The organism is Streptomyces sp. SudanB52_2052 (assembly GCF_964272415.1).
Lineage (GTDB): Bacteria > Actinomycetota > Actinomycetes > Streptomycetales > Streptomycetaceae > Streptomyces > Streptomyces olindensis.
The window spans coordinates 3405275-3460769 of record NZ_OZ186796.1; the positions used below are offsets into that span (position 1 = coordinate 3405275).

At 71.7% G+C, this 55495-nt stretch carries 55 protein-coding genes (2 of these 55 cut by a window edge); 30 read left to right on the plus strand and 25 right to left on the minus strand.

Features of this window, described 5'->3' with window-relative positions; genetic code table 11:
- Together ACSUPV_RS14855 and ACSUPV_RS14860 are read left to right on the plus strand one after the other, a co-directional pair.
- Positions 1–254 carry the 3' portion of a hypothetical protein gene (locus ACSUPV_RS14855; RefSeq protein ID WP_051648270.1) on the plus strand. The gene continues 226 nt to the left of window position 1, outside the view, so only the last 254 of its 480 coding nucleotides appear in the window; its start codon lies beyond the left edge, outside the window; its stop codon occupies positions 252–254.
- The gene (locus tag ACSUPV_RS14860) at positions 251–1162 is read left to right on the plus strand and encodes an NADP-dependent oxidoreductase (RefSeq protein ID WP_037757586.1); all 912 of its coding nucleotides are present in this window, start codon (positions 251–253) and stop codon (positions 1160–1162) included. The genes ACSUPV_RS14855 and ACSUPV_RS14860 overlap by 4 nt, the downstream gene beginning before the upstream one ends.
- A gap of 127 nt (positions 1163–1289) precedes the next feature.
- Here the strand turns inward: ACSUPV_RS14860 and ACSUPV_RS14865 are convergent, their stop codons facing one another.
- The gene (locus ACSUPV_RS14865) at positions 1290–1721 is read right to left on the minus strand and encodes a hypothetical protein (protein WP_436947643.1); all 432 of its coding nucleotides are present in this window, start codon (positions 1719–1721) and stop codon (positions 1290–1292) included.
- A 389-nt stretch (positions 1722–2110) separates the two neighbouring features.
- On the opposite strand from ACSUPV_RS14865, the gene ACSUPV_RS14870 reads away from it, so the two are divergent.
- A complete protein-coding gene (locus tag ACSUPV_RS14870; RefSeq protein ID WP_436947644.1) occupies positions 2111–5314 on the plus strand; it encodes a tetratricopeptide repeat protein in 3204 nt (1067 codons plus the stop codon).
- A 67-nt stretch (positions 5315–5381) separates the two neighbouring features.
- On the opposite strand, the gene ACSUPV_RS14875 is transcribed toward ACSUPV_RS14870, so the two are convergent.
- The gene (locus ACSUPV_RS14875; protein WP_078650598.1) at positions 5382–5684 is read right to left on the minus strand and encodes a hypothetical protein; all 303 of its coding nucleotides are present in this window, start codon (positions 5682–5684) and stop codon (positions 5382–5384) included.
- A complete protein-coding gene (gene mca / locus ACSUPV_RS14880; protein ID WP_031119758.1) occupies positions 5677–6558 on the minus strand; it encodes a mycothiol conjugate amidase Mca in 882 nt (293 codons plus the stop codon). The genes ACSUPV_RS14875 and mca overlap by 8 nt, the downstream gene beginning before the upstream one ends.
- A 147-nt stretch (positions 6559–6705) precedes the next feature.
- Here mca and ACSUPV_RS14885 point away from each other — a divergent pair, with 147 nt between their 5' ends.
- The gene (locus tag ACSUPV_RS14885; protein WP_436947645.1) at positions 6706–7104 is read left to right on the plus strand and encodes a DUF4307 domain-containing protein; all 399 of its coding nucleotides are present in this window, start codon (positions 6706–6708) and stop codon (positions 7102–7104) included.
- A 179-nt stretch (positions 7105–7283) separates the two neighbouring features.
- Positions 7284–7781 (plus strand): transcription elongation factor GreA, encoded by a 498-nt coding sequence (gene greA, locus ACSUPV_RS14890; protein ID WP_031119760.1) that lies wholly within the window; start codon positions 7284–7286, stop codon positions 7779–7781.
- Positions 7782–7872: 91 nt separating this feature from the next.
- Here greA and ACSUPV_RS14895 read toward each other — a convergent pair whose 3' ends face one another.
- The 3 genes from ACSUPV_RS14895 to ilvA form a co-directional block, all read right to left on the minus strand.
- Positions 7873–8673 (minus strand): ABC transporter permease, encoded by an 801-nt coding sequence (locus ACSUPV_RS14895; protein ID WP_031119761.1) that lies wholly within the window; start codon positions 8671–8673, stop codon positions 7873–7875.
- Positions 8670–9647 (minus strand): daunorubicin resistance protein DrrA family ABC transporter ATP-binding protein, encoded by a 978-nt coding sequence (locus ACSUPV_RS14900; protein WP_031119762.1) that lies wholly within the window; start codon positions 9645–9647, stop codon positions 8670–8672. The genes ACSUPV_RS14895 and ACSUPV_RS14900 overlap by 4 nt, the downstream gene beginning before the upstream one ends.
- Positions 9648–9809: 162 nt before the next feature.
- Positions 9810–11039 (minus strand): threonine ammonia-lyase, encoded by a 1230-nt coding sequence (gene ilvA, locus ACSUPV_RS14905; protein ID WP_031119763.1) that lies wholly within the window; start codon positions 11037–11039, stop codon positions 9810–9812.
- A gap of 163 nt (positions 11040–11202) precedes the next feature.
- On the opposite strand from ilvA, the gene ACSUPV_RS14910 reads away from it, so the two are divergent.
- From ACSUPV_RS14910 to ACSUPV_RS14920, 3 genes are all read left to right on the plus strand, one after another.
- A complete protein-coding gene (locus ACSUPV_RS14910; protein ID WP_031119764.1) occupies positions 11203–11709 on the plus strand; it encodes a MarR family winged helix-turn-helix transcriptional regulator in 507 nt (168 codons plus the stop codon).
- 243 nt (positions 11710–11952) lie between these two features.
- A complete protein-coding gene (locus ACSUPV_RS14915; RefSeq protein ID WP_031119765.1) occupies positions 11953–12456 on the plus strand; it encodes a sigma factor-like helix-turn-helix DNA-binding protein in 504 nt (167 codons plus the stop codon).
- A 58-nt stretch (positions 12457–12514) separates the two neighbouring features.
- The gene (locus ACSUPV_RS14920) at positions 12515–12763 is read left to right on the plus strand and encodes a hypothetical protein (protein ID WP_382612811.1); all 249 of its coding nucleotides are present in this window, start codon (positions 12515–12517) and stop codon (positions 12761–12763) included.
- Positions 12764–12779: 16 nt separating this feature from the next.
- On the opposite strand, the gene ACSUPV_RS14925 is transcribed toward ACSUPV_RS14920, so the two are convergent.
- A complete protein-coding gene (locus ACSUPV_RS14925; RefSeq protein WP_037757574.1) occupies positions 12780–13934 on the minus strand; it encodes a cystathionine gamma-synthase in 1155 nt (384 codons plus the stop codon).
- Positions 13935–14097: 163 nt separating this feature from the next.
- Here ACSUPV_RS14925 and ACSUPV_RS14930 point away from each other — a divergent pair, with 163 nt between their 5' ends.
- The 5 genes from ACSUPV_RS14930 (at position 14098) to ACSUPV_RS14950 (ending at position 18982) form a co-directional block, all read left to right on the plus strand.
- Positions 14098–15216, plus strand: coding sequence for a hypothetical protein (locus tag ACSUPV_RS14930; RefSeq protein ID WP_031119767.1), 1119 nt, complete (start codon positions 14098–14100; stop codon positions 15214–15216).
- 112 nt (positions 15217–15328) lie between these two features.
- Positions 15329–15997: a peptide-methionine (S)-S-oxide reductase MsrA gene (msrA, locus tag ACSUPV_RS14935; protein WP_037757572.1), complete on the plus strand. Its 669-nt coding sequence runs from the start codon at positions 15329–15331 to the stop codon at positions 15995–15997.
- 65 nt (positions 15998–16062) lie between these two features.
- Positions 16063–17190, plus strand: a complete 1128-nt coding sequence (locus tag ACSUPV_RS14940) for an AI-2E family transporter (protein ID WP_031119769.1) — start codon at positions 16063–16065, stop codon at positions 17188–17190.
- Positions 17191–17285: 95 nt separating this feature from the next.
- Positions 17286–17975, plus strand: coding sequence for a DUF4389 domain-containing protein (locus ACSUPV_RS14945; protein ID WP_031119770.1), 690 nt, complete (start codon positions 17286–17288; stop codon positions 17973–17975).
- An 83-nt stretch (positions 17976–18058) separates the two neighbouring features.
- Positions 18059–18982, plus strand: a complete 924-nt coding sequence (locus ACSUPV_RS14950) for a DUF5829 family protein (RefSeq protein WP_436949901.1) — start codon at positions 18059–18061, stop codon at positions 18980–18982.
- Positions 18983–19031: 49 nt separating this feature from the next.
- Here the strand turns inward: ACSUPV_RS14950 and ACSUPV_RS14955 are convergent, their stop codons facing one another.
- The 3 genes from ACSUPV_RS14955 to ACSUPV_RS14965 all read right to left on the minus strand — a co-directional run bounded on the left by ACSUPV_RS14955 (position 19032) and on the right by ACSUPV_RS14965 (position 21469).
- Positions 19032–19793, minus strand: coding sequence for an SDR family oxidoreductase (locus ACSUPV_RS14955; RefSeq protein ID WP_436947646.1), 762 nt, complete (start codon positions 19791–19793; stop codon positions 19032–19034).
- A gap of 102 nt (positions 19794–19895) precedes the next feature.
- Positions 19896–20279, minus strand: coding sequence for a VOC family protein (locus ACSUPV_RS14960; protein WP_031119773.1), 384 nt, complete (start codon positions 20277–20279; stop codon positions 19896–19898).
- A gap of 149 nt (positions 20280–20428) precedes the next feature.
- The gene (locus ACSUPV_RS14965) at positions 20429–21469 is read right to left on the minus strand and encodes an NAD(P)-dependent alcohol dehydrogenase (RefSeq protein ID WP_031119774.1); all 1041 of its coding nucleotides are present in this window, start codon (positions 21467–21469) and stop codon (positions 20429–20431) included.
- Positions 21470–21650: 181 nt separating this feature from the next.
- Here ACSUPV_RS14965 and ACSUPV_RS14970 point away from each other — a divergent pair, with 181 nt between their 5' ends.
- Entirely contained in the window at positions 21651–22568 is a 918-nt protein-coding gene (locus ACSUPV_RS14970) for a helix-turn-helix domain-containing protein (RefSeq protein ID WP_037757566.1), read from the plus strand.
- Positions 22569–22619: 51 nt separating this feature from the next.
- Here the strand turns inward: ACSUPV_RS14970 and ACSUPV_RS14975 are convergent, their stop codons facing one another.
- From ACSUPV_RS14975 to ACSUPV_RS14990, 4 genes are all read right to left on the minus strand, one after another.
- Positions 22620–23390 (minus strand): group II truncated hemoglobin, encoded by a 771-nt coding sequence (locus tag ACSUPV_RS14975; RefSeq protein ID WP_436947648.1) that lies wholly within the window; start codon positions 23388–23390, stop codon positions 22620–22622.
- Positions 23391–23462: 72 nt separating this feature from the next.
- Positions 23463–26777 (minus strand): S8 family serine peptidase, encoded by a 3315-nt coding sequence (locus ACSUPV_RS14980; RefSeq protein WP_037757563.1) that lies wholly within the window; start codon positions 26775–26777, stop codon positions 23463–23465.
- A gap of 327 nt (positions 26778–27104) precedes the next feature.
- A complete protein-coding gene (locus tag ACSUPV_RS14985; RefSeq protein ID WP_031119779.1) occupies positions 27105–28355 on the minus strand; it encodes a L,D-transpeptidase in 1251 nt (416 codons plus the stop codon).
- 268 nt (positions 28356–28623) lie between these two features.
- The gene (locus ACSUPV_RS14990) at positions 28624–28962 is read right to left on the minus strand and encodes a hypothetical protein (protein WP_051648264.1); all 339 of its coding nucleotides are present in this window, start codon (positions 28960–28962) and stop codon (positions 28624–28626) included.
- A gap of 130 nt (positions 28963–29092) precedes the next feature.
- On the opposite strand from ACSUPV_RS14990, the gene ACSUPV_RS14995 reads away from it, so the two are divergent.
- Positions 29093–29386 (plus strand): hypothetical protein, encoded by a 294-nt coding sequence (locus tag ACSUPV_RS14995; RefSeq protein ID WP_031119781.1) that lies wholly within the window; start codon positions 29093–29095, stop codon positions 29384–29386.
- A 91-nt stretch (positions 29387–29477) separates the two neighbouring features.
- Here the strand turns inward: ACSUPV_RS14995 and hutH are convergent, their stop codons facing one another.
- The 3 genes from hutH to ACSUPV_RS15010 form a co-directional block, all read right to left on the minus strand.
- On the minus strand, positions 29478–31016 hold the full coding sequence (gene hutH, locus ACSUPV_RS15000) for a histidine ammonia-lyase (RefSeq protein WP_031119782.1): 1539 nt from the start codon (positions 31014–31016) through the stop codon (positions 29478–29480).
- Positions 31017–31110: 94 nt separating this feature from the next.
- A complete protein-coding gene (locus ACSUPV_RS15005) occupies positions 31111–32259 on the minus strand; it encodes a GGDEF domain-containing protein (RefSeq protein ID WP_382612831.1) in 1149 nt (382 codons plus the stop codon).
- Positions 32260–32357: 98 nt separating this feature from the next.
- Entirely contained in the window at positions 32358–33158 is an 801-nt protein-coding gene (locus ACSUPV_RS15010) for an enoyl-CoA hydratase/isomerase family protein (protein ID WP_031119784.1), read from the minus strand.
- Positions 33159–33374: 216 nt separating this feature from the next.
- On the opposite strand from ACSUPV_RS15010, the gene ACSUPV_RS15015 reads away from it, so the two are divergent.
- Positions 33375–34082 carry a hypothetical protein gene (locus ACSUPV_RS15015; RefSeq protein WP_436947649.1) on the plus strand — a complete coding sequence of 236 codons (708 nt, stop codon included), beginning with the start codon at positions 33375–33377 and terminating at the stop codon, positions 34080–34082.
- Between the two features lie 24 nt (positions 34083–34106).
- Here ACSUPV_RS15015 and ACSUPV_RS15020 read toward each other — a convergent pair whose 3' ends face one another.
- On the minus strand, positions 34107–35213 hold the full coding sequence (locus tag ACSUPV_RS15020) for an adenylate/guanylate cyclase domain-containing protein (RefSeq protein ID WP_359787684.1): 1107 nt from the start codon (positions 35211–35213) through the stop codon (positions 34107–34109).
- A 236-nt stretch (positions 35214–35449) separates the two neighbouring features.
- The gene (locus ACSUPV_RS15025; protein ID WP_037757554.1) at positions 35450–36316 is read right to left on the minus strand and encodes a biotin--[acetyl-CoA-carboxylase] ligase; all 867 of its coding nucleotides are present in this window, start codon (positions 36314–36316) and stop codon (positions 35450–35452) included.
- A gap of 111 nt (positions 36317–36427) precedes the next feature.
- On the opposite strand from ACSUPV_RS15025, the gene ACSUPV_RS15030 reads away from it, so the two are divergent.
- The 4 genes from ACSUPV_RS15030 to ACSUPV_RS15045 all read left to right on the plus strand — a co-directional run bounded on the left by ACSUPV_RS15030 (position 36428) and on the right by ACSUPV_RS15045 (position 39141).
- Complete coding sequence (locus ACSUPV_RS15030; protein ID WP_031119788.1) at positions 36428–38032, plus strand: acyl-CoA carboxylase subunit beta; 1605 nt, start codon at positions 36428–36430, stop codon at positions 38030–38032.
- Positions 38033–38047: 15 nt separating this feature from the next.
- Entirely contained in the window at positions 38048–38257 is a 210-nt protein-coding gene (locus ACSUPV_RS15035) for an acyl-CoA carboxylase epsilon subunit (protein WP_031119789.1), read from the plus strand.
- Between the two features lie 103 nt (positions 38258–38360).
- Entirely contained in the window at positions 38361–38489 is a 129-nt protein-coding gene (gene mmpB / locus ACSUPV_RS15040; protein ID WP_359787688.1) for a morphogenic membrane protein MmpB, read from the plus strand.
- A gap of 31 nt (positions 38490–38520) precedes the next feature.
- A complete protein-coding gene (locus tag ACSUPV_RS15045; RefSeq protein ID WP_031119790.1) occupies positions 38521–39141 on the plus strand; it encodes a Maf family protein in 621 nt (206 codons plus the stop codon).
- Here the strand turns inward: ACSUPV_RS15045 and ACSUPV_RS15050 are convergent.
- The gene (locus tag ACSUPV_RS15050; RefSeq protein WP_037757551.1) at positions 39110–39586 is read right to left on the minus strand and encodes a hypothetical protein; all 477 of its coding nucleotides are present in this window, start codon (positions 39584–39586) and stop codon (positions 39110–39112) included. The two genes, ACSUPV_RS15045 and ACSUPV_RS15050, sit on opposite strands and share 32 nt — an antisense overlap.
- Before the next feature lie 347 nt (positions 39587–39933).
- Between ACSUPV_RS15050 and ACSUPV_RS15055 the strand changes: the two genes are divergently transcribed.
- On the plus strand, positions 39934–41706 hold the full coding sequence (locus ACSUPV_RS15055; RefSeq protein WP_037757548.1) for an acetyl/propionyl/methylcrotonyl-CoA carboxylase subunit alpha: 1773 nt from the start codon (positions 39934–39936) through the stop codon (positions 41704–41706).
- Between the two features lie 180 nt (positions 41707–41886).
- Here ACSUPV_RS15055 and ACSUPV_RS15060 read toward each other — a convergent pair whose 3' ends face one another.
- Both ACSUPV_RS15060 and ACSUPV_RS15065 read right to left on the minus strand, forming a co-directional pair.
- Positions 41887–42864 carry a DeoR/GlpR family DNA-binding transcription regulator gene (locus ACSUPV_RS15060; protein WP_078650597.1) on the minus strand — a complete coding sequence of 326 codons (978 nt, stop codon included), beginning with the start codon at positions 42862–42864 and terminating at the stop codon, positions 41887–41889.
- Between the two features lie 165 nt (positions 42865–43029).
- Positions 43030–44478: an NAD(P)H-quinone dehydrogenase gene (locus ACSUPV_RS15065; protein WP_031119795.1), complete on the minus strand. Its 1449-nt coding sequence runs from the start codon at positions 44476–44478 to the stop codon at positions 43030–43032.
- An 84-nt stretch (positions 44479–44562) separates the two neighbouring features.
- Between ACSUPV_RS15065 and ACSUPV_RS15070 the strand changes: the two genes are divergently transcribed.
- The 3 genes from ACSUPV_RS15070 (at position 44563) to ACSUPV_RS15080 (ending at position 47976) form a co-directional block, all read left to right on the plus strand.
- Positions 44563–45000, plus strand: coding sequence for a gamma-glutamylcyclotransferase (locus tag ACSUPV_RS15070; RefSeq protein ID WP_031119796.1), 438 nt, complete (start codon positions 44563–44565; stop codon positions 44998–45000).
- Positions 45001–45105: 105 nt separating this feature from the next.
- A complete protein-coding gene (locus ACSUPV_RS15075) occupies positions 45106–45930 on the plus strand; it encodes a purine-nucleoside phosphorylase (protein ID WP_031119797.1) in 825 nt (274 codons plus the stop codon).
- Positions 45931–46329: 399 nt separating this feature from the next.
- Positions 46330–47976, plus strand: coding sequence for a phospho-sugar mutase (locus ACSUPV_RS15080; protein ID WP_436947650.1), 1647 nt, complete (start codon positions 46330–46332; stop codon positions 47974–47976).
- 113 nt (positions 47977–48089) lie between these two features.
- Here ACSUPV_RS15080 and ACSUPV_RS15085 read toward each other — a convergent pair whose 3' ends face one another.
- Positions 48090–48806, minus strand: a complete 717-nt coding sequence (locus ACSUPV_RS15085) for a PH domain-containing protein (RefSeq protein WP_436947651.1) — start codon at positions 48804–48806, stop codon at positions 48090–48092.
- A gap of 123 nt (positions 48807–48929) precedes the next feature.
- Between ACSUPV_RS15085 and deoC the strand changes: the two genes are divergently transcribed.
- Genes deoC through ACSUPV_RS15100 form a run of 3 tightly spaced genes read left to right on the plus strand, consistent with a single transcriptional unit; the run spans position 48930 to position 52250 of the window.
- Positions 48930–49892 (plus strand): deoxyribose-phosphate aldolase, encoded by a 963-nt coding sequence (gene deoC, locus ACSUPV_RS15090; RefSeq protein ID WP_436947652.1) that lies wholly within the window; start codon positions 48930–48932, stop codon positions 49890–49892.
- Between the two features lie 5 nt (positions 49893–49897).
- Positions 49898–51334, plus strand: a complete 1437-nt coding sequence (locus ACSUPV_RS15095; protein WP_031119802.1) for an aldehyde dehydrogenase family protein — start codon at positions 49898–49900, stop codon at positions 51332–51334.
- Positions 51327–52250: an aldehyde dehydrogenase family protein gene (locus ACSUPV_RS15100; protein ID WP_436947653.1), complete on the plus strand. Its 924-nt coding sequence runs from the start codon at positions 51327–51329 to the stop codon at positions 52248–52250. Before ACSUPV_RS15095 ends, ACSUPV_RS15100 begins: the two co-directional genes overlap by 8 nt.
- A gap of 77 nt (positions 52251–52327) precedes the next feature.
- Here the strand turns inward: ACSUPV_RS15100 and ACSUPV_RS15105 are convergent, their stop codons facing one another.
- Entirely contained in the window at positions 52328–52732 is a 405-nt protein-coding gene (locus tag ACSUPV_RS15105; RefSeq protein WP_382612856.1) for a hypothetical protein, read from the minus strand.
- A gap of 56 nt (positions 52733–52788) precedes the next feature.
- On the opposite strand from ACSUPV_RS15105, the gene ACSUPV_RS15110 reads away from it, so the two are divergent.
- Positions 52789–53493 (plus strand): uridine kinase family protein, encoded by a 705-nt coding sequence (locus ACSUPV_RS15110; RefSeq protein WP_436947654.1) that lies wholly within the window; start codon positions 52789–52791, stop codon positions 53491–53493.
- A gap of 173 nt (positions 53494–53666) precedes the next feature.
- On the opposite strand, the gene ACSUPV_RS15115 is transcribed toward ACSUPV_RS15110, so the two are convergent.
- Positions 53667–54422: a SigE family RNA polymerase sigma factor gene (locus ACSUPV_RS15115; RefSeq protein WP_031119806.1), complete on the minus strand. Its 756-nt coding sequence runs from the start codon at positions 54420–54422 to the stop codon at positions 53667–53669.
- A gap of 238 nt (positions 54423–54660) precedes the next feature.
- On the opposite strand from ACSUPV_RS15115, the gene afsQ1 reads away from it, so the two are divergent.
- Positions 54661–55338, plus strand: a complete 678-nt coding sequence (gene afsQ1 / locus ACSUPV_RS15120) for a two-component system response regulator AfsQ1 (RefSeq protein WP_010048893.1) — start codon at positions 54661–54663, stop codon at positions 55336–55338.
- On the plus strand, positions 55335–55495 hold the 5' portion of the coding sequence (locus ACSUPV_RS15125) for a sensor histidine kinase (RefSeq protein WP_037757534.1). The gene runs 1444 nt beyond the window's last position; 161 of the gene's 1605 nt are visible here — the first part of the coding sequence; the start codon lies at positions 55335–55337; its stop codon lies beyond the right edge, outside the window. Before afsQ1 ends, ACSUPV_RS15125 begins: the two co-directional genes overlap by 4 nt.

Here is a 55495-nt window from a genome sequence, read left to right on the forward strand (position 1 = left end):
CCCGGGAGATGACGCTGCCGGTGTCGGTGAGCGCCCTCATCTCGGAGGATCCGCCCACCCCCGTCCAGGAGGAGAAGGACGAGTGGGCCGAAGCGCTCTCCGACCGGCAGGTGCGCTCCATCGCCATGCGCGCCGGCCAGCTCACCCCGGCCATGCGCGAGCAACTGCTGTCGATCATGGACGTGCTGGACGACCCGAAGAAGTCCGCGAAGTCCTCCCCTGAGGCGAAGTCCCCTGAGGAGGGAGACGCGTGAAGGCCGTCCGCCTCACCCGGACCGGCGGACCTGAGGTCCTGGAAGTCCAGGAGGTGCCCGACCCGGAGCCCGCGGAAGACCTGGTGATCAGGACGGCCGCCGCGGCCGTCAACCCGGTGGATCTGGCGACCCGTTCGGGCCTGATCCCCACCTCACTGCCCGCCGTGCTCGGCTGGGACCTGGCGGGCACCGTCGCGCACGCCCCGGCGGGCTCCGGCTTCCGCGCCGGTGACCGCGTCCTGGCGATGACCGCGCAACTGGGCACCGGCGTGGGCAGCATGGCCGAGTACGTGTCCTTCGACCCGAAGTATGTGGCGCGGGTGCCGCAGGGCATGGCCCTCACGGACGCCGCCGCACTGCCGCTCACGGGTGTGACCGCGGTGCAGTTGCTGCGCCGGACCCCGGACCGCCGAGGCAAGCGGATCCTGCTGATCGGCGCGCAGGGGGGCGTCGGCGCGCACCTCGCGGCCCGCCTGCTCGACGAGGCGTCGGCCCGCACCGACCTGCTCGTCCGCCCCGCCGACCACTCCGCATGGCAGGAGCGGCGGGCCGGGTGCCCGGCCGACGGCGCGGTGCTCACCGACCCCGCGCAGGTGGAGGCCGGGGCCTACGACATCGTCATCGACGCCGGCGGCGCGCCCGGCCTGTTCGAGGCCGTGCGCCCGCGGGGCGCCTTCCTCACCATCACCCCGTTCAGCGCCCCGGACCCGGCCGTGCGACCCGACGTGGCGTACACCCTCATCGGCGTGGAACTGGACGGGGACGACCTGGCCGACGTGGCCGAGACCGCGGCCCGGGGGGACGGCCCGCGCCAGGAGGCCACCGTGCTTCCCTTCGAGGAGGCGGCCGAGGCCCACCGGCGCCTGGAGCGCGGCGGTTTCCGCGGCAAGCTGGTGTTGGTCCCCTAGACCTCTGGCTCCCTGGACCTCCGGCTCCTCAGGCCTCTGGCTCCCTGGGCCTTCTGGTCCCCAGGGAGCCGCCGCCTTGTCCTACGGCCGGCCGCCCCGGCCGAAGCACCGGGCGGCGGCCCGGAGTTCACGTGAGCCCGTTCTCGAAGACGAGGCTGCCGTAGACGGAGGGCCGCCAGGGCTCGTCGAGCCCGTGGCGCCGCGCCTGCCGCTGCGCCGCCATCGCCTGGTGCATGAGCGTGGACGCGACGATCTCCGCGTCCCTCTCGTCCCGGTCGGAGTAGCAGTTGCGCAACTGCGGCTGCTCGGGCCGCTCCCCCGACAGGTCGTAGGCGACGATGTGCCCGACCTCGTGCAGGATGATGTGCTCCTGATGCGCCTTGGTGGTCTTCGCCTGGTAGACGATGACGTCCTCGTCCTGGCGGGAGAGCAGGACCCCGAAGGGTCCGTCGGCCGGCAGGTCCCACTCCAGCAGTCTGATCGGCGTACCGCGCTGCTCGGCCAGCAACTCGCACAGCTTGGTGACGCCCAGCGGCAGCGGAGGCGCGAGTTCCCGCATCAGCCGGCGGCTGTGCGATCTCAGCTCCGCGTCCCGTCGCCGATCGTCGCCCAGGCCCGGGAACCTTCCCCCACCGCGCCGGAATAATGTGCTGAACACCTGTACCCCTGTGTGTCATGACGTCTACTCACGGACCGCACACGACACACCGTTGAGCCAGAGTCGGCCGACCCCAATCTACCGTGCTCCCCCCGCCACCCGAAGGGTGCGGGCCCGCAGACCGACCCGCCCTCCTCTTCACACAATCGGGCCGGGCACGCCCCCTCGCCCCGGTGCGCCGTCCGCAGCACACTTGACCAGGAACACGACCGAGACAACGAGCGAGGGACGACCGAGGGATCACCGAGGGATCACCGAGGATCGCCGTTGCCGCCGGAGGGGGACGTGACATGCGGGACAGTCATCGGGCGGAGGCCGAGCGGCTGTTGGTGCGGGCCGTGGAGGAGGAGGTGCGTCGCTCGGGCGGGCGCAGCGACGGGAAGGTGCTGCTCGCGCGGGCGCGCGGGGCGCTCGACTCGATGGCGCGGAGCGCGGCGGAGGAGTACGAGGCCTACACGCGCGCCCTGGACGAGGCGGCGGCCGGGCAGCTCACCTTCGGGCAGCGGTACGCCCGGGAGGGCGCCGGGACGCCGCTGCTGGTGGCCGGGGTCGCGGCCGTCGCGGCCGTCGTCGCCGACATGGCCCTCGGCACGGACACCGGCACGGCGCTCGGCGCGGGCGTGACGGTCGGGGTCGTGGGCGCCGCCGCGACGGTCGTGAAGGTGATCGGCTCCCACCTGCCGGCCGCGCACCACCGCGCCGGGGCCGTGAGCCAGCCGGGCGGGCCGGAGCAGCTGCGGCTGCAGTGGCTGACGGCGCTGGAGGTGCGGGGCATCCGCCCGTTCCTGGACCAGCAGCGGGTGCTCGCCGCCTCCACCGGCCCGAAGAAGACGGGACCGCGGCTGCGGGGCGCCGACAAGAGCGCGGCGGCGCGCGGGCGCAACGTGCTGGAGCAGTCCTTCGCGCAGCTGCCGGAACCGGCGAAGCCGTTCGCGGGGCGGCGGCAGGAGCTGGCGCAGATCCGGCAGTGGGTGCAGGCGGCCCGGGCGAGCACGGAGACCCAGCCGACCGTGGTCGTCCTGCACGGCACACCCGGCAGTGGCCGCACGACCCTCGCGGTGCACGCCACGCACGATCTCAGGGACTACTTCCGCGGCGCCTGCGTCGTCGACCTGCGCGCCGAGGGCCCGGCCGGGACCCCGCTGTCCACCCGCGACGCCCTGCTGCACCTGCTCAACCGGCTCGGCGCGCCCCGCGAGCAACTGCTGTTCCGCGAGCGCTCCTCCCCCGACCAGCAGGTCAAACGGCTCGGCGAGCTGTACCACCAGCACCTGACCGGCCTGCCGGTCACGGTCGTCCTCGACGACGCCTCGGACGCCGACCAGATCCGCGCCCTGGTCCCGGAGCGCTCCGACAGCCTGGTGCTGGTGACCGCGCGGGGGCCACTGGAGCTGGGGGACCTGCCCGCGCGGGTGCACCAGATGGCGGTGGAGCCGCTGGACGCGGCCGGTGCGGAGGAGCTGCTGGGCGCGGCGGCGCAGGACCGCTCCGGGCCGTACGACGCCGAGTCCGCCGACCAGGTGCGGGAGCTGTGCGGCGGACTGCCGCTGGCGCTGCGCATCGCCGGTTCCTGCCTCGGCCCGCGCTCCCCGCGCGCCCTGGCCACGGACCTCGGCGCGTACGGCCCGGTCGAGCCGGTGGAGCGCGCCCTGTGGCTGCGCTACACCGACCAGTCGGAGACCGTACGGCGGTTGCTGCGGCGGCTGGCCCTGGCCGGCCGGGCCTCGCTGGGCGTCGCCGCGGCCGCCGCGCTGCTGGCCACCGACGAGGCGGAGGCGGCCCGCCACCTGGAGGCGCTGTCCCGCGCGGGCCTGATCGACCACGTCCGGGGCAACCGCTACCGGCTGCACGACCTGGTCCGCGCCTTCGCCCAGGCCCGCCTCCTCGACGAGGAGGAGCCGGCCGAGCGCACGGCGGCGCAGGAGCGGCTGATCGTGAACTACGCCGAGCTGGCCGACTCGGTGCTGCGCATGGTCGACGGCAACATGTCCACCCGCACCAACCGCTTCAGCCCGTACGGTTTCACCTCCCTCGACGAGGCGCTGCGCTGGCTGGACGACGAGTCGAGCTTCATCACGGCGGCGCTGCGGCACGCCGAGGGCGTGAACCAGGCGGCGGTGCTGAACCTGCTCGGCGCCCTGTGCGACTACTGCCTGCTGCGCGGCGACCTGTACCGCCTGGGCGAGATCAGCGAACTCGCGCAGGCGGTGGACCAGGGGCTGCTGGTCCGCTCGGTGCAGTGGCGCACCGGCATCGCGGCCCGGCAGCTGGGCGAGCTGGACAAGGCCCGTGCGACCCTCGCGTCGGTCGTCGACCTCTACCGGGAGGCGCACCACGACGCCGGTGCCGCCCGCGCCCTGTGCTCCCTCGGCATCACCCTGCACCACCAGGGCAACCTGACGGAGGCGTCGGAGAAGCTCCGCGAGGCCCTGGCGCTGCAGGCCTCACCCGAGCTGGCCACGGACCGCGCCTGGACGATGCACGCCCTGGCGGCCGTCGAGCGGGACCGCGCCCGGGTCGCGGAGGCCCTGGACCTGCTGACCGAGTCCCTGGTCCTGCACCGCCGGGGCGAGTCCGTGCACGGCCAGGCCTGGGCGCACTTCCAGCTCGGCCAGCTCGGCCTGCGCATGGGCGACGTCCCGCGCGCCGAGGCCGAGCTGCGCGCGGCCCTCGACCTGTACGGCCGCACCCGTGACGCCCGGGGCGAGGCGTGGGCCCTGACCCAGCTGGCCCGGGCGCGGCTGGTCGCCGGGGACGCGTCCCCGGCGGTGGAGGAGTTGCGCGGCGCGGCGGCCCGGCACCGCGACAACGAGGACGCGCGCGGCGAGGCCTGGACCCTCTACTACCTGGGCCAGGCCCTGGAGGAGACGGGCAATCTGGACCAGGCGGTCCGCGAGCTGGAACGCTCGCGCACGATGTTCTCGCGCATGCGGGACGTGTACGGCCTGGCCTGCGCCCGCCACCACTCGGCGCGCGTCACCCGCGACCAGCGCGCGGCCCAGACGGGCTCGCTGCGCAACTCCGGCTTCGCCCGCCAGCTCCTGGTCGACGCCCGCGCCGACTTCCAGCGCATCGGCGTCGCCCACGGCGAGGCGTGGACCTGCCTGGAACTGGCGGTCGTGGACGCGGGCAACGCCCGCACCCAGCAGGCCCTGGCCCTGTGCGACGAGGCCGTGGACCTCTTCACGTCCTACGGCGACCGCCGGGGCGAGGACTGGGCCCGCTTCCTGCGCTGCACGCTGCTGCCCTACGCGGCACCGGGCGGCGTGGAGGTCGGCACGGCCGTGGCCCAGGAGGAACTGTCCCAGCTGTCCCGCGCCGGCCACCCCCTGCGCGACGACAAGCTCGACGAGTACGCCGACGCCTGGGCCCTGCTGCTCGAGCGCGGTGTGAGCCTGGAGGCGGGCTGGCAGGCCTGGGGGCTGGGGATGACACCCAGCCGGCATGCGCGGGAGGTGATGGGGGTGGCGGTGGAGCCGAAGGAGCAGCCCTGAAGCATGCGCGGCACCCCGTCGGCGGCGGCCGGGCCACCGACGGGTGTCACACCTGGGGCAGGGGTGGTCAGCCCTGCTTCCTGCCCTGGCCGGAGGTCTCCGCGTCCGCGGGTTCCGCCCCCGCCTGCTCGGCCTTCTCCGTCTGCTCGGCCGTCTCCCCCTGTTCGGCCTTCGGGTCCGGGACCTGGGTGAAGTCGACCCTGCTCATGTGCCGGTTCATCGACTTCATCAGGGCCCACACCGCCAGGGCCATCGCCGCGAAGACGATGAAGCCGAGGACGCCGGGGGTGACCTTGTCCTCGTCCACCTCCTTGGCGAAGGAGACGAGGTGCGTCATTGCCAGGCTTGCGCTTGCGCTCATGTCAGGCATTGTCGCGGACGCCCGCGAAGAGGTCGTCCTCGGGGAGGGAGGTATCGACGAGGGACTTCGCCAGCTCGTACTCCTCCGTCGGCCAGACCTCCTTCTGGATCTCCATCGGCACCGTGAACCAGCCGCCGTCGGGGTCGATCTGCGTGGCGTGCGCGATCAGGGCCTTGTCGCGGATCTCGTAGAAGTCGGCGCACGGGATGTGCGTGGTGAGCGTGCGCTGCTTCATCCCGAACTCCTCCCAGCGCTTGAGCCACTCCCCGTAGGGGGACTCCAGGCCGCGGTCGAGCATCGCCTGGTGCAGGGCCTCGGTGCGCGGGCGGTTGAAGCCCTGGTTGTAGTAGAGCTTCTGCGGCTGGTAGGCGGGGCCGTACTCGGCCTCGGGGTACTTCTCGGTGTCCGCCGCCCCCTCGAACGCCACCATCGAGATCTTGTGGGTCATGATGTGGTCGGGGTGCGGGTAGCCGCCGTTCTCGTCGTAGGTGGTGATCACCTGGGGACGGAAGGAGCGGATCTTGCGGACCAGCTCACCGGCCGCGTGGTCGACGTCCTCCAGGGCGAAGCAGCCCTCCGGCAGCGGCGGCAGCGGGTCGCCCTCGGGCAGGCCCGAGTCGACGAAGCCGAGCCACTCCTGCTTGACCCCGAGGATCTCGCGGGCCTCGTCCATCTCCTTCTTGCGTACCTCGTGGATGTGCTCCTCGATGTACTTGTCGCCCTGCAGCTTCGGGTTGAGGATGGAGCCGCGTTCCCCGCCCGTGCAGGTCACCACCAGCACGTCCACCCCCTCGGACACGTACTTCGCCATGGTCGCCGCGCCCTTGCTCGATTCGTCGTCGGGGTGCGCGTGAACGGCCATCAGTCGCAACTGGTCAGTCAAGACTCAATCCTCAGTAAGTCGGCGCCCTGTGTGCGTCGGCGCAATCAGCGGCTTCTATAGTGACCGAATCGGGGGGCGAATAATTCCGGGACCGGGTCCCGGGGCCCCTTCCGGGACGTCCGTCCCGGCCCTGTCTGGAGGACGATCATGACGACGGTGAGCACGCGACCGCCCGAGGGCCGCTACGGCCGCTCTTCGGACGAGCGCGCCGACCGCAAGCTCAAGGTCGTCGGCGCCGTCCTCGCGGTGGCGCTGCTGGGACTCCTCGGCTGGTTCGGCTACCACTACGTCGCCCAGAACAAGATCAGCGCCGAGGTGATCAGCTTCGAGCCCGGCAAGGAGTCCGTGCAGGTGCACCTGGAGGTCCGCAAGGACTCCGGCACGGACGGCTACTGCACCGTGCGCTCCCAGGCGGAGAACGGCGCCGAGGTGGGCCGGGCCGACTTCCGCTTCGACGGGGACGCCACCCGCATCGACAAGGTCGTCACGCTCCGTACGACCTCCGAGGGGACCACGGCCGAGCTGCTGGGCTGCCACGCCGACTGACGGCAACCGGGTGTCACCTGGAATACGTAGCGCCTGACCTGCGTTGACGTGAATCTGGTGGCTTATGTCCTCCCCCTTGGGCCTCCGAATTGTTAGGCTCGTGGTTTCGCCCATCCGTGAAGGAACATTCTTCTGGGTAGGGCGATGCTTTGTATTCCCAGTACCTACGAGGAGCACCTGTGACCCAGACCAGCGAGAACGTCACCTGGCTGACCCAGGAGGCGTACAACAAGCTCAAGGCTGAGCTTGAGTACCTTACTGGTCCCGCGCGGGCGGAGATCTCCGCGAAGATCGCCGCGGCGCGCGAGGAGGGCGACCTGCGTGAGAACGGCGGGTACCACGCGGCCAAGGAGGAGCAGGGCAAGCAGGAACTGCGTGTGCGCCAGCTCACCCAGCTCCTCGAGAACGCGAAGGTCGGCGAAGCGCCCGCGGCGGACGGTGCGGTGGCGCCGGGCATGGTCGTCACGATCGCGTTCGACGGTGACGAGGACGACACGCTGACGTTCCTGCTCGCCTCCCGCGAGTACGCGAGCGCCGACATCGAGACGTATTCGCCGCAGTCCCCGCTGGGCACCGGCGTGATCGGCCACAAGGTCGGCGAGGACGCGGAGTACGAGCTGCCCAACGGCAAGAAGGCCTCGGTGAAGATCCTGAAGGCCGAGCCGTACGAGGGCTGAGCACCCGACCGAGCCTCGACCTGCCCCCGGCACCCTGCGGCGCCGGGGGCATCGTCATACCGTCGCGGAACACCGCCGCGGAGTACCGCCGTCAGCCGGTCGCCCGGCGGTACTTGCGGACGGCGAGCGTGCGGAACACCAGGATGATCACGACCGACCAGATCAGCGAGGCCCACACGGGGTGCTGCATGGGCCAGGCGTCGGGGGTCTTGAAGCCCGGCGGGAGGTTGCCGAACAGCTCGCGGCACGCCTGCACGACGGCGCTGAAGGGGTTCCACTCCGCGATGTGCCGCAGGAAGGACGGCATCAGGTTCGCGTCCACGAACGCGTTCGAGATGAAGGTCAGCGGGAAGAGCCAGATCAGGCCGCCCGAGGTCGCCGCTTCGGGAGTGCGCACGGACAGGCCGATGAGCGCGCCGATCCACGAGAAGGCGTACCCGAACAGCAGGAGCAGGGCGAATCCGGCGAGGACCTTGCCGAGGTTCTCGTGCGTACGCCAGCCGACGATCACCGCGACGACCGCCAGGACGACGAGGGTGAGCGCCGTCTGCACCAGGTCGGCGATGGTACGGCCGGTCAGCACCGCGCCACGCGCCATCGGCAGGGAGCGGAACCGGTCGATGAGGCCCTTGTGCATGTCGTCGGCGATGCCCGCACCCGCGCCCGCGGTGGCGAACGTGACGGTCTGGGCGAAGATGCCGGCCATCAGGAACTCGCGGTACGCCTGGGTCGAGTTGGACGAGCCGACCTGGATCGAGCCGCCGAACACGTAGGTGAACAGCACCACGAACATGATCGGCTGGATGAGCCCGAAGATGAGCATCTCGGGGATCCGGCCCATGCGGATCAAGTTCCTGCGGGCGATGACCGCGGAATCGGTGATGGCGCTCACTGGACGGCCCCCTTGCCGTTCTCCTCGTCCTTGGCCTCGGCCACGTGTCCCGTCAGGGACAGGAAGACGTCGTCGAGGGTCGGCCGGCGCAGGCCGATGTCGTCGATCTCGATGCCCCGGGTGTCCAGCTCGCGGATGACCTCGGCGAGGAGCTTGGCGCCGCCGGTGACCGGCGTCGTGAGCTTGCGCATGTGCTCCTCGACCGTGGTCTCGCCCTTGCCGAAGCCGGCGAGCACCTCGACGGCGGTCCGGATGTGCTCGCGCTCGTGCACCACGACCTCGACGCGCTCGCCGCCGGTGCGGGCCTTGAGCTGGTCGGAGGTGCCCTGGGCGATGACCTTGCCCTGGTCGACCACCGCGATGTCGTGCGCCAGGTGGTCGGCCTCCTCCAGGTACTGGGTGGTCAGCAGCAGTGTCGTGCCTCCGGAGACCAGCTGCTTGATGACCTCCCACAGCTGCTGGCGGTTGCGCGGGTCGAGGCCGGTCGTCGGCTCGTCCATGAACATCACGGGCGGCGAGACGACGAGGGCCGCCGCGAGGTCGAGGCGGCGGCGCATGCCGCCCGAGTAGGTCTTGGTGGGGCGGTCGGCGGCGTCCGTGAGGTGGAACTGCTCCAGCAGCTCGGCCGCGCGCTCCTTCGCCGCCTTGGCCTTCATCTGGTAGAGCTGGCCGACCATCTGCAGGTTCTCGCGGCCGGTCAGGTACTCGTCGACCGCGGCGAACTGGCCGGACAGGCCGATGGAGCGGCGGACGGCGTCGGGCTGCTTGAGCACGTCGATGCCCGCGACGACCGCCCGGCCGCTGTCGGGCCGCAGCAGGGTGGTCAGACAGCGGACGGTCGTCGTCTTGCCCGCGCCGTTCGGCCCGAGCAGGCCGAGGACCGTGCCCTCGGGCACGTCGAGGTCGACACCGTCCAAGGCCCGTACGTCACCGAAGGTCTTGACCAGACCTTCGGCGTAAATGGCGCCTGGCATAAAAGTCTCCACGTCTTCCGGGATGGCCGGACAGATGTCCGGTGAGCTTTCTCACAGACACACCATATCGCGATGTATCGCGTCTCTCAATGAGTTTCTCCGCGTGCGGTACAGAGGGACGAAGGTGATCTTGGCGGGCTGCCGGGCTGCTCGGGAGCCGGGTCAGCCCATGACCGTGTAACCCGCCTCGCGCAGCGCCTGGCCCACCTCGACGCAGTGCGCCGGGCCCTTCGTCTCCAGGTGCAGCTCGACCTCCGCCTCCGTGAGCCCGAGCCGTGGGTCGGTTCGCACATGGCTCACATCGAGGACGTTAGCGTCGACCACTGACAACACACCCAGAAGTGTGGCGAGAGCACCGGGCCGGTCGGTGAGCCGGAGGCGAACGGCCAGGTAACGGCCCTGGGCGGCCATGCCGTGCCGCAGGACCCGCTGCATCAGCACCGGGTCGACGTTGCCGCCGGACAGCACCGCGACGACCGGGCCCTCGAAGGCGCCGGGCGCGCTCAGCAGCGCCGCGACCGGGCTCGCCCCGGCCGGTTCGACGACCAGTTTGGCCCGCTCCAGACAGAGCAGCAGTGCCGCGGACAGCTCGTCCTCGCTGACCGTGCGCACCTCGTCGACCAGATCGCCGACGATCCCGAAGGGCACGTCACCGGGCCGGCCGACCTTGATGCCGTCGGCCATCGTCGCCGGGTTCTCGACCGTCACCGGCCGCCCCGCCGCCAGCGAGGGCGGATAGGCCGCCGCCCCGGCCGCCTGGACACCGACGATCTTGAGGTCGGGCCGCAGGGCCTTCACCGACACCGCGATCCCGGCGGCCAGTCCGCCGCCGCCGATGCCGACCACGATCGTGCGCGCCTCGGGGCACTGCTCCAGGATCTCCAGGCCCACCGTGCCCTGGCCCGCGATGATGTCGGGGTGGTCGAAGGGGTGGATGAACACCGCACCCGTCTCGGCCGCGTACTCCTGGGCCGCGGCCAGCGTCTCGTCGACGACCTGGCCGTGCAGCCGCACCTCGGCCCCGTAGTCCCGGGTGGCGCTGACCTTCGGCAGCGGGGCGCCCTTCGGCATGAACACCGTGGAGCGCACGCCGAGCAGCGACGACGCCAGGGCGACGCCCTGCGCGTGGTTCCCGGCGCTCGCGGCGACGACCCCGGCGGCGCGCTCCTCCGGCAGCAGACCCGCGATGCGGACGTAGGCGCCGCGCAGCTTGAACGAGCCCGTCCGCTGAAGGTTCTCGCACTTGAGGTGCACCGGGGCGCCGACCAGCTGGGACAGGTGCCTGCTGCTCTCCATCGCGGTCACCCGCGCCACGCCCGAGAGCATCTTCTGGGCGCCGCGCACGTCGTCCAGGGTGACGGGGCGCAAGGAGTCAGCCGTGCTGTAGCTCATGACTCCAGCATCGCAGTTCACGGGTGGGAACGGCCGTTGTGACCAACCTCCGAGACCCGCTTTGCGCAGCGCCGGTACGACCTGCCTTCCGGCCGCGTACCCTGTCCCCCAATCAGCCAGCCCTCCACGAAGTGAGCCCCCGGCCATGCCCACAACACCTGAAATGTCGATGGACATGACGACCGTCGGTGACACCGGTCTCCTCGACACGCTGCAGCACGAGGTGGCGTTGTTCGCCCGCCGTGCCGAACAGACCCGGCTCGGCGGGGTCGGGCAGGTGCGCAACTCCATGGACCGCGCCGCGTACCTGCTGCTCAACCGGCTCGACAAAGAAGGTCCGATGGGCGTCAAGGCGCTCGCCGCGAGCATGGGTATCGACTCGTCGACGGTCACCCGGCAGGTGGCTCCGCTCGTCGACACCGGCCTGGTCAAGCGCACCTCGCACCCCGAGGACGGGCGGGCGGTGGTGCTCCAGCTGTCGCCGCGCGGGCAGGCCCGTCTGGAGGAAGTCCGCTCCTCCCGCCGCCAGTTGATGGCCGAACTGACCCACGACTGGGAGCCGGAGGAGCGCGAGGCGTTCTGCTCGCTCCTGACCCGCTTCAACACCGCGCTGTCCTCCCGGATGGCGGCGCAGGGCGTACCGGGACCGGAGGCCCAGTCGCCGTCCTGACCGCCGTACGGCGACGGGAGTTCCGCCTGTACACCGCGGAGCCCCGAGCGCCCGTACACGCAGACCCACCACGCGCGCGACGCACGCAGGGGCGGACGCCGACACCGCCCGGGCTCCAGGCACGCGTGGTCCGGTCGTGCGCGGCTCTTGACCTCGGGGCCGCCCCTGGCCTGATATGAGACCGGGTCCCGTCGTACGCGGCCGGGCCCGCATCCTCAGGGTCGCCCTCAGGCGGGAGGCGCGGTGCGACAACGGCATGCGTCCCGGGCAACCCGTCGGGCCCGGGAATTCGAGGCGTTCGTCGCGGGCGCGGCCGGGCGGCTGCTGCACGCCGCGACCCTGCTCACCGCGGAGGCCCCCGACGACAACCCCCGCGCGCGGCGGCTGCTGACACGGTCGCTGGCCCACACCTACGCGTCCTGGGACCGGCTGCGCGGCGAGGATCCCTACGACCGCACCCGGCAGCACCTGGCCACCCGCTTCGCGCGCGGCGCGTGGCACCACCACGGCGGTCTCGGCCGCTCCCGCCCCCACCCCGCCGGTCAGCTGGCCCCGCTCACCCCGCAGGAGCGGCTGATCCTGGTGCTCAGGCTCTACGAGGGCGTCGCCGAGGAGCAGACGGCGGCCCTGCTCGGCCTGTCACCGGAGCGCGTCCGGGCGATCTGCCACCGGGCGACGACGACCCTGCTGCACCGGCGGCGGGACCCGGCCCCCGCGGTGACGGCCGCAAAGGCGGTGCCGTCATGAGCCGGTCCGACCGGGGCCGTCCCGGCAACGAGAGCGGTCCCGGCATGGGGAGACGGGCATGAGGGGGAACGACCGCGAGGCGGCCGTGCGGCGGCTGCTGGAGCAGGCGCCGCGGGCCGTGCCGCCCGAGATCCACGTGGAGGCGGTGCGCCGCGGCGGCCGCATGCTGCGCCGCAGGACCCTCGCCCGCCGCGCCCTGTGGCTGCTGCTGTTCGCGGCGACCGTGGCGTTCACCGTGTGGGCGCTGACGGCCCGCCCCTGGGTGGAGCCGCCCTCGCACACGACCCCACCCCTCACCGGCTGGTGACCCGGCCGGGATCGGACTAACCGAGGGCCTGCTGCAGGTCCTCCAGCAGGTCGTCGGCGTTCTCGATGCCGACGGACAGGCGCACCAGGTCGGCGGGGACCTCCAGGGCCGAGCCGGCCGCGGACGCGTGGGTCATCCGGCCCGGGTGCTCGATCAGCGACTCGACACCGCCGAGGGACTCGCCGAGCGTGAAAACCTTGGCCCGGTTGCAGACCTCGACGGCCGCCTCCTCGCCGCCCTTCACGCGGAACGAGATCATGCCGCCGAACGCCTTCATCTGCTTGGCGGCGACCTCGTGGCCGGGGTGCTCGGGCAGGCCCGGGTACAGCACGCTCGTCACGCGCGCGTGCCGGGAGAGCATGTCGGCGACCTTCGTGGCGTTCTCGCTGTGCCGGTCCATGCGCACCGCGAGCGTCTTGGTGCCGCGCAGCACCAGCCAGGAGTCGAAGGGCCCGGCGACCGCGCCCATCGCGTTCTGGTGGAAGGCCAGTTCCTCGCCCAGGTCGGCGTCGTCGGTGACCAGGGCACCGCCGACGACGTCCGAGTGGCCGCCCATGTACTTCGTCAGCGAGTGCACGACGACGTCCGCGCCGAGCGAGAGCGGCTGCTGGAGGTAGGGCGTGGCGAAGGTGTTGTCGACGACGAGGCGGGCGCCCGCGTCCCGGGCGACTTGGGCGACGGCGGCGATGTCGGTGATGCCGAGCAGCGGGTTGGACGGGGTCTCCACCCACACGACCTTGGTCTTCGGGGTGAGGGCGGCCCGTACGGCGGCCGGGTCGCTCGTGTCGGCGACCGACCACTCCACGCCCCAGCGGGCGACGACCTTGGCGAACAGGCGGAACGTGCCGCCGTAGGCGTCGTTGGGGATGACCACGTGGTCGCCGGGGGTGAGCAGCGTGCGCAGCAGGCAGTCCTCGGCCGCCAGTCCGGACGCGAACGCGAGGCCACGGCGGCCGCCCTCCAGGGCGGCGAGGTTCTCCTCCAGCGCGGTCCGCGTCGGATTGGCGCTGCGGCTGTACTCGTAGCCGCCGCGCAGCCCGCCCACGCCGTCCTGCTTGTAGGTCGACACCTGGTAGATGGGCGGGACGACCGCGCCCGTCAGGGGGTCGGCGGTGTTGCCCGCGTGGATCGCGAGCGTCTCGAAGTGCTGACTGATGTGCCTGTCGCTCATGGGCACCGAGGGTAGTGCGCCGACGCTAGGCATGCCGGATTCCGCGGCCGGCCGGGCCCGGACCCGGGTTTTCCCCAGGGTGGCGGGGACCGCGCGGCCAGGTTTTCCACAGGTTCGCGGATCAGGTTGGCCAATTGTCGGCACGGTCTGGTTCGCTTGTTGCATGGAGATTCTCTGGGTCCTGATCGCACTGGTCATGCTGGGCTTCGTGCTGCTCCCCTTCCTGCGGCGCGGGCGCGGTGCGATCGGGCTGGTCTCGCCCGACCACCCGGACGCCGCGGACCCGGCGAACTACGGCTTCGTCCGCGAGGAGGAGCTCGACATCCGCATGCCCGGCCCCGACCAGGACCTGCTGGACGTCCTCGACGTGGTGCAGCGCACGCAGGACTACCGCGCGGCGCAGCAGCTCCTCGCGGGCACGGAGACGGAGGGCGAGCGGCGCTGGCAGCGCGTGCAGGCCTTCGCGGGTGCGGCCTCGCTGGAGCTCGCGCAACGGCCCGGCGGCGTGGGCGAGGCGCCGGGCGGGCAGTGGCTGCGGGTGTGGCGGGCCGAGGCGCCCAAGGACGCGGGCGGCGCGGCGGTGCACGCCGAGTTCCTGGTGCAGCAGGCGTGGCGGACGGCGACGCCCGGGACGGACGAGTTCCGGATCATCATGGAGGAGGCGAAGGCGGCGTGCGGCGAGGCGGCGCTGCTGGCCCCCGGCGATCCGATCCCGTACATCGTGGAGCTGTCGGTGGCCCGCGGGCTGGGCTACTCCCAGAAGGACTTCGAGCAGCTCTGGCTGAAGATCCTGGACCGCGCCCCGAACCACATGGGGGCGCACCTGGCCGCCCTGCACTACTGGTGCGAGAAGTGGCACGGCTCGCGTGAGCTGGCCTACTCGTTCGCGGAGGCCGCGGCGGCCCGGGCCCCGCAGGGCTCCCTGCTGGCGGCGATGCCGCTCTTCGCGGTGTTCGAACACCTCCCCGAGGTGACCCTGGTCAGCAGCTTCTGGCAGACGGAGGTCGTCACGAAGGCGGTCCACGGCGCGTTGCACGCGGTGCACTCGGCCCGCCCCGACGACCCGATGCTGGCGCACGTACGGCACATGCTGGTCTTCTTCCTGGTCCGCGGCGAGCGCTGGGCGGAGGCCATGAACCAGCTGGTGCGCGTCGACGGCCATGTGGGCGCCCTGCCCTGGACCCTGTCCGCCGACCCCGCGGCGGAGTTCGCGGTGTACCGGGCGCTGGCGGTGGCGGGCTACGAGGCGAACGGCGGCAACCCGGCGAGCCTGCCCCACTGAGCACGGCCCGGGTCGGAATTCCCCCCGGTCGCCGCACGTTGTGAGGGGCGTCGCCCCGTGCGGGTGTCACGCCGACGTCGCCCCGTGCGGGTGTCACGCCGATTGGAGACGCATGTTCCTGCACAGCCGTACGCCCCAGCTGCCGACCCCCGAGCAGGCGCTGCCCGGCCGCCCGGAGCCGGCGTTCACGGTCCCCGACCGCCACACCGTCCTCGGCAACCCGCTGCTCGGCCCCTACCCCGAGGGCCTGGAGACCGCCGACTTCGGCCTGGGCTGCTTCTGGGGTGCCGAGCGCAAGTTCTGGCAGCTCCCGGCCGGTGTGTGGACGACCCTGGTCGGCTACCAGGGCGGCCACACGGAGAACCCCACGTACGAGGAGGTCTGCTCGGGCCTGACCGGCCACACGGAGGTCGTGCGGGTGGTGTACGACCCGGCGGTGATCTCGTACGAGCGCCTGCTGAAGACGTTCTGGGAGGCGCACGACCCCACGCAGGGCTTCCGCCAGGGCAACGACGTGGGCACGCAGTACCGCTCGGCGATCTACACCCACTCCCCCGAGCAGGAAGCCGCGGCCCGGGCCTCCCGCGAGTCGTACCAGAAGGTCCTCACGTCCTCCGGCTACGGCGGCATCACCACGGAGATCGTCCCGGCCCAGGGCCGCCCCTTCTACCCGGCGGAGGGCTACCACCAGCAGTACCTGGACAAGAACCCGGCGGGCTACTGCGGCATCGGGGGCACGGGCGTGTCCTGCCCGGTCGGTGTGGCCCGGGCCGAAGGCTGACGACCGTCGGCCGTGCCGGGGGTCCGGCACGGCCCGAGCACCCGGGGACCCACTAGGGTGCCCCCGTGACTGCGCCCCTGAGTACCTCCAGATCCCGTGCCGCGTTGCGGATATCCGCGCGGATCTCCGCCGAGTTGCTGCTGGTGTTGGCCGGACTGGCCGTGGCTCTGTGGCTTTTGGGCCGGATGTGGTCGGTGGTGTGGCCGCTCGTCGTCGGGCTGCTGCTGACCACGCTGACCTGGCCCGTGGCCCGGTTCCTGCGGCGGCGCGGGTGGCCGCCCGCGCTCGCCGCGTCGGTGGTGACCGTGCTGTTCCTGCTGGTCGCCGTGGGCGTCGTGGCGTTGATCGCGGTGCCGGTGGCATCCCAGTCGGGTGAGCTGACCGACGGTGTGGTGGAGGGCATCCAGCGACTGCGCGAATGGGCCGCCGGGCCGCCGCTGAACATCGGGGACGCGCAGATCAACAAGGCCTTCGACAGCGCGGTCGCCCGCGCCCAGGAGGGCCTCGGCAGCATGGTGGGCGCTGTCGTCACGGGCGTGAGCACGGTGGTGAACGGCGTCGTCACCGCCGTCCTGGCCCTGTTCCTGATGTTCTTCTTCCTCAAGGACGGACCGCGGTTCCTGCCCTGGCTCGCCCGTCAGCTGCCCGGCCGGCTCGCCACGGACGTCCCGACCGTGTTCGCACGCGGCTGGGCCACGCTGGGCGCCTTCGTGCGGTCCCAGGCGGCCGTCGGCCTGCTGGACGCCGTCCTGATCGGGCTGGGCCTGTGGATCCTGGGCGTCCCGCTGGTGCTGCCCCTGGCGGTGCTGACCTTCGTCTCCGCGTTCGTGCCGATCATCGGCGCGTTGTTCGCCGGCTTCGTCGCGGTCCTCATCGCGCTGGTCTCCAACGGCCTGACGGACGCGCTGATCGTGCTGGCCATCATCGTCGTGGTGCAGCAACTGGAGGGCAACGTCTTCCAGCCCATGATCCAGAGCCGGGGGCTCGGTCTCCACGCGGCCGTGGTGCTGCTGGCCGTGACGCTGGGCGGCAGTCTGGCCGGCATCGTCGGCAGCCTGCTCGCCGTGCCGGTCGCCGCGCTGATCGCCGTCGTCTGGAACTACGTGCGCGAGCAGCTCGTCGAGACGGCGGCCGCACCGGGCCCCGACGATCCGGGCCCGGACGATCCGGACACCGCCGCCGTTCCGTCGTAGGCGGCCGGGGCGCGGCCGGGGCACGCGAACGGCCCCGCCCAGGTCGCGGCGCTCCTCCACGCCTGTGAGGCTGCAGGCGGAAGGAGCTCCGCCCCATGATTCCTGTCGCAGCGTCACCCGTGCGCCTGGAGGCGTCCGTCGATTCCCGGCTGTCCCGCTGGATGTGGCTGGTGAAGTGGCTGCTCGCCATCCCGCACTACGTCGTGCTGGTGTTCCTGTGGATCGCGTTCGTCGTCGTGACCGTGATCGCCTTCTTCGCCATCCTGTTCACCGGCCGGTATCCGCGGTCCCTCTTCGACTTCAGCGTCGGCGTGCTGCGCTGGAACTGGCGGGTGAGCTACTACGCGCACACCGCGCTCGGCACCGACCGGTACCCGCCGTTCACGCTCGCCGACGTGCCCGACTACCCGGCGCACTTCGACGTCGCCTACCCGGAGCGGCTGTCCCGCGGGCTGGTCCTGGTGAAGTGGTGGCTGCTGGCGATCCCGCAGTACATCGTCGTCGGGATGTTCGTCGGGGGCGGCTGGGGCTGGGACGGGAGGGACGGCTGGCGCGGTGGCGGGGTGGTGCCCTTCCTCTCCCTCGTCGCGGTGGTCGTCCTGCTGTTCACCGCCCGCTACCCGCGGCACCTCTTCGACTTCCTGATCGGCCTCGCCCGCTGGACGGCCCGCGTGACGGCCTACGCCGCGCTGCTGACCGACCAGTACCCGCCGTTCCGTCTGGACATGGGCGGCCGGGAGGCACCGCCCGCGCCCGCGCCCGGCCCCCCGCTGACCAAGACCTGACCTCCGCGACTGTCCGCAGCCCCGGCGGAATCCCTTCCTCCCGCCTTACGCTCCTTCGCATGGTTCTCAGACGAGCGTTACAGGTGATCATGGTCATGGCCCTGGCCCTCGCGGGGGCGGTCCAGGGCACGGCGCACGCCGAGGAGGGCGCGCCGGTGACCGGACGGCAGCTGCTGTTCTACAACCACGCCTACGGCGTGCTCGACCGCGAGACCGCCGACGCCATCGAGCACTCCTCCTACCTGCGGGAGTTCGCCCACTTCCAGGTCCGCACCACGACCGGGTCCGGCGGGCAGACCTGGACCGGCCGCTATCTGATGGGCCGCGAGACCTACCTCGAACTGTTCGGCGTGGGCGATCTGCCCGGAAAGGACGGCACCCTCGGCGCCGCCGGCCTGGGCGTGTCGACCGAGCGCGCCGGTGACCTGCCCACGGTGACCGAGCGGCTGCGGGAGCTCGGGATCAGCGACCCGGTCGCGTTCCGGCAGACGCGCGACTTCGGCGACGGCGTGCCCGTGCCGTGGTTCGACGCCGTGTTCACCACCGACCAGTACGACGTGTTCGGCGCCTGGGGCATGGAGTACCGGCCGGAGTACTTCGCCGACCCGCGCAGCAACACCGAGCCCGCCGCACACCCCGGCGACGTGGGCCGGGAGCGCTATCTGCCCGACACCTACCGCGACCGGCTGATGCGGGACGTGACCGGCGTCCGGCTCGCGGTGACCGCGCGGGACCTCGCCGGCACGGTGCCGCTGCTGAAGGCCGGCGGGTTCGCCGTCCGGTCCCTGCCGGGCGGGGGCGTCGTCGCCAAGGGCGGCGGCACCACCCTCCGCTTCGACGTCGTGCCCCTCGACCAGGTGGGTCTGCGGCAGGTCGAGATGGCGCTGAACCGGCCGGTGCCGTACCGGCACGAGGAGCGGATCGGCCACTCATCCCTCGTCGTCGGCCCCGGCGCCCACGCCGTGTGGACGTTCGGGGACCAGGACGGGCCGAGCCCCGCCGGCTGACGCCAGCCCCGGAGGGCCGTGGACACCACCTGGGGGTGTCCACGGCCCCCTAGCCCAGCCTTTCCTCCAGGAACCGCTCCCAGGTCCGCTTGCCCGTCTCCGCTCCCGACAGAGTCAGGTTCGCCCCGGCCCGGTACGCCCGCCCCGCCTTCCCGGGGATGCGGACCGGCAGCATGGGGCGGCGCCTGCCGCGCAGGCGGAGGTAGGGGCGGGCCAGGGCGGCCAGGTCGTGGACGTGCGGCCCGGCCATGTCCGGGACCAGGCCGGACGGGCCGCCGAGGGTCAGTTCCACGAGGCGGGCGGCGACCTCACGGGAGTCGACCGGCTGGAGCCGGAGGCCCCCGGGGACCGGGAACACCGGCAGCTTCGCCATCTTCTCGACCATGGTCAGGGTGAGGTCGTGGAACTGGGCCGCGCGCAGGGTCGTCCACGGGATGCCCGATTCCGCGACGGCCCGCTCCGATTCCAGCTTGGCGCGCATCCAGGCCAGCGGGACCCGGTCCGCGCCGATGACCGAGATGTGCACCAGGTGCCGCACCCCGGCCCGGGACGCGGCGCGGACCAGGGTGCGGGCCGCCTCGTCGTCGCCCTTGGGGCCGCCCGCGAGGTGCAGCACGGTCCGCGCGCCCGCCACGGCGGCGGCCACGCCCTCGCCCGTCAGCAGGTCACCGGTGACGTACTCGACGCCGTCCGCGGCCGGGCGCGGGCTCCGGCTGAGGATCCGCACCTCGTGGCCGGACGCCCGCAGCAGCGGCACGACGTGCCCGCCGAGGGTGCCCGTGCCGCCCGTGACCAGAATCGGTGATGCCATGACCGCTCCCCGGCTCGTCGCTTCCTCTGTCGCCTTCGCCGGTATGACGGACGGCGGCAGGAGGATGTGACGAGCCCGGGGCGGGCGGGCGGTGGGCGGGGGTCAGCCGCCGCTGCCGTAGGGCCTCGTGATGATCTCCAGGCGGTGGCCGTCCGGGTCGTCGAAGTACGCGCCGCGGCCGCCGTCGTTGTGGTTGATCTCGCCGGGGCGGCTGTGGAAGGGGTCCGCCCAGTACGTCAGACCGGCCTCCTGGATACGGGCGAAGATCTCGTCGAACTCCTCCTCCGAGACGAGGAAGGCGTAGTGCTGCGGCGTGATGGCGCCGGGGCTGTCCATGAAGTCGAGTGTCACGCCGTTGGGGATCTCGACCGGGAGGAACGGTCCGTAGGGCGGGCTCACGTCGAGCCCGAGGATGTCGGCGAGGAACCGGGCCGAGGCGCGCTTGTCGTGGGCGACGACGATGGTGTGGTTCAGCTGCACGGTCATGGTGGGCCTCCCCTGGCGGACCCCCCTGGGGCACTCCCGTCGTGTACCCCGTTGGTACGCCGCTTGTACCCTCTCGTGCGTCTTCGAACGCCGGACGCGCCCGAGGGCCCCGGCGCACGGTCGGGGCCCTCGGAAACGGTCTCAGCCGGTCAGATGGTGGCCGTGTCGATCACGAACCGGTAGCGCACGTCGCTGGCCAGCACGCGCTCGTACGCCTCGTTGATCTGGTCGCCGCGGATCAGCTCGATCTCGGCACCGAGGCCGTGCTCGGCGCAGAAGTCCAGCATCTCCTGGGTCTCGGCGATACCGCCGATCAGGGAGCCGGCGAGGGTCTTGCCGCCGCCGATCACCGAGAAGAGGTTCAGGGAGATGGGCTCCTCGGGGGCGCCGACGTTGGCCAGCGTGCCCTCCGTCTTCAGCAGCGACAGGTAGGCGCCGAAGTCCAGCGGGGCCGACACCGTGGAGACGATCAGGTCGAACGTGCCGGCCAGCTCCTCGAAGGTCTTCGGGTCGCTGGTGGCGTAGTAGTGGTCCGCGCCCAGCTTCAGGCCGTCCTCACGCTTGCGCAGGGACTGCGACAGCACGGTCACCTCGGCGCCGAGCGCGTGGGCGATCTTGACGCCCATGTGGCCGAGGCCGCCCAGGCCGACGATCGCGACCTTCTTGCCGGGGCCGGCACCGAACCGCTTCAGCGGCGAGTAGAGGGTGATGCCGGCGCACAGCAGCGGCGCGGCGACGTCGAGGGGCAGGGAGTCGGGGATGCGGAGGACGAAGTTCTCGTCGACGACGACCTTCTGCGAGTAGCCGCCGTAGGTGGGCTCGCCGTCCTTGCCGATGCCGTTGTACGTCGGGATGTTGCCCTGGACGCAGTACTGCTCGCGGCCGGCCTTGCAGTTCTCGCACTCGCGGCAGGAGTCGACCATGCAGCCGACGCCCACGCGGTCGCCGACGGCGAACTTGGTCACGCCGGGGCCGACCTCGGCGACGACACCGGCGATCTCGTGGCCGGGGACCATCGGGAAGATCGCCTCTCCCCAGCCCTCGTGGGCCTGGTGGATGTCCGAGTGGCAGATGCCGGCGAACTTGATGTCGATCAGGACGTCGAACTCGCCGACCTGGCGGCGCTCGATGGTGGTGCGCTCCAGGGGAGCCTTGGGAGCGGGAGCGGCGTACGCAGCAACAGTGGTCATGCCGGGGTTTCTCCTAGCAAAGTCTCTGTGCCCGAATGCCTTCTGGATGTTCCGACCGGGCACGATCACCAGCGTGCCGGAGCCGCGAGGGTTCACCCAGACCACGGTTTTGCGTACGCACAGCGTGCGTACCACTGGCGGGGTCAGGCTGCCGTGCGTACGACCGGGAATACTGGGACGCATGGACGAACAGCCCGAACCCGCACGGACGGCCGGCGGCGGCCTGGACCGGCGTGCGGAGCTCAGCGAGTTCCTGCGCACCCGGCGTGCCCGGCTGAAGCCGGAGGACGTGGGGCTGCCCGACTTCGGGCGGCGGCGGGTGCCTGGGCTGCGCCGCGAGGAGCTGGCGCAGCTGGCCGGGGTGTCCGTGGCGTACTACACGCGGCTGGAGCAGGGCAACGGCCGCAACGTCTCGGCGGAGGTGCTGGACGCGATCGCGCGCGCCCTGCGGCTGAGCGACGCCGAGCACGCGCACCTCACGCACCTGGCGAAGCCGAAGCAGCACAAGAAGAAGCCGGCGGCGCGCAGCCGGCAGGTGCGGCCGGCGCTGCGGCACCTGCTGGACTCGATCGACAGCGTCCCGGCCTACATCGTCGGGCGCCGTTCGGAGATCCTGGCCTGGAACCGGATGGCCGCGGCCCTCTTCGGCGACTGGGCGGAGCTGCCGGCGCCGGAGCGCAACTGGGCGCGGCTGGTGTTCCTCAGGCCCGAGTACCGCGAGCTGTTCGTCGAGTGGGACCAGAAGGCGTCCGACATCGTCGGCTATCTGCGCATGGACGCGGGCTGCCACCCGGACGACCCGCAGCTGTCCGCGCTGGTGGGTGAGCTGTCGGTGAAGAGCGAGGAGTTCCGCCGCCTCTGGGCCGCCCACGACGTCAAGGAGAAGAGCCACGGCGTCAAGCGCATGCGCCACCCCCTGGTCGGCGACCTGACCCTGTCCTTCGAGACGTTCCGCCTGGTCGACGACGCCGAGCAGTCCCTGATCACGTACCACGCGGAGCCGGATTCGTCGTCGGCGGACGCGCTGCGGCTGCTGGCGAGCTGGGGGGCGGACGCGCTGCGCTCGGGCACCGGGGCGTCATCCGCCCCGCCGGCCTGACGCACAGTCCCTGCCGCCCCACCCGTCATGACTGGTACGGCGGAGCCGCCCTCATCCCTGGTAGGGCGGAGCCGCCCCCCATGTCCACGTGGGCACCGCCTGCTCCGCCGGAGGTTTCGCGCCCGGGCTGGAGAAGTGGACGGCGAGCCGTGTCCCCCACTCCACGTAGGCCAGGAACGCCGAGCGGAACTCCGCGTCGGTCGGCAGGCCCGCCTCGTCGGCGGCGTCCTGGACGAGGTTCACCCAGCGGCGGCGCTGGGGCTCGGTGATGTGCTTGCCCGCGTGCTTGGCGACCATGTGGCCGTGTCCGCCCTGGCTCCGCGAGTAGGCGGGCGGACCGCCGAAGACCTCGCCGAGCCACAGGGCGACGTGCTCGGCGTGCTCGGGGGCCAGCCCCGCGAACACCGGAGCCAGCAGGTCGTCCTTCAGCACCCTGCCGTAGAAGACCTCGGTGAGGCGCGAGAAGGCCTCCGCGCCGCCCGCCCAGTCGTACAGCGTGGGGACGGCGGAACCGGCGCCGCGCACGGCGGTCGACTCGTAGTGGCGCATCTCCTCGATGTTCTCGACGTACGGGCGGATCTCGGCGAAGAAGCCCGGGAACTGCTCTGAGGTGCGGAAGCCTTCGAGGTGGTCCTTCACCGAGGTCCAGGTGATGCGCAGGATGTAGTGCTCGCGGTCCTCCGCGCAGTGCGTCAGCTCGTAGTCGACGCAGTGGGGGGACGCGGACAGGTGGGCCGCGGCGCGGCCGTAGGCGGCCAGGAACTCCGCCGAACGCTGCTCGGGGACGCGGTACCGGACGTACTCGACTGTGTGGGCCGTCATGGCACCACGGAAGCACGAACCGCCCGCCGGACGCTTGTCTTCCGGCGGGCGGTTCGCTTCAGGCGCTACGGATCACTTGCCGTAGTACGCGTTGTAGATCGATATCGTCGACTTGTTGCCCTTCTTGTCGGCGATCTTGGCGTGGAAGGAGATGGCCTTCCCCTTCTCCGGGTTCTTGACGGTGATCTTGCCGTTCTTGACGTCGAGCTTCTTCCAGGTCTTGCCGTAGTCGTACGACACGTACACCGACAGCGACTTCAGGTTGCTGCCCTTGGCCGCGCCCTCGACGGTGACCGGGATGCTGGCCGTCTTGCCGGCCGGGACCTTGCTGTCCAGGCCCGTGGCCGCGTTGAAGCGGGCCGTGGAGGCGGGCAGCTGCTTGATGTCGCTGGTCTTCTTCGAGCGGAACGTCCAGCTGGCGTCGATGCGGGTGGAGGCCGCCGCGACCTTGACGCTGCGCTTGACCGACGTCGTCAGCTTGTACTCGGCGTCACCGGCCGGCACCTTGAACGGCTTCTCGCCGAACAGCGGGTCGTCGTTGCTGCCGACCTTCTTGCCGTTGCGGTACAGCGTCGTGGCGGCCGAGGTGAACTGCGAGTAGCCCACGTTGCCCTTGCTGTCGGCGAACAGCGGCAGGGAACCGTAGATCTCGTTGTTCTCGCGGAAGATGCCGAAGTCGGCGTTGAGCCGCGGTCCGAAGACGGCCGTGTTGACGGTCTTGGAGTAGCTCTTGCCGGCCGCGTACTTCTGCTGGCCCATCGCGTAGGCGGCCTCGTCGACCGGGAAGCCGTCCTGGTCCACCCCGCCGTACTGGGCGAACTCGAGCTGCCACTCCACACCGCCCTGGGCGGACAGGTGCAGCGTGCGGGTGCCGGGCAGGGTCTGCGGGATGCCGATCGAGGAGGCGCCGGTGCTCCACGGCATCCAGCCCACCGCGCTGACCGCGCCCTTCTTGCCGCTCGCCGCGGCACCGAGGCCGACCTTCACCGTGGCCAGCTCACCGGCCTTGTAGTGCTTGGTGAAACCGGTGGCGAGCTGCTTGACCGGCCCGCCGGCGACGATGTCGTACTCCTCCTTGTCGCCCTTGCTCCAGTGGCCGTCCCACTGCTGGGTCACCGAGCCGTCGGTGATCTGCGGGCCGACGTGGGCGGTGCGGATGTCCCCGAAGGACTCCAGCCACCAGCCGAAGCCGTAGCTGTTGTCACCGGCTTCCACGGTGTAGTCCGCCGAGGCGAACTCGGACTTGGCGCCCGGGGCGGGGACGGTGATGTCCACCGCCTTGGCCTTGCGGGCGTCCAGCGTGACCGTCGTGTTCTTGGTGACGTTCAGCTTGGGCTGCGCGAGCCAGTCGACGCCCTCGAACTTCTCCGGGTCGTCGCCCACGTAGACGTTCGAGTTGAGGATGTAGGTGCCCTTGGCGAGCCGCGCGGTGACCGTGCCGTCCTCGTCGTACGGCATGGCCCCCTTGCCCTTGGCGAGGCCCGCGATGCCGGTCAGGTCGGCGCTGTAGTTCTTCGCCGGCTTGCCGTCGCGGTTCAGGACCTTCAGCGTGACGTCGTACGACTCCACCTCACGCTGCACCGCCGCCGCCGTGCGGATCGTCTGGCCGCCGCCCGTCGCCGTCACGTACGAGGAGTACGCGCCGTCGACCGTGCCGCCCAGCTTGGTGTTGACGGTGAACGGGACCGAGGCCTTGCCGCCGGCCGGGACGGTCACCGAGGTGGCGCCGAGCTTGAAGAAGCCGGCCGGGGCGGCCTGGCCCTTCGGGTTGGTGGCGGTCGACGCCAGCTTCAGCGTGACGTCCTTCGTACCGAGGTTGCGGTACGTCAGTTCCTTGGTGACCGGCTTGTCGTCGGTGTGCGGCCACTGCTGGACGCCGAAGCTCACGGACGCCGGCTCGGCGATCACGGACTGCTTGATGGCCTGGTCGACCTGGATGCGGCCCGAACCCTGCTGGAACGGCGTGTACTTGCCGCCCTTGGTGGAGCCCGTGAGGGCGCCCTTCAGCTCGGCGTACTTCCACTCGGGGTGCTGCTGCTTCAGGATCGCCGCCGCGCCCGCGACGTGCGGGGTTGCCATCGACGTACCGGAGATCGTCATGTAGCCGGCCGGCTTCTCGCCGACGTCCTGGGCTATCAGGTTGCCCGGGGCGGAGGCCGCGGTGATGTCCACGCCGGGCGCGGTCACGTCGGGCTTGAGGGCGCCGTCCATGCCGGGGCCGCGGCTGGAGAAGTCGGCCAGCACGTCCTTGTCGTCGACCGCGCCGACGGTCAGGGCCGCGGCGGCGCTGCCCGGGGAGCCGATGGTCTGCTCGCCGAAGTCGCCCTCGTTGCCGGCGGCGATGGCGAACAGGACCCCCTTCTCCTCGGAGAGCTTGTTCACCCCCGCTTCCAGCGCGTCGATCGCGGGGGTGTCGCCGCCGCCCAGGCTCATGTTGATGACGTCGGCGCCCTCGGCCGCGGCCCACTCCATGCCGGCGAGGATCTCGGAGTCGCTGCCGAATCCGCCGTCGTCGAGGACCTTGCCGTTGAGGATCTTCGCGCCGGGCGCGACGCCCTTGTACTTGCCGCCGGACTTCTTGCCGGTGCCGGCCGCGATGGAGGCGACGTGCGTGCCGTGGCCGACCTTGTCGGTGGTGTCGGGCGAGGTGGTGAAGTTCTTGGCGCCGACGACCTGGCCCTTGAGGTCGTCGTGGGTGGCGTCGACACCGGTGTCCAGGACGGCGATCGTGACGCCCTTGCCGTCGTAGCCGGCCGACCACGCCTTGGGCGTGCCGATCTGCGGGACGGACTTGTCGAGGCTGGCCTTGCGGACGCCGTCGAGCCAGACGTGCGCGATGCCGGAGGCGGTCCTGTCGCCGTTGGTGACCGCGTCCCACAGCTCGGGCGCGTCCTCCTGCGGCGCCTGCACGGCGTCCGCGTTCAGCGACTTCAGCGAGTGGCTCAGCGTGCCCGCGTCACGGACGTCGGCCTTGGCCGCGGCCGCGCTGCCCTTGTAGCCGACGATGACCTTCAGGCCCTTCTTCTGGGCCTTGCGGGTCGCGGACTTGTTCAGCTCGGTGACGTCGAAGAGCCGCTGGTCGAGCTTGCCGGTGGCGACCAGACGGGCCGCGTCGGCCGGGATCACGAGGGTGTGCCCGTCGAGCTTGCGGACCTGGACGGGAATGCCCTCACGGCCCTTCGCCCGCTCCAGGCCGACGACACGGCCCTTGGCGTCGAGGGCGACCCGGTCGCCGGTGATCAGTGTGACGTGGTGCTTGGCCGTGAGCGAGGCCGACTTGGATGCCGCGGCCGTCCGCTCGGCGTCGGCCGACGCCGGGCTGGTCATGCCCGCCGCCAGGGCCACGGCTGCCGCTGTGGCGACCGTGGCCGCGTACGCCCTTTTCACTTGTCTGCGCAAGTTTCCCCCTTGCAGATGTACCGGGCGAATTCCCCGTTCACCCGGCCGGGGGTGGTCTCGCACGCATACGCGTACACCCCCCGGAATACGCAGTATGCCGACAGGTGATCAGTCGCTCAATAGATGAGAAGACGGTAAGAAATCCGTCGGCCGACTGTTACACGGCCGCCGGAACTCTGTTACAGGCTTGGGCGATTGCGCACGCGTGTTCTCCTTGACAAGAGCGGATGCCCGGCACACGCCCGACGAACGACGATGCCGCCGCCCGCCCGTGAAGGGCGGACGGCGGCATCGGGTCGTGGACCGGGGAAGCCGTCAGACGGCCGAACCCGCCTTCCACTGCGTCCAGTTCATGTTCCAGCCGTTGAGGCCGTTGTCCGGGGCGATGGTCTTGTCGCCGGTGTTCTCCACGACCACCACGTCACCGATCATCGAGTTGTCGAAGAACCACGCGCCCGGCGTGTTCGGGTCGTCCGCGCCCTTGGCGTCCTGGAGACCGACGCAGCCGTGGCTGGTGTTCACGTTGCCGAAGATGGACTTCGCGCCCCAGTAGTTGCCGTGGATGAACGTGCCGGAGGTGGACAGGCGCATGGCGTGCGGCACGTCCTTGATGTCGTACTCGCCCTTGCCGTCGTCGTCCGTGAAGCCCACGGTCGCGCCGTTCATCCGGGTCTCCTTGAACTTCTCGGAGATCACCATGCGGCCCTCGTAGGTCTTGTTCTCGGGGGCACCGGCCGAGATCGGGATCGTCCGCACGACCTTGCCGTCCTGCGTGACCTTCATCTGCTTGGTCTTCGCGTCGACGTAGGAGATCTGGTTGCGGCCGATCTTGAAGGTGACCGTCTTCTGCTGGACGCCGTAGACGCCCTCGGCGCCCTCGACACCGTCGAGCGCGAGCTTCAGCGTGACGGTGGAGCCTTCCTTCCAGTAGTCCTCGGGCCGGCAGTCCATGCGGTTGGCGTTGAACCAGTGGCAGGCGACCTCCTGGCCGCTGGTCGTGCTGACCTCGACGCCCTTCTGGACGGCCGCCTTGTTGGTGATCGCCTTGTCGAAGTTGATCGAGACCGGCATGCCGACGCCGACGGTGGTGCCGTCGTCCGGGGTGAAGTTGCCGATGAAGCTGTTGGCCGGGGAGACCGTGGTGAACGAGGCGTTCTCGTGGGCGACGCGACCGTCGGAGTCCTTCGCCTCCGCCGACAGCTTGTAGGTGGTGGAACGCTCCAGCTGCGCGCTGGGCTTCCAGCTGGTCTTGTCGGCGGATATCTGGCCGCTGACCTCCGTGCCGTCGGAGGTGGTCATCTTCACGTTCGTGAGCGTGCCCTTGCTCACCGTGACGGCCGCGGAGTTGTTGATCGAGGCGTTGTTCGAGCCGTCCTTGGGCGTGATCTTGATCTGGGCCTCGGAGGTCTTCTTGGCCGCCGCCTCGTCGACCTTCGACTGGGAGCTGTCCCCGCCGTCGCCGCCCGAGGCGTTGTCGTCGCCGCCGGAACACGCCGAGAGCACCAGCACTCCGCCGAGCAGTGCGGACGCGACCGTCAGGCCCCTGCGCCGCTTACTGACCGTCATCACACGCTTCTCCATCGTTGCCGATTTCCCCAAAACCCCGAGTGTCCCCGTCAGAAATCCAAGTGCCCCCGTCAGGACTCGCGAGTCCTCGTCGAGAACTGTCAACGCTACGACCGGTTCGCCCGGTTCCCCAGGTCACCCAGGTGTGGGGATCACCACGTCCGTGGCGTACGGTGCCGGGCGATGCGGCTGCGGTCGATGCGCCCCATGAGACGCGAAGACCCCGGACGGCGGTTGCCGCCCGGGGTCACCCATTTCCCCGGCAGTCTCAGCGGTCGCCGTCCTCGTCGTCGACGACATCATCCTCGTCGAGGTCCCAGTCCGGCGAATCGGGGTCGTAGTCGATCCGTTCACTGCTCCAGGAGGCCTGCTGGAGCTCCACCCCCGGCACCTGGCTGACCAGGTCGAACGGATCAACGAGATACGCGAGGGCCTCGGCGGTGTCCTCCGTCACAGCGCTCTCGGCGTGGGTCCGTTCCGCCGCGGGCATCCCGGCGTCGTCGGCGAGACGACGCAGCGCGGACTTGGTGACGGCGTCGGGGTCCTCGACTTCGAGAACGACTTCCACCCGAACCCGTACAAACCGTGATGTCTCTGGAGTGCTCATGGCGGGAGCGTACGGCCAAGAGCTCCCGTGACTTTCCCGTGACCCGCGCCTTTCACTAACATCGCCCCACACGGCCAATTCGCCGACGTCACAAGGGGATCGATATTCCGTGTCATCCGCTCGCCGCCCGTTGCTGACCGCCACCGCCGCGGCGACCCTGCTGGGCGCCCTGTGGTTCGTCCCGTCCGCCAACGCGACGTCGGACTCCCCGGTGAGAGACGCGGTCGGGACGAGCCCGTCGCCGCTGGTCACGGAGCAGGCGCGGATCGCCGCGACGACCGCCGACACCTCCGTCACCGGTACCCGGCTGGCCGACACCGGCAGCTTCGACAGCACCCCGTACGTGATCGGCGGGACCCTCTGCCTCACGCTGGGCGCCGGGTTCGTGGTGTATTCGGTCCGCCGGGAACGGCTCGGTTTCTGACCGCACTTGACGAGGGCCCCGCCGGTCGGCGAGGCCCTTCTTCTGCTCTGCGGGCCGCTCTGGAGGTCCCTGCGCTGCCCCGCGGGCCGTTCTATCGGAGCGGTCCGGTGACGGTCTCCACCGCGGCCAGCAGCCGGCCCTCGCGCAGGAACGCGTCCGCCACCGCCAGGTCGGGCGCCAGGAACCGGTCCGGTCCGGGGCCCTGGACGCCCGCGTCCCGCAGGGCGTCGATGACCGCCCGCGACGCGGGCGCCGGGGTCAGCCCCTCGCGCAGTTCGATCGCGCGCGTGGCGGCGTACAGCTCGACGGCCAGGACCCGGGCGAGGTTGTCGACGGCCGTGCGCAGCTTCCGCGCCGCCGACCAGCCCATCGAGACGTGGTCCTCCTGCATGGCGGAGGACGGGATCGAATCGGCGGACGCCGGTACGGCGAGCCGCTTCAGCTCGCTCACCAGCGCGGCCTGCGTGTACTGAGCGATCATCAGGCCCGAGTCCACACCGGCGTCGTCGGCGAGGAAGGGCGGCAGGCCGTGGCTGCGGTTCTTGTCGAGCAGCCGGTCGGTGCGCCGCTCCGCGATGGAGCCGAGGTCGGCGGCGGCGATGGCGAGGAAGTCCAGGACGTAGGCGACGGGCGCCCCGTGGAAGTTGCCGTTGGACTCCACGCGCCCGTCGGCCAGGACGACGGGGTTGTCCACCGCGGAGGCCAGCTCTCGGTCGGCGACCAGCCGGGCGTGCGCCAGGGTGTCCCGCCCGGCCCCGGCGACCTGCGGGGCGCAGCGCACCGAGTAGGCGTCCTGGACGCGCGGCGCGTCGTCCTGGTGATGGCCCGTCAGGCCCGAGCCCTTCAGCACGGCCAGCATGTTGGCGGCGCTGGCGGCCTGCCCCGGGTGCGGCCGGATGGCGTGCAGCTCGGGGGCGAGGACCTTGTCGGTGCCGAGCAGGGCCTCCAGGGAGAGGGCGGCGGTGACGTCGGCGGAGCGGTAGAGCGTGTCCAGGTCGGCCAGGGCCATGACGAGCATGCCGAGCATGCCGTCGGTGCCGTTGAGGAGGGCGAGGCCCTCCTTCTCGCGCAGTTCGACCGGCTGGATGCCGTGCGCGGCGAGGAGTTCGGCGGCCGGGCGCACGACGCCGTCGGGGCCCTCGGCGTCACCCTCCCCCATGAGCGTGAGCGCGCAGTGGGACAACGGCGCGAGGTCGCCGGAGCAGCCGAGGCTGCCGTACTCGTGCACGACCGGGGTGATACCGGCGTTGAGGAGGGCGGCCATGGTCCGCGCGACCTCGGGCCGTACGCCGGTGTGCCCGGAGCAGACGGTCTTCAGCCGCAGGAACATCAGGGCGCGGACGACCTCGCGTTCCACCCTCGGCCCCATCCCGGCTGCGTGCGAGCGGACGATGTTGCGCTGGAGCTGGGCGCGCAGCTCCGGGCTGATGTGCCGGGTCGCCAGGGCGCCGAAGCCGGTGCTCACGCCATACACGGGGTCCGGCTTGGCCGCCAGCGCGTCCACGATCTCGCGGGCCGCGGCGAGGGCGGCCACGGCCTCCTCGGAGAGCTCGACGCGGGCGCCGGCACGCGCCACGGCGAGCACGTCGGACGCGGTCACCCCGGACGTCCCCACCACCACAGTGTGCATATCCATATTCAGGAGCGTACGCAGTGAATTCGATGATGTCACCACTGGGGGGCGGGGTTCGCCCCTTACTGATGCGTCACACCGCCGGACGGCTTCAGGGCGCGTGCCGGCCGCGGAAGCGCCGGCGTTCGCCCTCGGCCTCCTGGGACGGCTCGTCCGCGAGCCGCACCACGGGATCGTCCGGCCCGGCCCGGCCGGCGACCACCGGCCGGGTGGCCCGCTCGGCCTTGGCCCGGTACTGGGCGGCGTCGGCGAGCCGGAACAGTCGGCGGGCGGAGCGTACGGGCCCGATCGGATCCTCGGTGGACGCGACACCGCAGGCCACGCCGTCCCCCATCTCCAACTCGGCGGCCCGGCGGCACAGTTCGCCGGCCGCCTTCACGACCTGGTCGGCGGGCGGCCCGACGGCGAGCAGGCAGAACTCGTCCCCGCCGAGCCGTGCCGCCAGGGCCCCCGGCAGCATGGCCCCGCACAGCGACAGCACCGAGCCGAAACGCTCCAGGAGCCGGTCGCCGGCGGCGTGCCCGTGGGTGTCGTTGACCCGCTTGAGCCCGTTGAGGTCGCAGACGACCAGGCTGACGACGGATCCGTCCCGGCGGTGCCGCTCGATCGCCCGCTCCAGGCGTACGTCCACGGCACGGCGGTTGGCGAGCCCGGTGAGCGCGTCGGTGTACGCGAGGCGGCGGGCCTCCTCCAGCCGCTCCGTCTGGGCGATGCCGGCGGCCACGACGGAGGCGAGGACGGTGGCGAAGTCGGCGTCGGCCCGCTCGAAGACGGGCTCCCCGACCGGCCTCGCCACGTACAGCTCGCCCCAGGCCCTGCCGTGCAGCACGATCGGCGCGACCACGCAGCAGCCGCGGCCCCGGCGGCGCAGGGCGGCGACGCGCTGGTGGCAGTACCCGGGCTGCCCGGCGGCGGGCCCTGCGGCGGTCTCCACCCACGCGTCCGGCTCCCCGCCGCCGGCCCACTGCTCGTGCAGGAACTCGGTGATCTCCGCGAACTGGTGCACCGGATACGCCTCGTCCTCGGGGAACTCCTCCTCCCCCTGGGCCAGCTCGCCGACGTTCACGAGGACCTTCAGCCGCCCGAGCTCCCGCTCCCACACCGACAGCGCGGCGAAACTCCCGCCCAGCGCCCGGCACGCCCCGGCAGCCGCGGCACGCCACGCCTCACGTGACCCGTGCGCCGCCGCCATCCCCTGAGCCAACGCGACGACGGCCGCGAGCCGTCTGTCCTCACCCATCACTCCAGGCTAGGGAGTTTCCAGCCAGACTGACCTGTTTACGACGCGAACGGGGACGACTTGGCATGGGGACGACCCAGCGGCGGACACATGTCGGATCACTCCCCCGGCCACTCCGGCTTGCGCCGCTCGTTGAACGCCGCGACGCCCTCCGCCCGGTCCCCCGAGAACGCCACGGCCCGCCACGCCGCGTCCTCCACCTCCAGCCCGGCCCGCAGATCCAGCCCCTGCCCGAGCCGCAGCGCGCGCTTCGCCGCCCGCAACCCCACCGGCGAGTTCCCGGCGATCCGCGCCGCCAGCGCCAACGCCTCCTCCCGGTCCCGCCCGGCCTCCACCACCTGGTCGACCAGCCCCAACTCGCCCGCCTCCACGGCCTCCACCCGCCGCGCCGAGAAGATCAGCTCGGCCGCCCGGGCCGCCCCCACCCGCCGCGGCAGCAACTGCGTACCGCCGCCGCCGGGAATCACCCCCACCGACACCTCCGGCAGGCCCACCACCGCCGTACGGTCCGCCACGATCACGTCGCAGGCCAGCGCCAGCTCGAAGCCGCCGCCCAGCGCGAACCCGTGCACCGCCGCCACCGTCGGCACCGGCAGCTCCAGCACCGCGGTGTACGCCCCGCGCGTCACCGGCCGCTGCCGCAGCAGATCCGCGTCGCTGAACGAGTTCCGCTCCTTCAGATCGGCCCCGACGCAGAACGCCCGCTCATGCGTCGAGGTCAGCACCACCACCCGGACGTCCCGGTCCTCCCCCAGCGCCGCGCACGCCCCGGCCAGGCACCGCGCCATCTCCGTCGACACGGCGTTCATGGCCTTGGGCCGGTCGAGGACGAGCTCCGCGACATGCCCCTGCTCATGCCGCCGCACCAGCACGAACTCACCGAACCGTTCCTCACTCATGACACCCTCCGGTTAACGCGGGTTAACAACATCGCGTTCCGATCATCGCAGCCGCGCCGCACCCGCGAAAGAGCGGACGCGTCCGGTTCCCGCACCCACCACCCGCCCACCCGTTCGAGTGACATCCCCCCAACTCGGGCCCGACCGCCCATGGCAGCGCATAACGTGCGTCAGCCACGGCGCACTGGGGGCGCGTGCGCATCGGGAGGGACCGTGATGACGACGAACACGCCGGCGACGCCGCGACGGAACACCGGGGCCGTCACGGCACCCCGCCGACCTGAGCCGGCCAGGCCCTACGAATCGACCCCGTACGAACCGGCCCCGGCGGAACCCGGTCTCTTCACCCCCCGCGTCCGCGGCCGCCACCGCAAGCCCCGCCCCCGCAAGGTCCTGCTCGCCGCCGGTGGCCTGGCCCTGGCCGCGGGCGCCCTGAGCCTCGTACGCCTGGCCTCCGGACCGAGCACCGACAGCGTCGGCACCGTCGAGGCCGAGCCCCGCCCGGACCCGGTCCCCACCGGCGCGGACGAGGCCGCCGACACCGCCGCGAGCTTCCCGGCCGCCGGACCCGAGGCGAGCCCCTCGTCACCCACCGCCCTGGGCGGCCTGACCCCGTCACCGGCCACCCGGGGACCGGCGGCCTCCCGCGCCCCGGCCACCACGACCGACGCGCGCGGGACGGACGGGGTGCCCAGGGCCGTCGCGCCCGGCGCCACGACCGTCCCCGACCGGCCGAACGCCCCGGCGCCCGCCCCCACGGCGGACACCCCACGCCCGGCCCCGACCGCACCCCCGAGCGGGGCGGCGCCCGCCCCGGCTCCCGAGCCCGACGAGCCGAGGAAGCCGCCGAAGAAGCCCCAGGACCCCGGCCTGTGCGTGCCGGTCATCGGCCTGTGCGTGGACACACCGGGCGACCGCGACTGAGCCGGGCTCGCCCCCTCCGGTGGCTTACGGCCGCACGTCCCGCCGCGTGAGCAGCCACGGCTCCACGACGCCCAGGCCACGCACCGGCCGCTGCCACATCGGCTGCAGCGCGAACCGGTACTCCGGCGGCTCCTCGCCCTCCTTCTCCGCCGCCGCGGCCTCCTCGGCCGCCTCCGCCTCGGAGGCCGGGGCGTCCTGCGTGCGGATCAGCTCCTCGGCGAAGGCGGTGTCGACGAGGACGGCGTCCTTCGGAGCTATCGAGGTGAGCCGGGACGCCAGGTTCACGGTCGTACCGAAGACATCACCCATACGGGTGGTCACCGTGCCGAACGCCATGCCGACGCGCAGCTCCGGCATCGTCTCGTCGTGCGCCATGGTCTCGATCAGCCGCAGCGCGATCTCGGCGGCCGTGCCGGCGTCGTCGGCGGCGTACAGCACCTCGTCGCCGAGGGTCTTGATCAGCCGTCCGCCGTTCGCGGCCACCAGGTCGGCGGCCGTGGTCTCGAAGGCCTCGACCAGCTCGCCGAGCTCCTCCTCCTCCATCCGGCGGGTCAGCCGCGTGAACCCGACCAGGTCGGCGAAGCCGACGGCGAGCCGGCGGTCGACCATCTCCTCGTCGTCGGCGGCCTGCACGACCCGTCCGGCCGAGGCTGCGAGCTGGCGGCGCCAGACGTAGACCAGGAACTCCTCCAGCTCGGGCAGGAGCAGCTCGACGATCGGGTACGTCACCTCGGTGCGCGTCATGCCCGGCTCGGGCGGCTCGGTGAGCCCCTCCAGGAACGAGTCGATCTGCCACTCGGCGAGTCGCGCGGTGGTCTGCCCGGTGGACCGGGCCACCTGGACGGCCATCGCCTCGCTCAGCAGGCCCGCTTCGACGAGGCCGGCGAGGCGCCGCAGTGCCAGGACGTCCGCCTCCGTGAGGGCCTTGGCCTGCCCGATGTCGGCGAAGCCCATCGCCCGCCAGAAGCGGGAGGCCAGTTCCATGGAGACACCGGCGCTGCGGGCCGCCTGGAACGGGGTGTAGCGGCGCTCGGCGCCCAGGATGAGCTGTTCCAGCCGCAGGGCGAGCGGATCCTCGCCGGGGTCGGCGCCCTGCGCGTCCGTGCCGGAACCCGAGTCGTCGACGGTCACGCGTGCTGCCCTTCCGATCTGTCACGGTCATGTATCGACCGGCCTCAACTCTACGGCAGGTGTGCGCCAGCTCACTCCGTTTGGTCTGGCCGGGGGTGGGGTGCCCGGCGTTTGCTCGGCACGCGGCGTCAGTGCCCGGCCTCCCTGGGGGCTGCCGCCCCCAGGCCCCCGCTTCGGCCTGAACGGACTCGTCCTCAATCGCCGGACGGGCCACTCGGCGCGCCCCGGTCTCAGCCTCAGGCAGGCCGCAAGTGCACGATGTCCCCCGCCCCCACAGGCTCCTGCACCCCCTCCCCCGTCGCCAGCACCAGCCGCCCGTCCCCGTCCACCGCGACGGCCTCTCCCACCACGGCCCGATCGCCGGGCAACTCCGCCCGCACTTCCCGCCCGAGCGTCGCGCACCCCGCCGCGTACGCCTCCTGCAAACCGCTCACCCCGGGGTCACCCCCTGCCGCACGCCACTTCCCGTACCACTCCTCCAGCGAACGAAGCACTGCCCGGAGCAGCGGATCCCGGTCCGTGCTCACGGCCCCGGCCAGCGCCAGCGACCCGGCCGTCGGCACGGGCAGCTCGTCCTCCTTCAGCGTGACGTTGATGCCGACCCCGATGACGACCCCGTCGTCACCGGCCCGCTCGGCGAGGATCCCCCCGGCCTTGCGTTCCTCTCCCCCCACGGTGACCAGCAGGTCGTTCGGCCACTTCAGAGCCGTGTCGACACCCGCCGCCCGCGCCAGCCCCGTCGCCACCGCGACGCCCGTGAGCAGCGGCAGCCAGCCCCACCGCGCCACCGGCACCTCGCCCGGCTTGAGCAGCACGGAGAAGAACAGCCCCGACCGGGGAGGGGCCGTCCACTGCCGGTCCAGGCGCCCCCGCCCGGCCGTCTGCTCCTCGGCGACGAGCACCGCCCCCTCGGCGGCCCCGCCCTCGGCCGCCCGGGCCACCAGGTCGGAGTTGGTCGAGCCGGTGCGCTGGACGATCTCCACCTCCGACCACAGCCCTCCCTCCCGCACCAGTCCCCGGCGCAGGGCGGTGATGTTGAGGGGCGGCCGATCCAGGTCGGACCAGCGGCTCCCGTTCGGCTCTGATGCATCGCGCGGCGTCATGCAAGCCACCCTAGGTGTGGTAAACGCCGCACTGCCGATGCGGAGGCACCCCACTACGCTACGGATGAGTAACCGTCCCCCCTTTTTGAGCAGGCAGGGAGCCGCATCCCGATGTCCGAGCCGGAAGAGCAGCAGCAGCCTGACATTCACACGACCGCGGGCAAGCTCGCGGATCTGAAGCGCCGCATCGAGGAAGCGACGCACGCCGGCTCCGCACGCGCCGTGGAGAAGCAGCACGCCAAGGGCAAGCTGACGGCCCGTGAGCGGATCGAGCTCCTGCTCGACGAGGGGTCCTTCGTCGAGCTCGACGAGTTCGCCCGGCACCGTTCCACCAACTTCGGCCTCGACAAGAACCGCCCGTACGGCGACGGCGTCGTCACCGGGTACGGCACCGTCGACGGCCGCCCGGTCGCCGTGTTCTCGCAGGACTTCACCGTCTTCGGCGGGGCGCTGGGCGAGGTCTACGGGCAGAAGATCGTCAAGGTCATGGACTTCGCCCTGAAGACCGGCTGCCCGGTCATCGGCATCAACGACTCCGGTGGCGCCCGCATCCAGGAGGGCGTGGCCTCCCTCGGGGCGTACGGCGAGATCTTCCGCCGCAACACCCACGCCTCCGGCGTCATCCCGCAGATCAGCCTGGTCGTCGGGCCGTGCGCGGGCGGCGCGGTCTACTCCCCGGCGATCACCGACTTCACGGTCATGGTCGACCAGACCTCGCACATGTTCATCACCGGCCCGGACGTCATCAAGACCGTCACCGGTGAGGACGTCGGCTTCGAGGAGCTGGGCGGCGCCCGGACCCACAACGCGACTTCCGGGGTCGCCCACCACATGGCGGGCGACGAGAAGGACGCGATCGAGTACATCAAGCAGCTGCTGTCGTACCTGCCGTCCAACAACCTCTCCGAGCCGCCCGCCTTCCCGGAGGAGGCCGACCTGGAGGTCACGGACGAGGACCGCGAGCTGGACGCGATCGTCCCGGACAGCGCGAACCAGCCGTACGACATGCACGCGGTGATCGAGCACGTCCTGGACGACGCCGAGTTCTTCGAGACGCAGCCGCTGTACGCGCCGAACATCCTCACCGGCTTCGGCCGGGTCGAGGGCCACCCGGTCGGCATCATCGCCAACCAGCCGACGCAGCTCGCCGGCTGCCTGGACATCAAGGCCAGCGAGAAGGCGGCCCGGTTCGTGCGCACGTGTGACGCCTTCAACGTCCCGGTCCTCACCTTCGTCGACGTCCCCGGCTTCCTGCCCGGCGTCGACCAGGAGCACGACGGCATCATCCGCCGCGGCGCCAAGCTGATCTACGCCTACGCCGAGGCGACCGTCCCGCTGATCACGATCATCACCCGCAAGGCGTTCGGCGGCGCCTACGACGTCATGGGCTCCAAGCACCTCGGCGCCGACCTCAACCTCGCCTGGCCCACCGCCCAGATCGCCGTCATGGGCGCCCAGGGCGCGGTCAACATCCTGCACCGCCGCACCCTCGCCGAGGCCGAGGCGGGCGGCGAGGACCTGGAGGCGGTCCGGGCCCGGCTGATCCAGGAGTACGAGGACACCCTCCTCAACCCCTACGTCGCGGCCGAGCGCGGCTACGTCGACGCGGTGATCCTTCCGTCCGACACCCGCCGGCACGTCGTGCGGGGTCTGCGTCAACTGCGGACGAAGCGGGAATCCCTGCCTCCGAAGAAGCACGGCAACATCCCCCTCTAGCCACCAGGAGCCCACATGACGATCAAGGTCGTACGGGGCAACCCGACCCCGGAGGAGCTGGCCGCCGCCCTGGCGGTGGTCAGGGCCCGCGCCGCGGCGGCGGCCGAGACGCCGCCCGGCGCGCCGACCCCTCGCGACTCCTGGTCCGACCCGTCCCGCATCGCGGCCCACCGCCTGCCCCAGCCGGGTCCGGCGGCCTGGGGCCGCACCTACTGGCCGGCCTGAAGCTCTCCGGGCGCGGGGAACCGCGCACGGCGGAACAACGCGGGGCGCCGATTTGAGTACGCCTACTCAGGCGCCCCGCCCTGCCAGGCCGCACGCTGGACTCATGCTGTGGTCCGACCCCGAGAACGAACCGCCCCAGGAACTGCGTGACATGCAGGGCAAGCTGCGGCGGCTGAGCGTTCTCCTGGCCCTGGCCATGGTGCTGGCGATGCTGGTGATCGGTGTGAGGTGAGGCCGCGACGGCTCGCCGATACGCTGAACGCATGACAGATCAGCCGCGCCGCCGACTCGTCCTCGCCTCCCAGTCCCCCGCCCGGCTCGGCCTGCTCCGCCAGGCCGGCCTCGCCCCCGAGGTGATCGTGAGCGGCGTCGACGAGGACGCCGTCACCGCCCCCACCCCCGCCGAGCTGGCACTCGCCCTCGCCGAGGCGAAGGCCTCCGTCGTGGCCGCGCGGCCGGAGGCCAAGGGCGCGATCGTGATCGGCTGCGACTCGGTGCTCGACCTGGACGGCCAGGCCCTCGGAAAGCCCGCGGACGCCGAGGAGGCCACCGCCCGCTGGAAGGCGATGCGCGGCCGGGCCGGCACCCTCCAGACGGGCCACTGCGTCTACGACACCCTGCAGGGCCGCTACGTCTCCGCCACCGCGTCCACGATCGTCCACTTCGGTGAACCCACCGACGAGGAGATCGCCGCCTACGTCGCCTCCGGCGAACCCCTCTACGTCGCCGGGGCGTTCACGCTGGACGGCCGCTCGGCCCCGTTCATCGACGGCATCGACGGCGACCACGGCAACGTCATCGGCATCAGTCTGCCCCTCGTCCGCCGGCTCCTCGCCCGACTGGGGATCGGCATCACGGAGTTGTGGGCGTCGGCTCAGAAGTGACCGGGGACCCGTCGCCGCCCTTCCCGCCCTCGGGCGCGGCGTCGGCGGGCTCGGCCGGACGGTCGTACGTCATCAGCAGCAGCACGATCAGGGCGAGCACCAGCACCATGAACAGGAACGCGGGCCAGCCGACGAGCCCCCAGGTGAAGGCGCCCAGGATCCCGTGCACGACCGCCGCGCTGATCAGCAGCACACGCCCGAAGCCCGCCGGGGGCCGGTTCCGCAGCGCCACGAGCAGGGCGACCAGGCCGCACAGCGCGAAGTAGAGGCCGAAGGCGATCCCGCCGATCTTCGACGACACCGACATCATGTGCGGGTCGAGCCCGGCCAGGGACATGTCCTGCCGGTCGACGACGACCCCCAGGAACCAGTTGAGCCCCGCGATGCCGAACGCCTCGGCGAACAGCACCACCGCCACGATCCACGCCACCGGCCTGCGCACCACCGGGCCCACCCACTTACCCCTAGTACGTTCGAGAGACAGCGCGAACGCTACTAACGAGTAAACCCGGGGACAAGAGTTCGACGGCGGGCAAAGAATCATTGGGCCATTCGTAGGGACTCCACAAAGAAACTGAGTGGCCCGCAGCACGTGATGACAGAGACCTTCCCCACAGGGGACGGCTAGGGTTTCCCGGAGGAGTGCTGCGTACTGCGGTGCGACAAGGGATTTTGCGGGTCGAGCGAGCCTCGCATCACGCTCCGTGTGGGCAAGCTCACCACTGGGGACGGGTCGAAGTGCCGTGTCGGCAGTCCCTAAACTCGGCTTGTTTCAAGGAGGGAGCCTCAATCGTGCGCAAGGTGCTCATCGCCAACCGTGGCGAAATCGCTGTCCGCGTGGCCCGGGCCTGCCGGGACGCCGGGATCGCGAGCGTGGCCGTCTACGCCGACCCGGACCGGGACGCTCTGCATGTCCGCGCCGCGGATGAGGCGTTCGCCCTGGGCGGTGACACCCCGGGCACCAGCTACCTCGACATCGAGAAGGTGCTGAAGGCCGCGCGGGAGTCGGGCGCGGACGCCATCCACCCCGGCTACGGCTTCCTCTCCGAGAACGCCGACTTCGCCCAGGCGGTCCTGGACGCGGGCCTGATCTGGATCGGCCCGCCCCCGCAGGCGATCCGCGACCTGGGTGACAAGGTCGCCGCCCGGCACATCGCGCAGCGCGCGGGCGCCCCGCTGGTGGCGGGCACGTCCGACCCGGTGTCCGGCGCCGACGAGGTCGTCGCCTTCGCCGAGGAGCACGGCCTGCCCATCGCCATCAAGGCGGCGTTCGGCGGCGGCGGCCGCGGCCTGAAGGTCGCGCGCACGCTGGAGGAAGTGCCGGAGCTGTACGACTCGGCGGTCCGCGAGGCCGTGGCGGCCTTCGGCCGCGGCGAGTGCTTCGTCGAGCGCTACCTCGACAAGCCTCGCCACGTCGAGACCCAGTGCCTGGCCGACCAGCACGGCAATGTGGTGGTCGTCTCCACCCGTGACTGCTCCCTCCAGCGCCGCCACCAGAAGCTGGTCGAGGAGGCCCCCGCGCCGTTCCTCTCCGACGCGCAGGTGGAGGAGCTGTACCGCGCGTCGAAGGCGATCCTGAAGGAGGCCGGTTACGTCGGCGCCGGCACGGTCGAGTTCCTCGTCGGCCTCGACGGCACGATCTCCTTCCTCGAGGTCAACACCCGTCTGCAGGTGGAGCACCCGGTCACGGAGGAGGTCGCCGGCATCGACCTGGTGCGGGAGATGTTCCGCATCGCCGACGGCGAGGAGCTGGGCTACGACGACCCGGCCCTGCGCGGCCACTCCTTCGAGTTCCGCATCAACGGCGAGGACCCGGGCCGCAACTTCCTGCCCGCGCCCGGTACGGTCACCACCTTCGCACCGCCGTCCGGCCCGGGTGTCCGCCTGGACGCGGGCGTGGAGTCCGGTTCGGTCATCGGCCCCGCGTGGGACTCCCTGCTGGCGAAGCTGATCGTCACGGGCCGCACCCGCAAGGAGGCCCTGCAGCGGGCCGCCCGGGCCCTGGAGGAGTTCCAGGTCGAGGGCATGGCGACGGCGATCCCGTTCCACCGCGCGGTGGTGAAGGACCCGGCGTTCGCGCCGGAGCTCACCGGTTCGTCGGACCCGTTCACGGTCCACACGCGCTGGATCGAGACGGAGTTCGTCAACGAGATCAAGCCGTTCGCCGCGCCGGCCGACGCCGAGGCGGACGAGGAGCCGGGCCGCGAGACGGTCGTCGTCGAGGTCGGCGGCAAGCGGCTCGAGGTCTCCCTGCCGTCCTCGCTGGGCATGTCCCTGGCCCGTACGGGCCTCGCGGCGGGCGCCAAGCCGAAGCGCCGCGCGGCGAAGAAGTCGGGCCCGGTCGCCTCCGGCGACACCCTCGCCTCCCCGATGCAGGGCACGATCGTCAAGGTCGCGGTCGAGGAGGGCCAGGAGGTCAAGGAGGGCGACCTGGTCGTCGTCCTGGAGGCCATGAAGATGGAACAGCCCCTGAACGCCCACAAGTCCGGCACGATCAAGGGCCTGTCGGCGGAGATCGGCGCGTCGGTGACATCCGGCGCGGCGATCTGCGAGATCAAGGACTGAACCGACCGAGCACTTCACCAACGGCGCGGCCCCTGACGGGGCCGCGCCTCACTCAGCTGCGGGCATGCGTGCCGCTAGGGGCGGCACGGGTGGGCGCAGCAGCACCCCGCGGCGCCGGGTTGCGCAACGCCCCGCCCTCAGCGACAACGCTGAGCACCCGATACCCGGCAGCAGCTCAACTCACCGCCGCCGCAGATCCGCAACCCGCGCCCGCTCCGCCCCCGGACTCTGCTCACCCAGCATCGAGGCGGACCGCAACCCGCCCCCGCCCCCCGGCACCTGCCGCCGAGGCCCGGGCAATGGCACGTCCCGACGCTGCTGGCGCGCCGGGACGGAATCACCCCCCGGGCCCCCCACCCCCGCCGAAGAACCCCCCTGCCCCCCGGCCACGGCGATCTGCACGCCCTGGTCGGCAAGTGCCTGGAGTTCCGTGGCCGCACGGTCGTCGTGCGCGGGCGGCTCGTCCGTCACGAGGCGCGTGATGAGATCCGTCGGCACGGTCTGGAACATCGTGTCCGTCCCGAGCTTGGTGTGGTCCGCGAGGACCACCACCTCCGCGGCGGCCTGCACCAACGCCCGGTCGACCGACGCCGACAGCATGTTGGACGTGGACAGCCCCCGCTCGGCGGTCAGCCCGCTCCCGGACAGGAACGCCCGCGACACGCGCAGCCCGTGCAGGGACTGCTCGGCACCACTGCCCACCAGGGCGTAGTTCGAACCGCGGAGCGTACCGCCGGTCATCACGACCTCGACCCGGTTGGCGTGGGCCAATGCCTGCGCCACCAGCAGCGAGTTGGTGACGACGGTCAGCCCGGGCACCCGCGCCAGCCGGCGGGCCAGCTCCTGGGTCGTCGTACCCGCCCCGACCACGATCGCCTCTCCCTCTTCCACGAGATTCGCGGCGAGGTCGGCGATGGCGGTCTTCTCGGCGGTCGCGAGATGAGACTTCTGCGGAAAGCCGGACTCCCGCGTGAAACCGCCCGGCAGTACCGCACCGCCGTGCCGGCGGTCGAGGAGTCCTTCTGCCTCCAGCGCGCGCACGTCCCGCCGTACGGTCACTTCGGAGGTCTGGACGACGCGGGCGAGCTCACGGAGCGACACGGCCCCGTTCGCTCGCACCATTTCGAGGATCAATTGGCGACGTTCTGCAGCGAACACGAAACTGACAGTAACGCCAGCGACCGTCTGCTTTCAGCAGTTTGCGCTGAATAGCAGAAGATGTTCGCACGGAGCAGCGGGAAGTGGTATAGGGCCTAGTCGCCCCGCCTATGCCGTACGCATGGTCGAACACTCCCCGTGACCAGCGAGGAGCCGGTTTCGGCCTCAGCCGTCGCCGTTCATCTTCCGGGTGTGCAACTGCCGTGCCACCTCCGCGATCGAGCCCGAAAGGGAGGGGTAGACGGTGAAGGCGTTCGCGATCTGTTCGACTGTCAGATTGTTGTCGACCGCGATCGAGATGGGGTGGATCAGTTCCGAGGCGCGCGGCGCCACGACGACACCGCCGACCACGATGCCCGTGCCCGGACGGCAGAAGATCTTGACGAAGCCGTCGCGGATGCCCTGCATCTTGGCGCGAGGGTTGCGCAGCAGCGGCAGCTTCACGACCCGGGCGTCGATCTTCCCGGCGTCGACGTCGGCCTGGGTGTAGCCGACGGTGGCGATCTCCGGGTCGGTGAAGACGTTCGACGAGACGGTCTTCAGGTTCAGCGGGGCCACGGCATCGCCCAGGAAGTGGTACATGGCGATACGTCCCTGCATGGCGGCCACGGACGCGAGGGCGAACACGCCCGTCACGTCACCGGCCGCGTACACGCCCGGAGCGGTCGTGCGCGACACCTTGTCGGTCCAGATGTGACCGGACTCGCGCAGCCGGACGCCGGCCTCCTCCAGCCCCATGCCCGCGCTGTTGGGCACGGCACCGACGGCCATGAGGCAGTGCGAGCCGGTGATGACCCGGCCGTCGGCCAGCGTGACCTCGACCCGGTCGCCGACGCGCTTGGCGGACTGGGCCCGGGAACGGCCCATGACGTTCATGCCGCGCCGCCGGAAGACGTCCTCCAGGACGGCCGCCGCGTCCGGGTCCTCGCCGGGCAGCACGCGGTCCCGCGAGGACACAAGCGTCACCCGCGAACCCAGCGCCTGGTAGGCACCGGCGAACTCGGCACCGGTCACACCGGAACCGACCACGATCAGCTCTTCCGGCAGCTCGTCGAGGTCGTAGACCTGGGTCCAGTTCAGGATCCGCTCGCCGTCCGGCTTGGCGTCCGGCAGCTCGCGGGGGTGTCCGCCGGTGGCGATCAGCACCGCGTCCGCCGTCAGCGTCTCCTCGCTGCCGTCGGCGGCGCGCACCACGACCTTGCGCGACCCGTCGAGCGCCTGCATGCCCTCAAGGCGCCCGCGGCCGCGCAGGACACGCGCCCCGGCACGTGTCACGGAGGCGGTGATGTCATGCGACTGGGCGAGCGCGAGCCGCTTCACACGCCGGTTGACCTTGCCCAGGTCGACGCCCACCACCCGGGCGCTCTGCTCCATGGGCGGGGTGTCGTCGGCGACGATGATGCCCAGCTCCTCGTACGAGGAGTCGAAGGTGGTCATCACCTCGGCCGTGGCGATCAGGGTCTTCGACGGGACGCAGTCGGTGAGCACCGACGCCCCGCCCAGACCGTCGCAGTCGACGACGGTCACCTCCGCACCGAGTTGCGCGGCGACCAGCGCCGCTTCGTATCCGCCGGGTCCGCCACCGATGATCACGATCCGAGTCACGTACTCCATTGTCCCGCACCCCCCAGGGCGGCACCGCCCCGGGGCGGCTCTGTTACGGGAGTGACGCCGTTCGGCCTGTCGTACCCTCTCCCCATGTCGCTCTACGCCGCGTACGCCGGCAACCTCGACGCGCGGCTGATGTCCCGCCGCGCCCCGCACTCGCCGCTGCGCGCCACCGGCTGGCTGAACGGGTGGCGACTGACCTTCGGCGGCGAGCACATGGGCTGGGAGGGCGCCCTGCCGACGATCGTCGAGGACCCCCTCTCCCAGGTCTTCGTCGCGCTGTACGACATCGCCCCCATGGACGAGGAGTCGCTCGACCGCTGGGAGGGCGTGGGCCTCGACATCTACCGCCGCACACGGGTACGGGTCCACACCCTGGAGGGTGACGAGCAGGCGTGGGCCTTCACCCTCAACGCCTACGAGGGCGGTCTGCCCTCCGCCCGCTACCTGGGCGAGATCGCCGATGCGGCCGAGTCGGCCGGCGCCCCGCACGACTACGTCATGGAACTCCGCAAGCGCCCCTGCTGACGACCGCCCGGGGCACCGCCTCGTCGGAAACGACAAGACAACGATCGTCACCCCGTGAGCTCTGCCATCTACGCGCGTAGGCATTCACCGGCTACCCTCATCGGCGTGAACGCATCTCTTCTTCCGGACGACATCCAGGGCGACCCCCACGCCGCCGCCGACGCCGCCGCGGCCCGCCTGCGCGAACTCACGGGCGCCGAGACCCACGACGTCGCCCTCGTGATGGGCTCCGGCTGGGCCCCGGCCGTGGACGCCCTCGGCGCGCCCGAGGCCGAGCTCCAGGTCACCGAGCTGCCCGGTTTCCCGCCGCCGGCGGTGGAGGGCCACGGAGGCAAGATCCGCTCCTACCGGATCGGCAACAAGCGCGCCCTGGTCTTCCTGGGCCGCACGCACTACTACGAGGGCCGCGGCGTGGCCGCCGTCGCCCACGGCGTCCGCACGGCCGTCTCGGCCGGCTGCAAGACGGTCGTCCTCACCAACGGCTGCGGCGGCCTGCGCGAGGGCATGCGCCCCGGCCAGCCGGTCCTGATCAGCGACCACATCAACCTCACCGCCACCTCCCCCATCATCGGCGCCAACTTCGTCGACCTCACCGACCTCTACTCCCCGCGCCTGCGGGCCCTGTGCAAGGAGGTCGACCCCACGCTGGAGGAGGGCGTCTACGCCCAGTTCCCCGGCCCGCACTACGAGACTCCGGCCGAGATCCGCATGGCCCGGGTCATCGGCGCGGACCTGGTGGGCATGTCGACGGTCCTGGAGGCGATCGCCGCGCGCGAGGCGGGCGCGGAGGTGCTCGGCATCTCCCTGGTGACGAACCTGGCGGCGGGAATGACGGGCGAACCGCTGAACCACGAAGAGGTGCTGCAGGCCGGGCGCGACTCTGCGACGCGGATGGGCTCCCTGCTCGCCCAGGTCCTTGGCCGTCTGTAGGAAACCCGGCACTGGAACTGAGGCCGGGTGGGCCCGCAACCCGGCGGAGCGGGGTGCCGCTTCTTTGGGACGGGTGCCGCCCCTACAGCACGATTGCCCGCAGCCAAGCGGAACCGGCGGCCCGCCCCCACGCACCCGCAGCCGCCGGACGACGCAAGGGGACGTGTCGGGGGGTGTCCGCCCGCAGCGGTTGGCGCGTCAACGGGGGGTTAGTCGGTACGCAACCCCATCGCGCCGTTCCGAGGACGGACACCCCCCGGCGCGGACCCGACCCACCACCCGGCGGCAGGCGCAAGCACGCGCACCCCCACCGAAGCAGCCACAGGCCGCCGCAGGCACCCCACCCCACCGCCGGAGGCACCCGGCACCGACCAACGAGCGAGAGGCTGACACCACACCGTGCACGACGAACTCATCGCACAGGCCCAGGCGTGGCTCACCGAGGACCCCGACCCGGACACCCGCGCCGAGCTCGCCCGCCTCATCGACGCCCAGGACCACGCCGAACTCGCCGCCCGCTTCTCCGGCACCCTCCAGTTCGGCACCGCCGGCCTCCGCGGCGAACTCGGCGCCGGCCCCATGCGCATGAACCGCTCGGTCGTCATCCGCGCCGCCGCGGGCCTCGCCGCGTACCTCAGGAAGCAGGGGACCCCGCACGGGGACGACACGGCCGGCCTCGTCGTCATCGGCTACGACGCCCGGCACAAGTCGCACGACTTCGCCCTCGACACCGCCGCCGTCATGGTCGGCGCGGGTCTGCGCGCGGCGATCCTCCCACGCCCCCTCCCCACCCCCGTCCTCGCCTTCGCGATAAGGCACCTCGGCGCGGTCGCCGGCGTGGAGGTCACCGCCAGCCACAACCCGCCCCGCGACAACGGCTACAAGGTGTACCTCGGCGACGGCTCCCAGATCGTCCCCCCGGCGGACGCCGAGATCGCCGCGGAGATCGCCGCCGTTCCGTCCCTCACCACCGTCCGCCGCCCCACCGAGGGCTGGGACACCCTCGACGACAGCGTCCTCGACGCCTACCTCGCCCGCACCGACGCCGTCCTCGCCAAGGGTTCCCCGCGCACGGCCCGCACGGTGTACACGGCGATGCACGGCGTCGGCAAGGACGTCCTCCTCGCCGCCTTCGCCCGCGCGGGCTTCCCGGAGCCGGTGCTGGTCGCGGAGCAGGCCGACCCCGACCCGGAGTTCCCGACCGTCGCGTTCCCCAACCCGGAGGAGCCCGGCGCGATGGACCTGGCGTTCGACAAGGCCCGCGAGACCGCCCCGGACCTGATCATCGCCAACGATCCGGACGCGGACCGCTGCGCCGTCGCGGTGCAGGACGGCACCGACTGGCGCATGCTCCGCGGCGACGAGGTCGGCGCCCTGCTCGCCGCCCACCTGGTCCGCCGCGGGGTGACCGGCGCGTTCGCGGAGTCGATCGTCTCGTCCTCCCTCCTCGGCCGTATCGCCGGGAAGGCGGGCCTGCCGCACGTCGAGACGCTCACCGGCTTCAAGTGGATCGCCCGCGTGGAGGGCCTGCGCTACGGCTACGAGGAGGCCCTCGGCTACTGCGTGGACCCCGACGGCGTCCGCGACAAGGACGGCATCACGGCCGCGCTCCTGATCACGGAACTGGCCTCGCAGCTCAAGGAGGAGGGCCGCAGCCTGCTCGACCTCCTCGACGACCTGGCGGTGGAGCACGGCCTGCACGCCACGGACCAGCTCTCGGTCCGCGTCCAGGATCTCTCGCTCATCGCCGCCGCGATGCGCCGCCTGCGCGAGCAGCCCCCGACGGAGCTGGCCGGCCTGCCCATCACCCGCACCGACGACCTCACCCAGGGCACGGACACCCTCCCGCCCACGGACGGCCTGCGCTACACGCTCGACGGCGCCCGGGTGATCGTCCGCCCGAGCGGCACGGAGCCGAAGCTGAAGTGCTACCTGGAGGTGGTGATCCCGGTGGCGTCACACGCCGACCTCCCCGCGGCCCGCGCGAAGGCGACGAACCTCCTGGAGTCGATCAAGCGGGACCTGTCGACGGCGGCGGGAATCTGACACCCCGGCGCCCGGCCCCCGGCCGGGCGCCGCCCCGAACCACCGAACCACCGGACCCCACCACCCCGTACGTCAGCCCACCACCCCGTACGTCAGCCCAGCACCCCGTACCGTCAGCCCACCGCCACCAGAATCAGCACCACAACCGCCCCGGCAACCGCCGGACCCACGACCTCCCAGGCCCATCGCACGGTCACCTCCCCCTGCGCCGAAGCCGCCTCGCGCCGGTCCTCGTGCAGAGCGCGCAGATCGTCCATGATCCGGTCGGTCTCGGCCCGCACCGGCCCGTCGGACAGGGGCCCCGCCCCGAAACCGCCACCGAGCCCGGACCGCGCGCCGAGCGCACCGCCGCCGCGGCCCTCGCGGCCCCCGTCCTGCCCCATCTGCCGCCGCGCCTGCGCCGTCGCCCGCATCTCACGCCGCGCGGCCCGCTTGCGGGCGCGCAGCGAGACGGGGACGGCCCACAGCTGGTACTTCGCACCGGACTCGGTGAGGACCTCGTTCGAGTAGGCGGACCGCAGCGAGGCGACCTCCCCCCAGGGCACCACGACGACCCGCCAGGGATTGCGGATCCGCAGCCGGTCGTTCCCCGCGTACACGGCGGGCCGCAGCGTGAAGGCGACCACCAGCGGCACGACCAGGAGCAGCACGGCGAGCGCCAGCCAGGGCGTGCGGCCCTCGCCGTTGATCACCGCGTCGATGCCGATCCACGCGGCGATGGCGAGCAGCATCGCGCCACCGGCGATGGCCGGAACCGACCGGAACACCCGGTCCTGGGACTCGGGCTCCGAAGGCTGCGGTGCCGGTGACTGGGGTTCGGGGCTCGTCATGTCTCGATTCTGCCGGACCGGTCCGGCGCTCCGTCATCCGCCCGAGGCTCTCCGTAGGACGGTCCGGGAAGAAGCGGAGGGCTGTACAGCCGCTACGCGCGTAGATATGCTCGTCTGGTGACCATGCCCAGTTCTGCACTCACCGCAGCTCACCCCCTCAAGGACGTCACCGCGTCCGACAGCGCGCTGCGCCGCTTCCTCCACGGGCTTCCGGGCGTCGACGCGGTCGGGCTCGAGGAGCGTGCGGCCTCCCTCGGCACCCGTTCGATCAAGACGACCGCGAAGGCGTACGCCATCGACCTCGCCATCTCGATGGTCGACCTGACGACGCTGGAAGGCGCGGACACCCCGGGCAAGGTCCGGGCGCTCGGCGCGAAGGCGGTCAAGCCCGACCCGACCGACCGTACGACGCCCAGCACGGCCGCGGTCTGCGTCTACCCCGACATGGTGGCCGTGGCCAAGGAGGCCGTCGCCGGCTCCGGCGTGAAGGTCGCCTCGGTGGCCACGTCGTTCCCGGCCGGCCGCGCCCCGCTCACTGTCAAGCTGGCCGACGTCCGCGAGGCCGTCGCCGCGGGCGCCGACGAGATCGACATGGTCATCGACCGCGGGGCGTTCCTGGCGGGCCGATACTTGAAGGTGTACGACGAGATCACGGCCGTGAAGGAGGCCTGCGGGACGTCCGCGCGCCTGAAGGTCATCTTCGAGACGGGCGAGCTCTCGACGTACGACAACATCCGCCGCGCGAGCTGGCTCGGGATGCTGGCGGGGGCGGACTTCATCAAGACCTCGACCGGAAAGGTCGCGGTCAACGCGACCCCGGCGAACACGCTCCTCATGCTGGAGGCGGTACGTGACTTCCGTGCGCAGACCGGCATCCAGGTCGGTGTGAAGCCGGCCGGCGGCATCCGCACCTCCAAGGACGCCATCAAGTTCCTCGTCCTGGTCAACGAGACCGTGGGCGAGGACTGGCTGGACAACCACTGGTTCCGTTTCGGCGCCTCCTCACTGCTGAACGACCTGCTGATGCAGCGCCAGAAGCTGGCCACCGGCCGCTACTCCGGCCCCGACTACGTGACGGTGGACTGATCACCATGGCACCCGTATTCGATTACGCCCCGGCCCCCGAGTCCCGCGCGATCGTCGACATCGCGCCCTCCTACGGCCTGTTCATCGACGGCGAGTTCGTCGAGGCGGCGGACGGCAAGGTCTTCAAGACCGTCTCCCCGTCCACCGAGGAGGTCCTCTCCGAGATCGCGCAGGCCGGTTCCGAGGACGTCGACCGTGCGGTGAAGGCCGCGCGCCGGGCGTTCGAGAAGTGGTCGGCGCTGCCGGGCTCGGAGCGCGCCAAGTACCTGTTCCGCATCGCGCGGATCATCCAGGAGCGGTCCCGCGAGCTCGCCGTCCTGGAAACCCTGGACAACGGCAAGCCGATCAAGGAGACCCGCGACGCGGACCTCCCCCTGGTCGCGGCGCACTTCTTCTACTACGCGGGCTGGGCCGACAAGCTCGACCACGCCGGCTTCGGCGCGAACCCCCGTCCGCTCGGTGTCGCGGGCCAGGTCATCCCCTGGAACTTCCCGCTGCTGATGCTGGCCTGGAAGATCGCCCCCGCGCTCGCCACCGGCAACACGGTCGTCCTGAAGCCCGCGGAGACCACGCCCCTGTCGGCCCTGTTCTTCGCGGACATCTGCCGCCAGGCGGGCCTGCCCAAGGGCGTCGTCAACATCCTCCCGGGCTACGGCGACACGGGCGCGGCGCTGGTCGCCCACCCGGACGTGAACAAGGTGGCCTTCACCGGCTCCACCGCCGTCGGCAAGGAGATCGCGCGGACGGTCGCGGGCACCCGCAAGAAGCTCACCCTTGAGCTCGGCGGCAAGGGCGCCAACATCGTCTTCGACGACGCCCCGATCGACCAGGCCGTCGAGGGCATCGTCAACGGCATTTTCTTCAACCAGGGCCAGGTCTGCTGCGCGGGCAGCCGTCTGCTGGTCCAGGAGTCGATCCAGGACGAGCTGCTGGACTCCCTGAAGCGCAGGCTCTCCACGCTCCGTCTCGGCGACCCGCTGGACAAGAACACGGACATCGGTGCGATCAACTCCGAGGAGCAGCTCACGCGCATCACCTCGCTCGTCGAGCAGGGCGAGGCGGAGGGCGCCGAGCGCTGGTCCCCGGCGTGCGAACTGCCGGAGAGCGGCTACTGGTTCGCCCCGACGCTGTTCACGAACGTCACCCAGGCGCACCGGATCGCCCGCGACGAGATCTTCGGCCCGGTGCTGTCGGTGCTGACGTTCCGCACGCCGGACGAGGCGGTCGCCAAGGCCAACAACACGCCGTACGGCCTGTCCGCCGGCATCTGGACGGAGAAGGGCTCGCGGATCCTGGCGGTCGCGAACAAGCTCCGCGCGGGTGTCGTGTGGTCCAACACGTTCAACAAGTTCGACCCGACCTCGCCGTTCGGCGGTTACAAGGAGTCGGGCTTCGGCCGCGAGGGCGGCCGCCACGGCCTGGAGGCGTACCTCGATGTCTGAGAAGTCCGAACAGCAGCGTCTCAGTGTCTTCAAGACCTACAAGCTGTACGTCGGCGGGAAGTTCCCGCGTTCCGAGAGCGGCCGGGTGTACGAGGTGACCACGAAGACATCAGCCGCTGACGCGGCGGGGAAGGGCAAATGGCTGGCCAACGCGCCCCTCTCCTCCCGCAAGGACGCCCGGGACGCGGTCGTCGCGGCCCGCAAGGCGTTCGGCGGCTGGTCCGGGGCGACGGCGTACAACCGGGGTCAGGTCCTCTACCGCGTCGCCGAGATGCTGGAGGGCCGCCGGGACCAGTTCGTGCGTGAGGTGGCGGACGCGGAGGGCCTGGGGAAGTCCAAGGCCGCCGCGGTCGTGGACGCGACGATCGACCGGTGGGTCTGGTACGCGGGCTGGACCGACAAGATCGCCCAGGTGGTCGGCGGCGGGAACCCGGTCGCGGGCCCGTTCTTCAACCTGTCCTCCCCCGAGCCGACGGGCGTGGTGGCGGTGCTGGCGCCGCAGGAGTCGTCGTTCCTGGGCCTGGTGTCGGTGCTCGCCCCGGTGATCGCGACGGGCAACACGGCGGTCGTCGTGGCGAGTGAGACGGCCCCGCTGCCCGCGCTGTCCCTGGCCGAGGTGCTGGCCACTTCGGACGTCCCCGGCGGCGTGGTCAATGTCCTGTCGGGCCGCACGGCGGAGATCGCCACCCCGCTCGCCGCCCACCAGGACGTCAACGCGATCGACCTCGCGGGCGCCGACGAGGTCCTGGCGAAGGAGCTGGAGATCGCCGCGGCCGACAACCTCAAGCGCGTACTCCGTCCACAGCCTGTGGATTACACGGAGACTCCCGGCATCGACCGCATGACGGCGTTCCTGGAGACCAAGACGGTCTGGCACCCCACGGGGTCACTGGGCGCCTCGGGCTCCTCGTACTGACCGCCCCCTGTGCGGAAGCCCCGGCCCTCCTCCGTCCGAGAGGGCCGGGGCTTCTCCTCGCGCGGCCGGGGTGCGGGTCACCGCGAGAGCAGCCCCGCCGCCTGTCCCACCACCGGGATGCTCTCGACCGACGGGGCCTGCGCCACCGGCCCGGTCAGCGCCTGGGACGTCATCGGCTTGAAGTCGGCGAGCTTGGTGCCGACGCCGTTGTCGAGCGGGTCGACACCCGTGCCGGCGAGCGGGTTGGGCTTGAGGCCCGCGACGGGGCCGGTGACGTAGCCGAGGGTGCCGGTGGTGGCCTGGAGGCCGGCCTGGGGGTCGATCCTGCCGAGGGAGGCGGGCCGGGTGTTGACCACGCCCAGGACCGACTCGGCATCCGCCGCGGCCGTCGCCGTACCCGCTCCCAGTGCCGCTCCCGCGGTCACGAGGACGGCCAGGGCGCGCCGGGCCGTCGGCTTCTTGGGAGAGTCGTGCCGGGCCATCGCTGCCACCTTCTGATGCACTGAGTAACATAAAAGACACAAAGGGTAGTTGAGGTGTGACGCGCGCATCAAAGGCGACCCGCGGGGTCGTACGGCCCCCGGTGGATGCCTCACACTGGTGTCCCGTGAGTTCCCCTCTGCCCATACCGACGCGAGTCGTGCTGCTCTGCGGCCCCTCAGGCTCCGGCAAGTCCCTCCTCGCGGCCCGCTCCGGCCTCCCGGTGCTCCGGCTCGACGACTTCTACAAGGAGGGTGACGACCCGACGCTGCCCCTGGTGGCGGGGAGTTCCGACATCGACTGGGACCATCCGGACTCGTGGGACGCGGACACGGCCGTCGCCGCGATCACCGAGCTGTGCCGCACGGGTCGTACGGACGTCCCCGTCTACGACATCGGGCTCAGCGCCCGTACCGGCGCGGAGACGGTCGATATCGGACGGACCCCGCTGTTCATCGCCGAGGGCGTCTTCGCCGCCGAGATCGTCACGCGCTGCCAGGAGCTCGGCGTCCTCGCCGACGCACTGTGCCTGAGCCGCGGCCCGGTGAAGACCTTCCGGCGCCGCTTCCTGCGCGATCTGCGGGAGGGCCGCAAGTCGGTGCCGTTCCTGCTGCGCCGCGGCTGGCGCCTGATGCGGCAGGAACGCTCGATCGTCGCCCGCCAGACCGCGCTGGGCGCGCACGCCTGCGACCGCGACGAGGCAATGGGCCGCCTGGCATCCGCCGCCGCGGGCCGCTGCGCGAACCTGCGCACGGCGGCCTGAGCGGACGGCAGGCACAAGAAACGGTAGGCACAAGAAAGCGGGACCGGACGGACCCCCCGGCCCTCCAGTCCCGCTCTTGTGCTCCCCCGTGTCCCCCACTTCCTGAGGAGACGCCCCCCAGCGCCTCCGCAGTTCCCCCGTGGGCCCCCTCGTGGTGCTTCCCCCCCGAACCTTCAGGCGACGAGCTCGCCGAAGGCGTCCTCCTCGTCACGGCCGAAGCTGAGGACCTCGTCCTCGCGCAGCCGGCGGAGCGACCGCCAGATGCTGGACTTCACCGTGCCGACGCTGATGTCGAGGATCTCCGCGATCTCCGGGTCCGTGCGGCCCTCGTAGTAGCGCAGGACCAGCATGGTGCGCTGGAGCTCGGGCAGCCGGGCCAGCGCCTGCCACAGGACCGCGCGCAGCTCGGTGCCGCGCATCGCGTCCGTGTCGCCGGGCGTCTCCGGCAGTTCCTCGGTCGGGTACTCGTTGAGCTTGCGGCGCCGCCAGGCGCTGATGTGCAGGTTGGTCATGGTGCGGCGGAGGTATCCGCCGACCGCGGCCTTGTCACTGATCCGGTCCCACGCCCGGTAGGTCGAGAACAGCGCGCTCTGCAGCAGGTCCTCGGCCTCGAAGCGGTCGCCGGTGAGGTGGTAGGCGGTGGCGTACAGGGAGGCGCGGCGCTCCTGGACGTAGGCGGTGAACTCCGCCTCCGTCAGCGAACGACGCTCCCCCGAGTCCTCCCTGTACGCGGCTCCCCCGTGAGCCGCCCCCGTCCCCTTGCTGTCCCCCGTGTGCGCGTCAACCACCGTCATGAACGCGGTGTGCTGACGCCCGGCGCCGCGAGCGCACCCCCGCCCGCTCACGGCACCGGACTTCTCGGACCCCCGGTGCACGTCGTGGAGACGCGTGATCACTGCGCTGGTGGTGGTGCCGTGCAGCGTGTTCATCTCGCGCCCCCCGTCGTGGACTTACCGGTGTGCGGCCCGCCGGTCGGGCGGGCTTCCTTGCCTGTGCCGAAAAGCTTGCCGCCGCACTTTCATGGCCGTGTCCGCCGACTGTCACAGACCTGTCACAGGGGTCGGCCACAGGCCCGACACACCTCGTACACAGGCGTCGGCGGTAGGCGCGGGCCCCATCTCGGCCCACAGGTCGAACCCCGCGCCCTCCATGGGCCAGAATGAGCCCGTGCCTTCCCTGTTGCTGATCGAGGACGACGACGCCATCCGGACGGCCCTGGAGCTCTCTCTGACGCGCCAGGGTCACCGCGTGGCGACCGCTGCCAGCGGTGAGGACGGTCTGAAGCTGCTGCGCGAGCAGCGGCCGGATCTGATCGTGCTGGACGTGATGCTGCCCGGCATCGACGGGTTCGAGGTGTGCCGACGCATCCGGCGCACGGACCAGTTGCCGATCATCCTGCTGACCGCGCGCAGCGACGACATCGACGTCGTCGTCGGGCTGGAGTCCGGCGCCGACGACTACGTCGTCAAGCCGGTGCAGGGGCGGGTGCTGGACGCCCGGATCCGGGCCGTGCTGCGGCGCGGCGAGCGGGAGTCCAACGACGCGGCGACGTTCGGCAGCCTCGTCATCGACCGCTCGGCGATGACCGTGACGAAGAACGGCGAGGACCTCCAGCTCACGCCGACCGAGCTGCGGCTGCTGCTGGAGCTGAGCCGGCGGCCGGGGCAGGCGCTGTCGCGGCAGCAGCTGCTGCGGCTGGTGTGGGAGCACGACTACCTGGGTGACTCGCGGCTGGTGGACGCCTGTGTCCAGCGGCTGCGCGCCAAGGTCGAGGACGTGCCGTCGTCCCCGACGCTGATCCGTACCGTGCGGGGTGTCGGCTACCGGCTGGATCCGCCTCAGTGACACAGCGGCACCAAGGGGGGGACCGCGGCTGGACCGCGGCGCGCAAGGGAGTTTCGTCGCGGCTGCGCTTCACGAGCCTGCGGCTGAGGTTGGTCCTCGTCTTCGGCCTGGTGGCCCTGACGGCGGCCGTGTCCGCGTCCGGCATCGCGTACTGGCT

What these genes read in the sequence shown, in the direction of transcription:
- ACSUPV_RS14865 (WP_436947643.1), bottom strand. Translation starts at nt 1,721, where the DNA reads ATGCGGGAACTCGCGCCTCCGCTGCCGCTGGGCGTCACCAAGCTGTGC.
- ACSUPV_RS14870 (WP_436947644.1), top strand. Translation starts at nt 2,111, where the DNA reads ATGCGGGACAGTCATCGGGCGGAGGCCGAGCGGCTGTTGGTGCGGGCC.
- ACSUPV_RS14875 (WP_078650598.1), bottom strand. Translation starts at nt 5,684, where the DNA reads ATGCCTGACATGAGCGCAAGCGCAAGCCTGGCAATGACGCACCTCGTC.
- ACSUPV_RS14885 (WP_436947645.1), top strand. Translation starts at nt 6,706, where the DNA reads ATGACGACGGTGAGCACGCGACCGCCCGAGGGCCGCTACGGCCGCTCT.
- ACSUPV_RS14900 (WP_031119762.1), bottom strand. Translation starts at nt 9,647, where the DNA reads ATGCCAGGCGCCATTTACGCCGAAGGTCTGGTCAAGACCTTCGGTGAC.
- ilvA (WP_031119763.1), bottom strand. Translation starts at nt 11,039, where the DNA reads ATGAGCTACAGCACGGCTGACTCCTTGCGCCCCGTCACCCTGGACGAC.
- ACSUPV_RS14910 (WP_031119764.1), top strand. Translation starts at nt 11,203, where the DNA reads ATGTCGATGGACATGACGACCGTCGGTGACACCGGTCTCCTCGACACG.
- ACSUPV_RS14920 (WP_382612811.1), top strand. Translation starts at nt 12,515, where the DNA reads ATGAGGGGGAACGACCGCGAGGCGGCCGTGCGGCGGCTGCTGGAGCAG.
- ACSUPV_RS14925 (WP_037757574.1), bottom strand. Translation starts at nt 13,934, where the DNA reads ATGAGCGACAGGCACATCAGTCAGCACTTCGAGACGCTCGCGATCCAC.
- ACSUPV_RS14930 (WP_031119767.1), top strand. Translation starts at nt 14,098, where the DNA reads ATGGAGATTCTCTGGGTCCTGATCGCACTGGTCATGCTGGGCTTCGTG.
- msrA (WP_037757572.1), top strand. Translation starts at nt 15,329, where the DNA reads ATGTTCCTGCACAGCCGTACGCCCCAGCTGCCGACCCCCGAGCAGGCG.
- ACSUPV_RS14945 (WP_031119770.1), top strand. Translation starts at nt 17,286, where the DNA reads ATGATTCCTGTCGCAGCGTCACCCGTGCGCCTGGAGGCGTCCGTCGAT.
- ACSUPV_RS14955 (WP_436947646.1), bottom strand. Translation starts at nt 19,793, where the DNA reads ATGGCATCACCGATTCTGGTCACGGGCGGCACGGGCACCCTCGGCGGG.
- ACSUPV_RS14960 (WP_031119773.1), bottom strand. Translation starts at nt 20,279, where the DNA reads ATGACCGTGCAGCTGAACCACACCATCGTCGTCGCCCACGACAAGCGC.
- ACSUPV_RS14965 (WP_031119774.1), bottom strand. Translation starts at nt 21,469, where the DNA reads ATGACCACTGTTGCTGCGTACGCCGCTCCCGCTCCCAAGGCTCCCCTG.
- ACSUPV_RS14970 (WP_037757566.1), top strand. Translation starts at nt 21,651, where the DNA reads ATGGACGAACAGCCCGAACCCGCACGGACGGCCGGCGGCGGCCTGGAC.
- ACSUPV_RS14975 (WP_436947648.1), bottom strand. Translation starts at nt 23,390, where the DNA reads ATGACGGCCCACACAGTCGAGTACGTCCGGTACCGCGTCCCCGAGCAG.
- ACSUPV_RS14985 (WP_031119779.1), bottom strand. Translation starts at nt 28,355, where the DNA reads ATGACGGTCAGTAAGCGGCGCAGGGGCCTGACGGTCGCGTCCGCACTG.
- ACSUPV_RS14990 (WP_051648264.1), bottom strand. Translation starts at nt 28,962, where the DNA reads ATGAGCACTCCAGAGACATCACGGTTTGTACGGGTTCGGGTGGAAGTC.
- hutH (WP_031119782.1), bottom strand. Translation starts at nt 31,016, where the DNA reads ATGCACACTGTGGTGGTGGGGACGTCCGGGGTGACCGCGTCCGACGTG.
- ACSUPV_RS15005 (WP_382612831.1), bottom strand. Translation starts at nt 32,259, where the DNA reads ATGGGTGAGGACAGACGGCTCGCGGCCGTCGTCGCGTTGGCTCAGGGG.
- ACSUPV_RS15010 (WP_031119784.1), bottom strand. Translation starts at nt 33,158, where the DNA reads ATGAGTGAGGAACGGTTCGGTGAGTTCGTGCTGGTGCGGCGGCATGAG.
- ACSUPV_RS15015 (WP_436947649.1), top strand. Translation starts at nt 33,375, where the DNA reads ATGACGACGAACACGCCGGCGACGCCGCGACGGAACACCGGGGCCGTC.
- ACSUPV_RS15025 (WP_037757554.1), bottom strand. Translation starts at nt 36,316, where the DNA reads ATGACGCCGCGCGATGCATCAGAGCCGAACGGGAGCCGCTGGTCCGAC.
- ACSUPV_RS15030 (WP_031119788.1), top strand. Translation starts at nt 36,428, where the DNA reads ATGTCCGAGCCGGAAGAGCAGCAGCAGCCTGACATTCACACGACCGCG.
- ACSUPV_RS15035 (WP_031119789.1), top strand. Translation starts at nt 38,048, where the DNA reads ATGACGATCAAGGTCGTACGGGGCAACCCGACCCCGGAGGAGCTGGCC.
- mmpB (WP_359787688.1), top strand. Translation starts at nt 38,361, where the DNA reads ATGCTGTGGTCCGACCCCGAGAACGAACCGCCCCAGGAACTGCGTGAC.
- ACSUPV_RS15045 (WP_031119790.1), top strand. Translation starts at nt 38,521, where the DNA reads ATGACAGATCAGCCGCGCCGCCGACTCGTCCTCGCCTCCCAGTCCCCC.
- ACSUPV_RS15065 (WP_031119795.1), bottom strand. Translation starts at nt 44,478, where the DNA reads ATGGAGTACGTGACTCGGATCGTGATCATCGGTGGCGGACCCGGCGGA.
- ACSUPV_RS15070 (WP_031119796.1), top strand. Translation starts at nt 44,563, where the DNA reads ATGTCGCTCTACGCCGCGTACGCCGGCAACCTCGACGCGCGGCTGATG.
- ACSUPV_RS15085 (WP_436947651.1), bottom strand. Translation starts at nt 48,806, where the DNA reads ATGACGAGCCCCGAACCCCAGTCACCGGCACCGCAGCCTTCGGAGCCC.
- deoC (WP_436947652.1), top strand. Translation starts at nt 48,930, where the DNA reads ATGCCCAGTTCTGCACTCACCGCAGCTCACCCCCTCAAGGACGTCACC.
- ACSUPV_RS15095 (WP_031119802.1), top strand. Translation starts at nt 49,898, where the DNA reads ATGGCACCCGTATTCGATTACGCCCCGGCCCCCGAGTCCCGCGCGATC.
- ACSUPV_RS15100 (WP_436947653.1), top strand. Translation starts at nt 51,327, where the DNA reads ATGTCTGAGAAGTCCGAACAGCAGCGTCTCAGTGTCTTCAAGACCTAC.
- ACSUPV_RS15105 (WP_382612856.1), bottom strand. Translation starts at nt 52,732, where the DNA reads ATGGCCCGGCACGACTCTCCCAAGAAGCCGACGGCCCGGCGCGCCCTG.
- ACSUPV_RS15115 (WP_031119806.1), bottom strand. Translation starts at nt 54,422, where the DNA reads ATGAACACGCTGCACGGCACCACCACCAGCGCAGTGATCACGCGTCTC.